The following is a 57,671-nucleotide window of genomic DNA, read 5'->3' as shown; positions in this document are numbered from 1 at the left end:
TCGGACGTCGGAGCATCTCCGGACGTAGAGGGCCCCGGAATGACTCCTTGACCTCCACCGATGTACGACCTGCTTACCGTCTCCTTTACGCCGCTTAGAGCCGGGTTGTTGAGGAGGGCAGAGTTGCCTTCGGGGCGTCGGAGAGCGGAGATGCGTTTCGAGGCCTTCTTTGCTGTCTTCTTAGCTGGGGTGTCAGACATCCGCTGCCTCCTCACCCGCGTCGGGCAGCTGCGCAATCGGCCAGGACGCCTCAGGTGCGTCCATGCGGTCAAGGACCTCTTGAAGGAGGTCGGTGTACTGCTTGCCACACGACTGGTTGGGGTGCTGGAGGACGGCTGGCTTTCCATCGAAGTAGGCCCGAGAGATACGCCGGTCCCTGCGGATATCCGTCACGTAGGGATACAGGCTGCCATTGATCATCATGTCGAGGATGTTGAGGTCCTCTATGGTCCAAGCCGACTCAGGGTTAGAGCGGTTCATGAACGCTCCGAGGAAGCGTGGCTTGCACTCGCCAGCAGTGAGGTTCTCGACAGCCTGAACGGCCTCCTTGAGAATCATCGCCCCCTTGATCGTGGGGTACTCAGGATTGACGAGGCTGATGACGTGGTCGGCTGCGGCCAGGCCGACGGCGTTGAGGGACGAGACTGCAGGCGGTGTGTCGATGAGGATGTAGTCGAACTCGCCCGAGAACTCGTGGAGCAGTCGGCGCCTGAGGACTGGTGTGTCGGAGTACGGCCGTGTGACGAATGCATTCTGAGCCGCGGTCATCGTGGATTCCTCAGAGGCGAGAACGCACAGACGGCCGCCGTCGTACTCGCTCACGAGTTCACTTCGGTCGTACATGATCTTCGCGAGCGGGTCGCGGCCGCCCGCCTTCGTGAGTGAGTCGGTAAGGGCGAGCCCTAGGGACCGTCGGATCTCGTCCTCGGAGACGAGGTTGACCCCGAGTGCCGATCCTGCCTGAGCTTGAGGCTCGAGGTCGATGATGAGGACGTTTGCCCCGTCCATGGCCAGTCGGCAGCCAAGGTTGACCACTGTGCTCGTCTTGCCAACCCCTCCCTTCTGCGTAGCGATCGCCAAGACGATGGTCATGGTGGATGCCCTTCACTGTGAGGAGGTCTGACCGTTTATGCGTGCCACGCCGCGACTTGAATCGAGCCTGCTGTAGCCAGCCAGAGACCCGGAAGTCTCGCGAATATTGGGGCGTTTGCGACACTTCTGTTTCTCAGCTTGTGGTGTAGCGGGCCCTGACGTGCTACGTCGTGACACGAGGAAGATAACAGGAATGGGTGTGGTGTAGGGCGGGACCCGTGCTTTGGCGTGTCACGTTGGGGTCGAGTGGCGCCGGCGAGGAGTGCGGGGTGAACTCGGACGCTCCGGATGGACGGTTGGAGCGCGGTGTCTGCACAGTCCTGGCCGTAGTGACGAATGGAGCGGATCCTGGGAGGGTCGAGCTGTTGGGGCATCGAGGGTGGCAGGCGCAGCTCAGTAGGAGGGGTGAGTGCACTAGGCAGTTTCGTTTGGATCATCGGGCGGACCACAGGAAGATGCCCGCGATGTGGAGTTCGGCCAGGTAGATGGTGGCGGTCTTCTCGTAGCGGGTGGCGATGCCGTGCCACTGGTCGAAGGCCCGTGGCCTGCCGCCGGCTGCCGTGACGCAGCCGGTGGCTCCGCTGGTCCGCCGGGACGGGGATCACTGCCCGGATGCCGCGCTTGCGCAGATGTTCGCGGATCCCGCGGGAGGAGTACGCCTAATAGACATGTGGGTTGACCGGTTGGGCCGGTCGGCAGGGGCCCGAGCGTGACGTCTGGGACATACGCAGCGCTGACCGCCTCACCCGGAGCTCACGACCACTACAACCGCAGACGGGACACCGGCGACCACTTCCACGCGGCCCTCCGCAATCTCTTCAACCGCATGCTCGGCCAGCTCCACCACTGCCTGACCAATCGCCAGACGTTCGACGAAGCGATCGCCTTCAGCACCTCCGCCCCAGCTCCACTGTCGGCGGCTGCTTGACCGGAAAGCTGCATGGGGTGTCTTGTCGGCCAGGACCAGGTCCGGCCTGGTGCGGGGCCGTCCTCGCCGCCGGGGAACGCGCAGGCGGGCCATGACGTCGTTGAAGGCAGGTGCGTCGCCGGCCTGGCCTGCGGTGAGAACGAATGCCAGAGGCCGACAGCGGCCATCGGCAGCGAGGTGGATCTTCGTGGTCAGTCCGCCGCGGGAGCGGCCGATGGCGTGGTGGCCGGGCTCGTCTGCCGGGGCCCCCTTTTCCGGGCCCCGGACGCGTGCTGGTGGGCACGCACGATCGTGGAGGTCACCGAGACGGCCCAGTTGAGGTCCTCGTCCGCGTCGGCCTGGGCCATCAGCGCGGTGAACACCCGCTCCCAGGTGCCGTCTATGGCCCACATCCGCAGCCGGTTGTAGACGCCTCGCCAGTTGCCGTACTTCTCCGGCAGGTGGACCCACTGCGTTCCGGTCTGGAACTTGAACGCGATCGCGTCGATCACCTCCCGGTGGTCGCGCCACCGGCCACCCCGCTTCGGCGTGCGGTCCGGGAGTCACGGCTCGATCCGCGCCCCGGCACACCCGGACCAACGACCGGCTGATCCAAACGAAACTCCCTTAGGGGTCATCAAGGAGCCCCGTGAAGCGGAGCGGGCACAGAGGGATTCGGATGTCAATGCACATCGTGGCGAGTGAGCAGGTGGCCACACGCCGAGCTCCATAGCTACTGGGATCCCTACAGGGCTACTTGGCACCTTGCATACATCCCTACTTGGATCCCTACAGAGCTACTGGCCTGCCTACTTTCATCCCTCCAAAGATCCCTACAAGGGTTAATGAGTGTGTGATCGAGCCCCCGAGTTGGTATGAAGTCACTTGGATCTTTGCTCGCGAACATTAAGCCTGACGAATAAAAGCCCTAACGTCCGAAAACCCTCAAAGAGAGCAACAGCAATGGTCTCATTCGAGTCCTTGCAACGTCGCTTCGTCAAAGTCGCGGTAAGTGGCTCCCCTATGGGCTTGCTAGCTGGACAGCACGCCAGATCACGAACCGGAGGCCTCCCTCTGAGTGGTGAACACGCTGATACTTGATCTACTTGATCCGGAGGAAACGAGAAGACCCCTGATGGCAATGAAGGAGTGCTCGGACGAGTTCAAGGCCGATGTCGTAGCCCTGTACGAGGCCACACCCGGAGCAACCTACAAACGCATCTCCGCTGACCTGGGCGTCAACCGGGCGACCCGGCGTGAGTGGGTACTGCGGGACCGCGAACGCTTTGGCGTCACCGCCACGACTGCGAAGCCGGGCTCCCAGCCTCAGGAGGTGGTGCGGTCCGCTAATCCGGACGAGCGGGTGCGGCAGTCGGAGGCCCGGGTGGCCGAGCTCGAGGCAAGTGAGCGCAAGCTCGCCACCGGGCGGAACGGAGCTTCGCCCGAAGGGGCAACTCTGCGCACAAGGACCCCAGCGGTCTACGCGCACGCCCCACAGACCGGGCACTACTTCACCGACCCCGCCATCACACCCTGCACGAAGTGCCGCTGGAAGGCGAAGAACACCACCACGGGCACCACCAGCGACAGGAACGCGCCCGGTGCCAGCACATCGATGTTGCTGCCGAACTGCCTGATCTGCGACTGGAGTTCGACGGTCAGCGGCTGCGAGGAGGGGTCCGCGAACAGCAGAGCCACCAGCATGTCGTTCCAGACCCACAGGAACTGGAAGATGGCGAGGCTGGCGATGGCCGGCCGTCCGACCGGCAGCACCAGCCGGGTGAAGATCCGCCACTCGCTGCCGCCGTCCATGCGGGCGGCCTCCAGCATCTCCTTGGGCATCTCGGCGAAGTAGTTCCGCAGCAGGAAGACCGCGAACGGCAGTCCGTAGGCCACGTGGAACAGCACCACGCCGGGAATCGTGCCGAACAGCCCCAGTTGTCCGAAGAGTTTGGCGACGGGCAGCAGGCCGATCTGCACCGGTACCACCAACAGGGCGACCACCAGCAGGAACACGGTTTCCCGGCCCGGGAAGTCCAGCCAGGCGAAGGCGTATCCGGCCAGCGCGGCCACGACGACCACCAGTGTGGTCGTCGGCACCGAGATCAGCACGGTGTTCCAGAAGGCCTGGGTCATGCCCGAGTTCTTCAGCAGGGCCGAGTAGTTGGCGAGGGTCAGCTGCCCGGGGCTGGTGAGCGCCGTCCACCAGCCGCTGCTCGCCGAGTCCTGCGAGGACCGCAGCGAGGACAGCAGCAGCCCGGCAAGGGGGGTGAGCCAGACCAGCCCGACCACCACGAGGAAGGCCTGCACCACGGCGTTGCCCAGGCCGCGCCTGATCGCGTTCATCGCTGACTCCTCCGGAAGCGCCGGACGTTGAAGGCCATGGCGGGGATCACCAGGACCAGGAGCAGTACGCCGAGCGCGCTGCCGAGCCCCTGGTTGTTGCCACCGCCGAAGGACACCAGCCACATCTGGGTCGCGAGGACGGTCGCGTCCTCCTGCACCTGCCCCGGCGCGATGATGTAGACGAGGTCGAAGACCTTCATCACGTTGATGACGAGGGTCACGAACACCACCGTCAGCACCGGCGCCAGCAGCGGCACCGTGATGCGCCGGAAGATCTGCCACTCGTTCGCGCCATCCATCCGGGCGGCCTCCAGCGCGTCCCGGGGCAGGGCCGCCAGGCCGGCTCCGATCAGCACCATCGCGAAACCGGTCCAGATCCACAGGTAGGCCCCGATGATGGCGGGTGTGACGAGCGTCGGTCCGAGCCAGGAGACGCCCTGATAGGGCTGTGCGAAGTTCGAGGCGGGCAGCTCGACCCGGTAGGAGCCGGCCGCCAATCCCGTGAGGCGGAAGGAGCCGTCGGCCGCGGTGCTGGTGCTCGCGACCGCCTTGCCGTCGGCGCGCACCGCCTCGACCTTCATCCGCGGCAGCCCGCTCTCCGTACGGTCGACCACGCCCGGACTGCCGCCGCCGCCCGGGGGGAAGTCCAGGTAGACTACCCCGCGCGGTTCGCCGGCCGCGGCCTGGGCCTGTGCGGCCGGATAGGCAGGCCGGGCACCACCCGGCAGGTCCTTCGGTGCGATGCCCACCAGGCCCAGCGTCACCGTGTCACCCGGAGCCAGGTTCGCGGCCGTGCGGTACGAGCCGTCCTTCAGCGCTGTGAGGCCCTGGCCGGTGCGGGCGCGGGCGGTGGGGTACTCGGCGGTGCCCTTGAACGCGTTGTGCACGGTGACGACGGCCGCGTCGAGCACGCCCTTGTGCGGGTCCTCGTCGTAGGCGAGCCGGAAGATGATGCCCGCGGCCAGGAAGGAGACCGCCATCGGCATGAACAGCAGCAGCTTGAAGGCGGTCGCCCAGCGCACCTTCTCCACCAGCACGGCGAGGATCAGGCCGAGCCCGGTGAGCAGGGTCGGAGCCACCAGCACCCAGATCACGGTGTTGCGGATGGCCTTGAGGGTCGTCGGGTCGCGGAACATCTCGGTGTAGTTGTCGCCGCCGACGAACCGGGTGCCGGACGCGTCGAAGAAGCTGCGGACGATCGAGAACAGGACGGGGTAGACGACCAGCGCGCCCAGCAGGAGCAGGGCCGGGAAGACGAAGAGCAGGGCTATGATCCGGCCGCGGCGCCGGGTCCGCCGGGCGCGTTCGGCCTGCCCGGACAGGGGCGGGCTGGTGTCCTTCACCAATGTCGCGGTCACGGCCGTCAGTCCTTGTACGCCTTGGCCGCGGCGGCCTCCAGCTGAGCGGCGGTCGCCTTCGGGTCGGACGGGTCGGCCAGGAAGTCCTGGAGGATCTTCCACTCGCCGGCGCCCTTGGTGCCGCCGAAGGCCGCAGGTGCCTGGTCGGACATGTCGAAACGGACCGAGTCGCCTCCGCCCACCAGGGACTTGGCGATGGCGCGGGTGACGTCGTCGCTGTAGTAGGACAGGTCCAGGTTCTTGTTCGGGGACAGGAAGCCGCCCTCCTTCGCCCAGACGGCCGCGGCCTCCGGCGTGGCCAGGTACTCCAGGAGCTTCATACCGGCCGTGGCGTTCTTTGCGGCCTTCAGGACGACCGCCGCGTCACCACCGCTGACCACGGGCGCCTTCCCGCCGTCGACGGCCGGGAAGGGGAAGAAGTTCGCGTCCTTGCCGATCGTCTTGCCGAACTGGTCATGGGCCACCCCGGCGACGAAGTCGCCCTCGTAGACCATGGCCGCCTCCGGCTTGGGCCCGAAGACCTTCTGCACGGAGCCCGGAAAGTCGGTGTTGAGAGCCTCCTTCGGACCGCCCGCGATCAGCTGCTTGTCCTTGAAGAGGGTGCCGAGCGTGCCGAGCGCCTTGACCACGGACGGGTCGGTCCACTTGATCTTGTGTGCGGCGAGGGCGTCGTACTTCTCGGGTCCGGCCTGGGAGAGGTAGACGTTCTCCGCCCAGTCAGTGATGGGCCAGCCGTCCGCGCCGGCCACGGAGAAGGCGGCGAGCCCCGAGTCGGAGATGGTGCGCCCGGCCTTCAGCATGTCGGCCCAGGTGGTGGGCGGCTTGACGCCAGCCTGCTCGAGGGCGTCGGGGCTGTACCAGACGGTGGATTTGTCGGCGGCCTTGAAGTAGAGGCCGTAGGGGGTGCCGCCGACGCTGCCGTAGTTCTTCCAGACCGGCGCGAAGTTGCTGTCCACGGACTGCTGCGTGGTCTTGGAGAGCGGCTTCAGCCAGCCGCTCTTGGCGAACTGCTGGAGCACGCCGACCTGCGGGACCATGACGACGTCGGGGGCGTTGCCGCCCTCGATCTTGCTGCCGATGACGGTGGAGACGTTGTCGCCGGTGGACACGAACTGGGTCTTGGCGCCGGTCTTGGCGCTGAACGCGTCGAGGACCTTCTGGAAGCTCTTGAGTTCGTCACCGGACCAGACGCCGGCCACGGTGACGGTCTGACCGTTGAGTGACTTGTTGCCGCCGCCGCCCGAGACCGGGCCGCTGCTGCCTCCGCATGCGGTGGCGCCGAGCGCGAGGACGAGGGCGGTGCAGCCGCGGAGCAGGGTGGTGCGTCGTCGCATCATCATTGATGTCCCTTAGGAAGAGCGCCAGTTGAGAGGGTGATCAGAGGTCGTTGATCCACCAGGCGGCGGTGGAGCCGGGCAGTATTCCGGTGGGGCAGGGGCCGCTGGCGAGCAGCGGGGTGCCGGAGACGGGTGCGGCGGTGGGCGTCGTACCGAAGTTGACGGCGCAGACCAGGCCGTCGCCGCGGATGAAGCCGAGGACGCCGGGCGGGGTGTCCAGCCACTCCAGCGGTCCGTCTCCCAACTGGGGCAGCTGGGACCTGAGCTGGAGTCCGTCGCGGTACAGGTGCCAGAAGGAGCGGGTGTCGGCGAGGGCGCGGTCGGTGGCGTACTCGGCGAAGTAGTCGGGCTGCGGCAACCAGGGCCGGGCCCCCTCGGCGCCGGAGGTGAAGCCGAACGGAGAGGCCTGTCCCGACCACGGGAGCGGAACCCGGCAGCCGTCGCGGATCCGGGCCCGGCTGCCAGTGCGCCGGAAGATCGGGTCGGTGAGCACGTCGTCGGGCAGGTCGACGACTTCGGGCAGACCCAGTTCCTCGCCCTGGTAGATGTAGGCGGCGCCGGGCAGTGCCAGCATCAGCAGCGCGGCGGCTCGGGCGCGGGCGGCGCCGAGTCCGCTGCCCTCGGGGGTGGGTTCGCCGTAGCGGGTGACCGAGCGGACCTGGTCGTGGTTGTTGAGGACCCAGGTGACCGTGGAGCCGGTGCCGGCGATGTCCTGCATGGCCTCGCCGATGACCTTGCGGAAGGCGTCGGCGTCCCACGGCGCGCTCAGCAGGTCGAAGAAGAACGCCTGGTGGAGTTCGTCAGGGCGGACGTACAGCGCGTGGTCACGGGCCGTCGGCACCGACACCTCGCCGACGAGGAGGCGTTCGCGGCCGTCACGTGCCGTGTACTCCTCGCACACCGTGCGCCAGTGCCGCCAGACGTCGTGCACCTCGGCCTGGTTCCAGGCAAGGGGGTTGACCGAGTCGCGGGTGCGGGCGTCTGCCTCCGGGTCCGGGGAGTCGGGCAGCTCGGGGTGTTTGAAGAGGCCGGCGGCGACGTCGATACGGAAGCCGTCGACGCCCCGGTCGAGCCAGAAGCGGAGCACCTGGTCGAACTCGGCGGCGACCTCGGGGGTGCGCCAGTTCCAGTCGGGCTGCTCGGGCGCGAACATGTGCAGGTACCACTGTCCGGGCCGGCCGTCCGCCTCGGTCACCCGGGTCCAGGCAGGGCCGCCGAACATTGAGTGCCAGTTGTTGGGCGGCTCGGAGCCGTCGGGGCCGCGGCCGTCAGCGAAGTGGAAGCGGCCGCGCTCCCGGCTGCCGGGCGGGGCGGCGAGGGCCTGCCGGAACCAGTGGTGCTCGTCGGAGCAGTGGTTGGGAACGATGTCGAGCAGCACCCTGATGCCGAACCGCCGGGCGGCCGCCGTCAGCAGGTCGAACTCGGCGAGGTCGCCGAAGAGCGGGTCCACGTCGCAGTAGCTGGCCACGTCGTAGCCGTGGTCGTGCTGCGGCGAGGGGTAGAAGGGGCTCAGCCAGATCCCGTCGACACCGAGTTTCTTCAGGTACGGCAGTCCGGCCCGGACACCGGCCAGATCGCCGATGCCGTCGCCGGTGCTGTCCAGGAAGCTGCGGACGTACACCTGGTAGATCACTGCGTCACGCCACCAAGGGTGCCTGTTCAACCCGTTGACCTGTCTCTGAGAAGGGCAGCAGTTATGCATGCATGTTAAGTAGCAGTGTCGAGAGGGTGTCAACGAGCAGGACAAAAGCTACTGACAAGTTGGGGTTCTATATCAGGAAAAATAGGTCACCCAAGAGCGCGGAAGAGACCGTGGCGTTACCTAACAGGTAACTATTGGTCGGAGAGAGCGGCCAGTTCCCGCGCCAGCCGACGCACCACCGCCGCGGCCGTCTCGTGTCCGGTCAGGCCGTCGTGCACGACGGCCTGCACCACCAGGCTGACCTGGTCGTAGCGGGGGCTCTTGGGACGCGGCCGGGCCGCCTTCAGGCCGGCCCGCAGGGTCGGCAGATAGGGGAACTCGCGGATCAGCGCGGGATCGTCGTACAGCGCGGCCCGCACCGGCGGCAGCGCGCCGTGGGTGAGGACCTGGCGCTGCACGGGCGCGCTGGTGAGGTACGCGATCAGCCGCGCGGCCGAGTCGGGATGCCGGGCGTGCATGTTGACGGCCAGGTTGGAGCCGCCGAGAACGCTGGTGCCCGGCCCGTCCGGCCCGGGCAGCGGCACGGCGCCGACCTTGCCGGCGACCGCCGAGCCCCTGGCCGAGGCGCTGACGTACGCGTACGGCCAGTTGCGGAGGAAGAGCAGATGCCCGTCCTGGAAGGCCCGTTTGGACTCCTCCTCCGTGTAGTTCAGGGCGGCCTTGGGAATCCAGCCCTCCTGCACCCCGCGGGCGAGGAACCCGATGCCCTCCCGGGCCGCCGCGGAGTCCACGGTGACCCGGGTGCCCTCGTCACCGAGGATGGTGCCGCCGGCCGAGTAGACGGCCTCGGCGGCGTTCACAGTGAGCCCCTCGTAGGGCAGGAGCTGGCCTGCGTAGCCGTCGAGTCCGTACTTCGGCGCGATAATCTTCGCGTCGCGCTCTAGCTCGGCCCAGGTGCGCGGCGGCGGGACGCCCTCCTTGGCCAGGATGTCCTTGCGGTACAGGAGCAGGCCGGCGTTGGTGACGTACGGGACGGCGTACAGCCGTCCGTCGTAGGTCGCCGTGTCGACGACCCGGGGCAGGAACGTGTCCAGCGGGAAGCGGTCCCGGGGCAGCTGCCGGATCCAGCCCGCCGCCGCGAACTCCGAGGTCCAGGCGACGTCGATGTTGAGGACGTCGAACCGGCTGCGGTCGCCGCCGCGCAGGTCGGTGACCATCTGCGCGTGGGTCTCGTCGGCGGAGTCGGGAAGTTCGACGAGGTTGATCTTCTCGCCGGGGTGGGTGCGGTTCCAGCCCTCCAGGAGCGGGCCGAGATAGCCCGTGAGGTCCCCCGCGGTGGCCAAGGTCAGTGGGCCGCGGCCGCCGCCGATGCCCTCGCCAGCGTGCGCGCCGGAGGCCGCGTATCCGGTCAGGACCACGACCAGAGCCAGGAGACCCCTACCCGCGGCATGCAACCACCGCATAGGTTCCTCCCTGTGCACCCGCGCAGAGCATCTTCACTCCGAGTTGGAAGGCCATGTATACCTGTTAGGTATGGGCGATACTAGGGTATGGAGCACATTAGGTAGACAGGAGGACTGCACACGTGCGCCTGCCCCTCCTGGCACTCCTCGCGCGCGGCCCGGCCCACGGCTACGAGCTGAAGCAGGACCTTGAGCAACTGCTGGGCTCCGCGTACCCTCAGCCGAACATCGGCCAGATCTATGTCACCCTGGGCCGCCTGGAAAAGCAGGGGCTGATCGAGGGCGAGGACGTCGAGCAGTCCAGCCGACCCAACAAGAAGGTCTACCGCCTCACCGAGGCCGGGCAGGACGAACTCCGCACCTGGTTCGAAAAACCCGAGGACGAGCCCCGGGTGCGGGACGAGTTCTTCATGAAGCTGGCACTCGCTCCACGGACCGGACTCGCCGACCAGATCGCCCTGATCAACCGACAGCGGCGGCAGTACCTGACCACGATGCGCAGCCTGTCGAAGCTGGCCGCCGCCGAGAACCGCGACAACCGGATCGCCCATCTGCTGATCGAGGGCGCGATGCTGCACCTGCAAGCCGACCTCGACTGGCTGGAACGGTGCCAGGAAGAGCTGGAGGATCTGGAATGAGCGAGACTCCCGCTCCTGTGCCGCGCGCGCAGGACCCCGCCACTCCCGTGCTGCGCGCCGAGGGCCTGGTCAAGACGCACCACGGCGAGGGCGCCCCCGCCCGGGCCGTACGCGGGGTGGACCTCGCCCTGCGGCCGGGCGAGTTCGTCGCCGTCACCGGTCCGTCCGGGGCCGGCAAGTCGACGCTGCTGCATCTGCTGGGGGGACTCCAGCGGCCGGACGCCGGCAGCGTCTGGCTGGACGGCACCCGCGCGGACGACTGGAGCGAGGCCCGCTGGGCCGTCGAGCGCCGGAAGCGGATCGGGATCGTCTTCCAGTTCTTCAACCTGGTGTCGAACCTGTCGGTCGCCGACAACGTGGAACTGCCCGCGCTGCTCGCCGGGACGGCACCGAAGCGGGCCCGCGCCGGGCGCGAGGAGCTGCTGGCCGAGCTGGGACTCACCGGCAAGGACCGCAGCCTGCCGGGCGAGCTGTCCGGCGGCGAGCAACAGCGGGTCGCGCTGGCCCGCGCCCTGGTCAACCATCCCCCGCTGCTGCTGGCCGACGAACCCGCGGGCAGCCTGGACAGCAAGGGCACCCGCGAGGTGATGCGGCTGCTGTCCCGCTTCCACGGCCGCGGCCAGACGATCCTGCTGGTCACCCACGACGCCCGGCTGGCCAGCGCCGCGGACCGGGTGATCAGCTTCTTCGACGGCCGGATAGCCGACGACGCGGAACTCGACGGCACGCCCACCCGCGGCACCGGGATATCCGGCGTGCTGGAACTGACGGACTGACGGACCGACATGGGGACGTACGACGTCCCCCGGAGGGGCTGAGCCGTATGCGGGGGACCTTGCGCTGGGCGCACTCCGATCTGCGCACGCACCGCGGCGAGGCACTGTTCCTGGTGCTGGCCACGGTCGGGATCGTGCTGTCGCTACTCCTGGCGACGACCCTGTTCGGCTACGCCACCAACCCCTGGCAGCGCGTCTTCGAGCAGAGCCGCGGCGCCCACGTGTGGCTGAACACCGCCAGATCCGCGCAGCTGGGAAAGCTCGCCGGACTGGACGACGTCGAATCCGAGGCCGGCCCGTACGCCACCGAGTCCACCACCCTCACCTCCGACGGCACCCGCGCCGCCGTGGAACTCCGCGCCACCCCCCAGCACCTCACGATCGCCCGCCCACTTCTCCTCTCCGGCCGCTGGCTCGACCCGGCCAGCCCCGACGGCGTGGTCCTGGAGAGCCAGCTCGCCCGCGCCCTGCTCGCCGAACCCGGCGACAGGCTCACCCTGCTCGGCACCAGCCGCACGGTGACCGTGCTCGGCGTCGCCGACAGCGCCGAGCAGCGCTACGAACCGGACGAGCAGCCCGGCCTGGTCTGGGCCCCACCATCCGTCGTCCGCACCCCGAACGGCCAGGTCATCGGCTTGCGCCTCACCAACCCCGACGACACCGACTACGCCGTACAGCGCGCCGTGACCGTCCTGGGCGCCGGCGTGATCGGCGAGGTCGCCACCTGGCAGCAGGCGCGCGCCGAGGCGCAGGGCGACAACCGGCTGCTCGGCCAGGTCCTGGGCCTGTTCGGACTGGGCGCGCTGATCGCCGCGGGCCTCGCCGTCCACGGCGCGATCACCACTCGTATCCGCGGTCACCTCCGCGACATCTCCATCCTCAAGGCGATCGGCTTCACCCCGGACCAGGTGGTCCGCGTCTTCCTCCTCCAGCACATCGCCTACGCGCTCCTCGGCGCGGTGACCGCAGCCGCGCTGACCCGGTCCCTGGGCAGCAGGCTCCCCGGCCGCCTCGGCGACGCGATCGCCCTGTGGCAGGGCCTGCCCGGTCACGCGGTGACGCTCGTCGCGATCCCGGCCGTCGCAGTGCTGTTCATCGCCGCGACGACGGGACTGGCAGCCTGGCGTGCGGGCCGCGTACCACCTGTGCCGACGCCGCTGCCCTCGGTCCGCGCCACCGCCACCGCCCCACGGCCCGCCGCGCACCTCTCCGCCCCGGCCCGGCGCGCACTGGGTCTGCGGGTACCCCCCGCACTGGTCCTGGGCTGGCACACCGCCTTCGCCCGCCGGACCCGGTCACTCACGACCGTGGCACGGCTGGCACTTCCCCTCCTCCTCATAGTCGTGGCGATGAGCGCGTGGACCACCATCAGCCGCTTCCACAGCGAACCGGGCCGGATCGGTCTCCCGGCCGCGCTCTCCGTCCACGCCGACACGGGCCTCGACGACCGCGACACCCGCGCCCTGCTGGCCCGCGACCCACAGGTGGCCGCGGCCTACCCGGGCGTCGAGGTGGCCGCGCTGGTCCCCGGGCAGACGGCCACGATCGCCCTACGCGGCTTCGGCACCCACCGGGCCCCCTACCCATACGCGCTCGCCGAAGGCCGTCCCGCCCGCGGCGCCGACGAGGCGGTGGCCGGCCAAGGTCTGCTCGACCTGCTGGACGTGCACGTCGGCGACTGGGTACGGATGACCGTCAGCAACCAGCCGCAGATCCTGCACATCGTGGGCCGCAGCATCGAGACGGAGAACGCCGGCCGGGTCATCTCCACGTCCCTGGACACCCTGCGCGAGAACGACCCCACCCTCACCCCCACCCTTTACCAGGTCCGCCTGTACCCCGGCACCGACGTACACCAGGCCGCCCAACGCCTCACCTCCGCCGGAGACGGTCACTTGGACGTCCATACCGTGACCAACCCGGCCGATGGGCTCTCCCCGCTACGCGGAGTGGCGGCCGGCGTGATCGCCGTCCTCGCCCTGATCGGCCTGGTCGAACTCCTCACCACGATCGGCGGCACGGTACGCGAGGGCGAACGCGACCTGCTCGCCCTCAAGGCCATCGGCCTCTCCCCACGCCAGATCACCGCCGTCACCGTCACGGCCACCGCCTGCACAGCACTGGCAGCGGTCCTCGTCGGCACGGTCCTCGGCGCCCCGCTCGCCCAGTGGCTGATCAACGCCCAGGGCAGATCGAGCGGCATCGGCGCGGGCATCGCCCAAAGCCCCCCGCTGGTGCTACTGGCCCTGTTCGGCACGGCCGCGGTCCTGGGTGCGGCAGCCTTGTCCGCCCTCCCGGCAGCCCGCGCGGCACGCCGCCGCCTGGCGGACACCCTGAGCGCGGTGGCCTGAGCCGCACCGCCTACCCCTTACCCCTACAGGCACATCACCCACCCGAAAGGGATCACAATCCCCATGCCGGGACATAGGCGCCGCAGATCGACCGGCGACTGGAGCACGCCGCGACCCGTCCGGTCATCGTGCCGGAACTCATCGTCTGTGACCGCGGTGCGGTGTTCTTGTCGCGGAACCTCAGGGCCTCGTGCCGGGGACTGGGCATCAGTGTTCAGCCCGCGCATCCCAACACCCCCACGGACGAGCCTCGTGCTTCATACTGCGCCCCCTTGGGCTGATTCGAGGATTGATGACGGTCCGCGGTGGCCCCACCACGTGGTCGTCACGGCAGACGAGCGGCAGTGGGGCCGCCTCGAGACATCACGACCGCTCTTCAGCCACGTGGGGCCAAGTGACCAATATCGAGGGGCCGCTGAACGACGTCACAGCCAGTCGTGGGCCCGGCGGCCGTCCGACGCGGGGTCGGGTGAACTCGGGTCCGAACAAGTGGTAGAGGTACTCGCCCTTCTCGTTGGCGAGGCGTCCGGTCAGTAGGCCCTCGTTGCGCCACTTTTTGACGGTCTTGGTGTGGACGCCGAGTCGGCGGGCGATCTCGTTCAGGCTCGACGTCCCCTGTTTGGCGAGGCGTTGGTGGTGGCTGCGCGGGCGGTAGACCCGGCCGATGTGCTTGACGACGCCTGGGGTGAGAGCCTGGCCGAGCCGGACTCCAGGCTCAGCGGCTCCCGCCGAAGGGGCCGCGCGAGCGCCGCCAGCACACCCGTGCCTGTCAGCGGCACGTCGGAGTAATGCACTCGCACGTCCACGGCTGACCGGCGGCCTGGTGCCACTGTGCGCCCCAGCGGTAGGTCTGGAGATCGGTGTCCAGTCCGAGGTGAAGACCCGCACGGTCAAGGCACAAGTTCAGCCGTTCTGTGAGCCGAACTCGCTCTGTGCGATCACGTGTAGGCGACGGCCCTCCCGCCCGGGTTGGGGCTGATCCGCGCGAGGTTCGCCGGCCAACAGTCCTGCGGCTATCTGAAAATCCATGAACTCGTCATGAGCGCTATGCGTCAAGTGGTTGGGAAGCCACCACGCGGACCAGCCGGATCCTACGGGTCGGGACGTGCGTGGCCCCTGTTCCGATCGGAAGAGCAACGAAAGAGTTGGTATGGCTTTGAAGAAGATCGGCACTGTGTTGAGCACCTGCCTTGTGGCACTGGCCGCCACGACTGCCCTCTCGACTCCAGCTCACGCGGAGGGGGAGGTCACCTTGCAGAATGTCCACAGCGGCCGATGCCTGTCCGGCAGCGCCGATCGCAGGGTCCGCATGGGGGACTGCGACGGGAACGCCAAGTGGCGGCAGCAGTACTACGGCAATAGCCCCATGCTCGTGAATGTGGCCACCGGCCTCTGCCTCGATCACCCTCTGGATCCGCCGGTGGGCAAGCAGGTCTATCTCTCCAGCTGCTGGGGGGAGGACTACGGCCAGTTGATCGGAATCGGGGACGCCGACTCCTCCCACAAGCACATCAGGCCCGTCGATTCGTCGGCGGCGCTGGTCGGCTGGGACACCGGCTCGGTCACCTTTGCCCAGGACGTCGATAACGCCTCGACGGACCCTTCGACCGCCGAAAAGGCGCTGTGGGCCACCATCTGAGAAATGGCTCCCGACAGCTGCGGGCGGATTCCAGCTAGGGATCGTCGCAACACGTGGTCGGATTGATCAGGCCGCGAGCCATTTATGCGGGCGCTCGGCTGGGGTTTCCCAGCCGAGTGTTTTGCGTGGGCGGCGGTGTCCGCGTACAGGTGATCGTGGCCCTGGCAAGATTTTCGTGAAGTAGGGGTGTGCCACCGTGCGCCGGTGACGCTCCGTCACGGGTGACGGCGTCGGAGCAGGGCCATGAGGATGACGCGGTGGCGGAGCAGCGGGACTCCCGCGCGTCCGGCCATGATCCGTTTCTGTAGCTTCAGGTCGGTGATACGGCCTTCGTTGACGCCGGAGTTGAACGGGGTGGTGATGCCCGGCACGACTGCGGGCTGGTCGTCGCGCATGGCCTTGGCCAGGCTGGCCAGTGCGGCAAGTCGGGAGGCCGCGAGTTGGTCGAGCCAGTCGGGCAGCGGGGCGGCATCGTGGGCCTCGAGCATGGCCGCGAACTGCCGTACCAGGTCGTGGGTTCGGTCCAACTTCGGGCAGTGCTCGAACAGTCGGCGGAGTGCCTCGGTCGCGTGCAGGCCGCGCCGGGACGGTGTGGTGGTGATCCACCGTGCGGCCTGGCGGGGCGAGGGTGGCCGCTCGCGCGGTGTGTCGATCGGCAGCCCGCGACGTAGCGGTGCGATAGCCATTTTGACCCGCTGATAGTGGCCGCAGTAGCCCTTGGCGACGATCTCTTGGGTGCAGCACTGTCGCGGTGTGCTCGCCTTCCTCCCAGCGTTGCCGAAGGTACTCCAGATACGGATCGAGGCTCGTTGACCGGCGGGGCGGAGTGCGTCGTACGCACTCCTGCCAGGAGGTTGCTCGTGCGTACTTGGCCACGGTGCGTCGGTTCAGCCCCAGCTCGCGGGCGATGGCGCTGAGCGAGCGGCCGGAGTCGGAGACCGCATGCACCGCCTCGAACAGCCGCTTGGCGTGGCGCCGAGCGGGAGTAGCGGCCGCCTCGGGCCGTCCTGCGGACGGTGGTGAGGCCGGTTCGGCGTCAGGCACTGCGGCGGACAGACAGCCGCGGTGGGCGGCGGCGACGTCCGAGACCCTTTCGAAAGCCCTTGCCAGAGGTGGAAGCGATCGCTGACCTGCACCGCGTCCGGGGCTCCGACGGTGATGCCCTGCCGGTAGGTGAGCGAGCCGTCCCGGCACACCACCTGCACGCCAGGATGCATGCGCAGCCAGGCGGCCAGTTGTTCGGCATCGCGCCCAGCCCACAAGTCGATCGGCAGCCGCGTGTCGGCATCCACGAGCAGCGTGCCGTAGACGTCCGAGTACAGGGCGAAGTCGTCCACGCCCAGCACTCGCGGTGTCGCGGCCGACGGCAGCCGCATGCGCATCAAGTGGAACAGCACGCTCGTCCGTGACAGCGGCACCTCCAGGATGTGCAGGAGCCGGGCGCCGCCGCGGCCGGCGAGCAACACACCGGCCATCTCCACCAGGTGCTGCAGCAGCAGGCTGCGGCGCTGGTAGCGCACCGTAAGCCCCTTGATCCCGCCCCTGCGTAGGTGCTCGGATGGCGCGCTGAGCTCGGCCGGACGCGGGGCCGTCCGCGTCGGCTGCGAAGCGTATGCCGACCCATCAGGTCGTCGGCCGGGTCTGCGCGGAAATGTTCTGAACTCGGCAAGACCACAGCACGTTCCCAGCTATGGGAAGACAGCCCAGATCCAGCCACCGTGGGAAGTTGGTTTTTCTGACCATGCCAGGAATGTTCCGGGCTAAGCGAATGCCCTCGCGCGGCCTCAGGCTGTTCGCCGTGCTGTGTGTGGTCCTCGGTCTTGTGATGCCGCTCGCCTACACCACCGTGCAGTTCGGGCAAGCGTCCAGCAGCGACCTCGAAGTCGTGAAGGCCGAGCGTCGGGGTGTGGTGTATCTACGGCCCATGACCAGGCTGATCGCCGCCATCGCCGACAGCCAGTCCGTGGCGGTCGCAGGACGCCGTCCGGATCCGCAGGTCCTCACACGGGCCGCCGCGGCGGTGGCGCAAGCGGACAGGGCCGTGGGCGGAAGCTTGCGGGTTCATGACAGCTGGGTGGATCTGCGGAGCAGGCTGGTCGCGTTGGCCGCCACCCGTCACACCGGCCGGAGCGCTTACCGGGCCTATTCCGAGGCCATGGACGTTGCCCTCTTCCTGATGCTGCGGGTGGGGGACACCTCACAGCTCATTCTCGATCCTCAGATCGACAGCTACTACCTGATGGACGCAGGGATGCTGAGGCTTCCATCGGCCATCGCCGACAGCGGCCGGATGACCGATCTCGAGGTGCTGCGTGGGCAGGGCCCGGGGAAAGATTTCCCACTGGCCCGCGTCCTTGTAGCCCGGGACCGCGTGAGCGCGGCGGCATCCGCTGTCGAGGCCGGGCTGGCGAAGAGCTTCGGCAGCAGCGCCAGCAGCTCCCTCGGTCAGGGTCTCCTTGGCAAAATCGACGCGTTTCACACGGCGCTCGAGCCGTTGGCACCGCGTTCCCCGCTCGTCGATCAGCCTCTCCCGCCGCGCCCTGACCTCATGGAGGGCCATCGGTCCGAGTTTGCCCGGACAGCGCTGGAGCTGGACACAGCCGTACTGGAGGAGCTGGACCGGTTGCTCGCCACACGAGAGCGGACCATAGAGCAGAACCGGTTCGTCGTGCTGATGGTCCTGGTTGCCGGCCTTGCTCTCGCGGTAGTCGCACTGGCTTGGACAGGAAGGGCATCGGGCTCCCCAGGGAAGAGGTCGCGGGCAGGAACTAAGTCCACCCCGAACTGGGCGGCCAAGTCCGCCGATGCGCGCCATGCGAATGAACCTGAAGACGATGAGCCCTCGGGGCTTCGGCCGGACGATTTCCTCCCCCCTGGACCGAAGCACGGCCGTCCCACGCGAAAGAAGGCGGCCGGTGCGTCTCGCTGATCTCCAAGTACGGCAGCGGATCATCGCGCTCGCGGCCCTCCCGCTCACAGCCGCGGTGCTGCTCACCGCTCCTCTGGTCATCGAGCGCGTTCAGTCGGCTCGGGAGTCGACGCAGGCGGCCAAGGAACTGCGACTGGCCCGCCAGGTGGGTGACCTCATCGCGGACCTCCAGCGCGAGCGCCTGTACTCCAGCGCATATCTCGCGACGCCGGACAGCGACGCCAACCCGGTCGTGCAGCAGGCCTCACAAACGGACGCTGACGTCAGCGACTTCCGAGAGAACTGGCTCGGCCCGAGCGCGCCTGCCGCGCTCGCAGCCGCCTTCCGGGGGGCCTCCGATCTGGACCGGACCAGACGCCTGGTGCTGAAGCGCGGCCTGACACCGACTGATGTGAGCACCCGTTACGGCTTCGCGATCTCAGCGCTGCTCGATGCGCTGCCTGCCAGCGGTACGGCGCAGGGAAACAGCAGAGGGACCTTCGGCCGGGAACAGGCCACGGTGGAAGAGCTGTTGCGTGTGCATGAAATCAGCAGCCGCTTTGGCGCACTGCTCCTGACCGTGGTGTCGGACCCCGGGCAGGCACGGCAGTTGATGGCTGACGTCGAGAGCCGCACGGCCATAGCGGACAACGAGAAGCGCCGTTTCCTCCGGGGCGCGAGCCCATCAGAGGTGGTGCTTTTCCAGAAGGTCGAATCCAGTGGTGCGGCCGCGAAGATCAAGACCTACGCCGATGCGCTGATTCTCTGGGCATACGCCAACCCACACGGCACCACCCAACGGAGCGACCTGCCCGACGGAGTGACGGCCTCACGTATCTTCGCGGCTTGCGACTCCCTCGATCAGCTTCGCCTGCTGGTCCAGAACAAGATCGCGCGCGACTCCGCCGCCGCCGCATCCGACAATGCGTCAGAATCCGGCAAGTGGGCGCTTGCCTTCATCCTGGCCGTCTTGGCCCTCACGATCACCGTGGTCTGGCTCACGATATGGATCGCCCGGTCCATCGCGAGCCCGCTGCGTCTTCTCCACGGCGCCGCTGAGCAAGTCGCACAGGCCGCAGAGGACGAGTTGACGCGGGTCGTGGAGGACACGGCGGGGCCGTCCTCCGGGCGGACACCGGCCCGCCTCCTACGGCTACCGGCTCTCACCAAGGACGAACTCGGACAACTAGCCGTGGCCTTCAACCGGGTCCAAGACGCGGCCGTCGCCCTGATACAGCGCCAAGTACGCAGTCGCGACAACGCAGCGGCCATGCTGGGCAACGTGGGACGCCGCACCCAGAATCTTGCCGCGCTGCAGCTGTCGTTGATCGACAGTATGGAACATTCGGAGACCGATCCCGCAGTCCTCGAACGTCTGTATCGCCTGGACCACGTTTCCTGTCGACTGCGCCGGCACGCGAACAGCCTGGTGGTGCTCTCGGGGTGGACAGAACCCGTTCTGGCGAGCTCCCCTGTTCCACTGGGGGAGCTGACGCGTTCGGCCCTGGGAAAGATCGAGGGGTTCCAGCGCGTTCGTCTAGGGGAGGTTCCCCCCCTCCTAGTGTCCTCTCACGTTGCCGCAGACCTGGCTCTCGTGATCGCTGAGTTGTTGGAGAACGCAACCTCCTTCTCACCTCCGTCCGCCCCCGTCGAGTTCTCCGCCGAGGTTCTGCCCGGCGGGCTGTGCCTGATCCAGATCGTCGACCAGGGCGTGGGCATGGCGGACTCGCGGCTTGCGGAGGAAAACGCCCGGCTGGTCCGCAACGAGCGGCTGGACCTCGTGTCGACCGACTTCCTCGGCCTGTTCGTGGTGGGACGGCTGAGCCGGCGCCACCACTTCCAGGTCCGGCTCGAGCACACGCCGAACAGGGGCGTCACCGCCCGGATCATGCTGCCCGCGGAGCTGTTCCACTTCGCTGCCGATCCGCCCGGCGAGCGGAAACTGACAGGCGGCAGGCCTCAGCCGCCGTCCCTTGCATCGGCACCCGAAATCCGGCCTTCCGTTCCGCGTCGACCGACCGAGGGCGCCGCGGAAGGGCCTCCCGGCGGGACACCCCCATCCTCCGTCGCGGCGAAAGAGCAGCCGGTCACCGTCGAGAGCATCAAACCTGACGCCACGAGCAGAGCGTGCCTCGCCCGGTCCAGCCCCGGCCCCTTCGACTGGTTCAAAGCGGAACACGACAGCGGGATCCAACCAGTGCCGGACCAGGGGCTCACGCCCGCAAGAACTGTGAGGGCGCAGGGTGTGCGAACCCTCCTGCCTGCCCCGGAGCTCACACCCGAGCGGCTACCGGTGAGAAATACGCGCCGAGCCATGACACTGCCGCCTCCATCGACCAGTGCACCTGCTTCGGCCGTGGTGCTGCCATTGGCCCAGCGCCCTGGGGACGGCACGAGCAACCTCCCTCGGCTGGTGCGCAGGGTGCCGGGTGCCCAGATGCCTACCGGGTCCTTCATTCCGAACGCCGGACATCTCGGGGGCGATCCCACGGATCCCGAGGCGGCGCGCGCCATGATCGAGGAGTTCGAGGCCGGCATATCCCGGGCCTCGCAGAACTGCCCCAGCCCAGAAGGAGATTGATATGAAATCCTCGGACCTGCAGCCGGGACCATCGAGCGGCCTGAGCCAGAATGCCGAGAGCTTCAACTGGCTGCTGAGTCGTTTCGCCGGGAACACCGCAGGCGTGCGCGATGCCATCGCCGTATCCTCCGACGGGCTCATGATTGCCCAGTGCATCGAGGGAGAGCGGGCCGATGCGGACCGCCTCTCCGCCATCGTCGCGGGCATGACGAGTCTCGCCGGCGGGGTCGCGGGGTCGTATCAGCTCGGCTCACTCAACAAGGTCATCGTCGACATGGCCGACGGCTACCTGCTTATCTCCGCCATCGGGTGCGGATCGGTGCTGGGTGTGATCGCCTCGAAGCAAGCGAACCTCGGACAGGTCGCCTACGAGATGACTCTCTTCGCCAACCGGGCGGGCTCTGCCCTTACCCCAGAACTCATCCGTGAGCTCAAGAACCACATCCAGGCATGACCGCGTACGGACCCGAACCGCCTTCCTGGACAGGGAGCGGTTATCGAAACCTCGGGCCTGGGGACGCACCATCCCCTTATCCCCCTCCGCTGGATCTGGTGCCCCGCCCCTTCCTCATCACTCACGGACGCACGCAAGGCGCGAGCGAGGCCATCGCCATCGAGACCCAGGTAGTGGCGACCGAGCACGGCCTCACCGACTACAGGCACACGACCTTCGAGCGCCGGGACATCGTTGAGCTGTGCCGTGAACCGATGTCGGTGGCCGAAATCTCCGCCCGACTCGGCCTGCATCTCAATGTGGTCCGTGTACTGGTCGCCGACCTGTACACGGAAGGCCGCGTCCTCGCCCATCTAGCCGAGTTCGACGCTTCCCGGGATGTCGACACCCTTCGGAGGGTCATCCGTGGTCTCCGCGCAATCTCCTGACCATCGCCACCGCTCATGGGGAAATCGCCCGCCCATGCCCGTGAAGATCGTTGTCGCGGGCGGATTCGGCGTGGGCAAGACGACCACGGTCGGCAGCATCTCCGACACCATCCCACTCACCACAGAAGCCGCCATGACGACGGTGGCAGCCGGGATCGACGATGGCAGTCTTGCGCCTGACAAGCGCACCACGACCGTGGCCATGGACTTCGGCTCGCTAGCCATCGACAAGGGCATCAAGCTGTATTTGTTCGGTACCCCCGGCCAGGACCGCTTCGGATTCATGTGGGGCGATCTGATACGCGGGGCACTAGGCGCCCTGGTCATCGTCGACACGCGCCGCACCGAGGACTGTTTCCCCGCGGTGGACTACTTCGAGACGGCTGGAGTGCCCTTCGCTATCGGAGTGAACCGCTTCCCCGCCCGGGAACGGCTTTCGCACGAAGAGTTGCGTTGGGCTCTCGCGGTCGGTCAGGAAGTGCCGGTGGTGGAGTTCGACGCACGCGACAAGGTGTCCGTACGGGACGCGCTGCTCGTCGTACTCGACCAGGCACTCGTCTTCGCTCAGGCCACAGCGGCCAGGTGAGCAACGGCCTGAGGGCAGGTCAACGAGAGCTCTCTGTGCGTCGCTGTATCCACACGTCCGGGCTCCCGCGGCAGTCGTCGCGGCGGAGCCATCGACTGATGGGAAGGAATGGCGTGCTCCACCGAAAGAAGTGCCGAAAGGCGCTGGCTCTCAGCGCTGCCCTGACCGTGGGGCTGGCCCTCCTCGGCGCTTGCGGCGCCGACGCCGACCCGAACGATCTCGGCGGCGTCCGTCTCCGCACGGTCACGATCGGGGTCGACGCGCCGCTCACCGGTCCGCTCGCGGAGTCAGGCAAAGGCATCGTGAACTCGGTGCAACTCGCGGCCCAGCAGGCAAATGAGAACCAAGTGGTGCCGGGCGTCACCTTCAAGATCAAGGCCCTGGACGATCGCGCCATGGCGGACCGCGGGAAGGCCAATGCCAGGCGCTTTGTCCGGCAGTCAGATGTGATCGGAGTTGTCGGGCCACTCAATTCACGCGTTGCCCTGACCATGCAACAGACTATGGACCAGGCCGACCTCACCCTGGTGTCGCCGGCCAACACCAACCCGGCCCTGACGCTGGGCCCCGACTGGCTCTCCGGTCGCACGGCGCGGCCGTACAGGTCCTACTTCAGAACGGTCACCACGGACGCGAGCCAAGGCCCCTTCGCCGCTCAGTTCGTCTACAAGGAACTCAAAAAGCGACGAGTCTTCGTGATCGATGACGACGAGGCTTACGGCCTGGGCCTGGCTGCAACCTTCGAGACAGAGTTCACCCGGCTCGGCGGGACGGTGGCAGGAAAGGGCAGCATCAGCGTGGGGGACCGGGATTTCACGACCCTCGCCGCCCGGATCGCGGACTCGGGTGCCGAATTTGTCTTCTGCGGAGGCGCCTACCCCGAGTGCGGACGCCTCAGCAGGCAAGTAAAGGCGGTCAGCGGCGCGATTCCCGTCGTGGGCGGCGACGCCATCTACGACCCCGCCTACCCGGACCTGGCCAGCGACCAGGGCGAGGGTGACGTCGCGACCTCCGTGGGAGCCCCCGTGGAGATGGTCCGCTCGGCCCAGGCCTTTGTCACCAACTACAAGATCGCAGGCTACTCGACGCCACCTGGCACGTACGGCGGCTACGCCTACGACAGCGCCTGGGCCATCATCGAAGCCGCCAGGAGTGTCGTGGCCGACAACGGAAATACGCTGCCCGCCCATGCCCGCGCCGCGATCTCGGCCGCCATGCAGGAGGTCACGTTCTCCGGCATGACCGGCCCGGTATCGTTCGACCAATACGGAGACACCACCGACAAGCAGTTGACAGTCTACGTTGTGCGGAACGGGGAGTGGACGACCCTGAGCACAGGCATCTACGTGAACTGATGCAACTGGACCGAGGCACCGCTTCCTCTAAAACCCCAAAAATCAACAAAGCCTATGCCGAACTCGCCATAGAATACGGCGCGTTGGAAGATCGGGCGGCTTGGGGTGGGCCCGGCGGGCGGCTCGATCTGGGACCACCGCACTGACGAATGACGCGGCGGCCGTGTGAGGACATCGGGCATCATGACCTTCATGCCGATGGAGACCGACGACCTGTTCGAGGACGACACGGCGGTCTGTGTTCCGGTCGCCGATGAAGCGACCGGCGAGATCCGGCTGCTGTCCGAGCGGTGCTCGACCTGCATCTTCCGGCCGGGCAACCCGTTCCGGACGACGATGCCGGGGCGAATCCGCAGTATGGTCGCGGATGCTGTGGCGGACGAAGGGCATGTGACGTGTCATTCGACGTTGCCGGGCTCGGCGCCCGCAGGCGTCGAGCCGGCGATCTGCCGTGGGTTCGCGGATACGTATGGTGACCGCTCGTTGGCCCTGCGGCTGGGGGACGCCCTCGGTCTCGTCCGGGAGGTTCCTCCGCCCGTGTGAGACCGGTAGCCCGGCGGTGACAGCGTCGAGGTCGCTGGTGAGGCCGCGGGCGAAGCTGGTCAGTCCGGGCAGGTCCGCCTCGGTGGCATCCTCGATCCATGCAGACAGCAGGACACCGGTCTGCTGGGTGAGCATGTCGGCGAAGTCGCGGACGAGTTGGTGAGCGGTGGCCAGTTCGGGACTGCCGTTCAGAACGGTCTTGAGCTGCTGGTGCTCGTCCTCGCTGAGCGTGGCGGGGCGGCGGGTGAGCCAGCCGGTGACCTGCCGGACGCTCGGCGGCGCCGGAGGTCGGGCAGGATCGGTGGGCCACTGCAGGCGGCTGCGGGCCCAGTCACGGAGACTGCTGTAGGGAACCAGTCGGCCCTGATCGGCGAGTTCCTCGCGCAGTTTCTTGATGGAGATGGCGCCCCCGCTCTCGTCGATGCGGCGCTGCAGGTAGGGGCGATGGACGTCGAGGTGACTGGGGCGGGTGCGGCGGCCGGTGACGGCGTCTTGCCAGCGGGCCGCGCGAGCGTACCGCTGGACGGTGTGGCGGCCCCAGCCCAGATGCCGGGCGATGGCACGCAGGCCCATTCCCTCGTTCAACAGGCCGTGGACCAGGGCATGATGGGCGTGCATGCGCTCGGCCCGGCGCCCTGTCGGTAACACGTCGTCAGGCGGTGCCGCCGCACGGGTGCTGCCCGTCGAGCTCGCGGCGTCTTCCGGTTTGGGCGGTAGGGTGGCGGCCTTGAGATGGCCGCGGTGGGACACGGTCCCGGCAAATCACCTCCACCCCGGGTGAGCCGTCAGCCAGGCGGTCAGCGGCGCCGCCTCGCGCCCCGGCAGCACTTCGATGGGTCGGTGCCGTTCAGCGTCTGTGATCACGGTGGCGTACGAGTGGCCGTGTTTGGTGGCGAAATCGTCGACACCGAGTACGCGCGGGGTGTCATAGACCGGGTCGGGCATCGCCCGGATCCGGTTCCACAGCCCCATCCGCCCCGCCGTCAGGCCCATGGCGTTGGCCATCCGCGCCCCGGCACGGCCGGCCAACGCGAGCGCGATCCGGTCCAGCGACGCGCCCAGTCGATCCGTGACGCGGGCGTACGCGCTGGTCAGCCCTGGTATCTGCTCGGCAAATGTGCGCTTCGGACAGGCGCCGTCAGCGCACAGGAAGCGCCTCACCGAGAGCAAGATCCCTACCGCGTGCCCGGCCAGCGGAAGATCCTGCAAACGACGCTCGTAGCGGTCATGCACACGAGTCGACGCCCGGCCACAGGCCGGACACGAGCCCGCGTCGCCTCGGCCGCTCAGCCGCACCACCATCACGCACGCGCCGTGCACCGCCGTGGTGACCAGTACCTCGAAACCCTGGAACAGCACGTCCTGCCAGGCGATTTCGTCGTCGTTCATGTCCTGCACGTCGACGCCGACGGGACGGTTCAGCCCGCCCCGCTGAGACATGACGGAGCGTCACATCCGGCGAATCACGGCGGGGCGTACCCCGGCTCACAGTCCGGAATCGAACAGCCCCCTCACGGACCGTGATGGCTCCCCGTGATCGCTGCCAGAGCCCGCTGACAACCGCCCTAGCCATTCCCGGTCTCGATCACGATGCATACAGCACCCTCACGGAACTCCGCGTCGTACGCGCGTTGCTTGGACCCCATGAAACCCAACTTCCCCTGCGATCAGGGGCTCCACGCTACGAAGGGAGGGACACACGGGTGATCATCAGTGTGTGTAGAGACAGATCAGGCGGTGGCCGCAGGTCCCACCAGCGGTACAGGCAACTTGATTAACAACGGCCTGTCAGGCGCACAGCCCCACTGCGCACAGCGGCTCCGAGGGCCAAAGGTCTCGTGAACCGTTCCAGACCCCGATGCGTACGGGGTAATGGGCGACCACCCTTTGTACGGCCTAACACACTGCTCGTGTCTTTGCGACCGTGTCAGACATCCGACTGCCGCCCCTTCCACGATGAGGTGACCTGATGACACACGACTACATGAATAGTGTCCCGACCAGCGGCGTGCGTGGCCCAGCGTCTACAGGCGCCGCAACTGCAGAGCGGGCCGAGCCCCTCTGCGCCGGGTCGGATCCGTCCCTGTTCTTTCTCGATGGCCTCGGTCCTGCCGTCGACTCACAAGTGACGGAAACTAAGAGAGTGTGCTTCGCCTGTCCCGTTCGGCTCAACTGCCTGACGGATGCGATCCGATTCGATGCAGAGGAGGGGATCTGGGCTGGATTCACTCCGCGCGAGCGGAAGCGCCTGAGCTCCCGAGTAACTGACATGCCAAAGATCTATCGGCAGTTGATCGAGAGAGTTGCGGCGGGCCACATCGCCAAAGTCGACCCGCAGTACCGGCCGGCGGTAGTCATGGGCCTGCACCGCCGAGGGTGGGACGAACTTCGAATAGCCAAGGCCATGAAGCTCGCCCCCTTCGCGGTTCGGATGGATCTGCAGGCCCAACTCGAACTTGAGTTCTACATCCATGCGCATGAACGCGCGAAGAAAATGACCGCAGAACGTGCAATGTAACTCAAACCAGCCACCCACGCATTCACGTGTCGGTGACTCCTACCCGCCCGGGCGGGGTTCCTCGCTACGCCGGGTTGGCCTCGACTCGTCAGTAGGGTTCGATCGCTGATCGATCCGGTGATTCGCCCGTAATGTCCTTGACCGGTGCAGGACTGACCTTCGCGTAACGCCGCGGCTGCGCCGGGTTCCACGGGCCCGGAGACTGTGGAGGCCCTCGTTCCTGATCCTCGTCGGGGCGATGCCGGCCGTCAGGTGACGGCCGGAAGCTGCGTGAGCCGCCTCCATCTGGTGGTGAACGCCGATAAGAGGGCCAAGTCCGCTCGATGCGCAAGTAGCGGCGGCGGAACTGGCGGGCCAGACGTGCAGGCAGGTGATAGAGGCGCAAGCGGTCTGCCCCGCAATTGATCTTGGTACACAGGCGGGGACGTGGCGAAGGCCGCGCGACTTGTCTTGGTGTGATGCTCCGTCAGGCCTGCACGGCCATGTCTCATTCTGCTTTCCACGGTCTGTCGGAGGAACACCAGGGTGCTCTCGTGGCCGAGCTCACCACGCGTTGGGAGGCGCGGTGCGAGTCCGGGGCGTCACCACCGGCGTGTGGGCGCCCGACGCCAGGAGGCAGGGGCCGGGCCGGAGTATGAACCGGTCTTCGTCGATCGGCTGCTGGCCACGCTGGGGCATCTGGATTGGGCTCACCCACGCCGCACTCGGCCGTGATCTGCGAGGTGGGCTCCTCCACGATCGGCCGCGCGATCGCCGATTCCGTCCACTGCCCGCCGAGCGTGTCTGCGCTGTCCCGGAGAGGCCCGGTCTCCGGCTGAGCACGCTGGTAGACGTGTTCGCCTACGCCGAGGCCGAGAGCGTCACCCTTGCGGATCGACGGGATGGAGACCCAGGTCCGCCTTCCGGAGGCGGGCAGGTCTGGACGGCGGGCGTTCGTGTCCGGCAAGCGCAAGCAGAACACCATCAAGGCCACCACGATCAGCGACGGCCAGAGCCGCACTCTGTTCTCCGGCGTCGTCAGGCCGGACCGGATGCGTGATCAGACCGCGATGCGTATACCGAGGGCATCGCCGAGCAGTTCCGCCAGCACCCCACCGTGAAAGTCGACGACGGCTACCTGGGCCTGGCCAACGAGTTCCCCGAGCAGGTGTCGGACCCGCCGAAGAAGCCGAAGGGCCTGGACGGGAACGACGCCTCGCTGACCAAGAAGTATGGCTGGCGCGAGATGAAGCGTCGCCAGTCCTCGGCCCGGATCTATGTCGAGCACGCCGGCGGCGAGGACCGCGTCGCGTCCGTTCCAGCGGTACAGCGGACGCCGGGAGACTTTCAGCGAAACGCACCGTGCCATCGCCGGACTCGTCTCCGACCGCACCGCCCGAAGGCCTACCCGCCGCAAGCCGAGCACCGAACTGGTTCTCGTCCGCGCGACGGCCTGCGGAATCACCCGCCAGCCGAACCTCCAGACCATATATGCCTCAAAACCAATCGCGGGTCAGCCCGTAAGGGCGGACATGCGGTGTCCGATCTGTGCTCTGTGGCGAAGCATGAGCCGAGTGGTGGTCCGGGTGGGCGAGGGCGTCCGATCCCACTCTTCCAGTAGGACATAGCCAAGCTGCCTGGCGTCTTCGGAGTCGGGCATGAGCAGCCAGGCTGACGCAGCACGGAGCAGGTCGTCCGTGGCCTGTGCGTAGTTGCCTTTGAGCGCCCAGGCGCGGGCAAGTTCGAGGCATTCGCGCGCCGCGCGCCCATGGCGGCCGCCGAGGAAGTGAGCATAGGCACCTACTTGTCGTAGGCACAGTACGTGTTCATGATTGATGCCACACTCCGCCATGACGCGCCAGATGAGCCGATCGGCCTCTCGGGCCGCGAGCATGTAATGGCCCCCATCGATCGCTGCGTTGATCAACTGCACGCGCTTATACAGGGATTTCGGCGGGGGCTGCGACAAAGTGAAGGGTGGACCTAGCAGCGACACGGGGCCTCCTTTGGGGCGGTACCAAGGTGCGGAGAACTCGGCAGCGGACAACTTGGCGCCTGCTGGTCCGGTGCGGCACCGAGGACCCGCACCCGCGCTCCACACAAGCTCCGCGACCGCGGACGGCGTCTCGGCCAGCACCTCGGCCACCAATGCACGCGCAACCACCAGAAGCTGAAGCGCGCGTTCCGCCTCACCGAGCGCGGCCCGCACCCGCTCGTCTCCCCCTGTAACCGTGCGGTCTATTCCCGGACTTCCTTCTCCCGGGCCTCCAGCAGACCGAGCACCGACGGCATCAGCCATCTCCACAAGCGAGACGTCCCACCTGGCACTACTTCCTCTGGAACCTCATGTCCCAGTCTCCAGGTGTCCACGATCAAGGGGAAGGCTCACTCCTGCCTCAGGGGCGATCTTGGTACGGCAAGCCGGATGCGGGTCAGCCCGACGGCCGATTGTGTCGAGCCGCCGGGCTGAGGGGTGCCGGTGCCCGGGGAAGGACTGTTCCGGCATCTGCTTCAACGGTGGCGCGGACAGGCAGGTTCACTTCACAGAACCAAAATTTCGCCATTACCCGCCTCCCCACTCAACTCGGTGACATCTTCCCGAGCTTGGGACGCGCTCTGGCCTCGACCTCACTGGCCTGATCGTCTTGCTGACGGCTACCAGCCGCCAGCCGCCCTGCGCCATACGGCTGGAGACCGCGTAACAGCAAGGTCACCTGTGACGACCGGTTCGTCGAGACAACCGTGCGGGCCGCCGAGCGCCAGCACACCAGCCTGCCCGGAGGGATGCCGACCGTCGAGATGGTCCACACGCTCGCGAAGGATGTGCTTGCCCTCAACAAACGGCGGTGCCGTGGATGGCTGGGACATGCCGCGGCCGACCCTCCAGGCTGCCCCTACCGGATGCTCTCCGCGTACCTGGAAGTTCCTCGACTCAGGGCCCCGGTGTTGCGACGACCGGTTGCGTCCGGGCGGTCCTCGCGGTCGCGCTGCTACAGGGTCATCTCCTTCGGTCATCCCGGTGTCGGCGACGACAGCGCCGGTCGCGACCACCCGCGTTGACCCTGCCCTCAATATGGAGACGGGACGTCAGGTCCCGATCCGAGAGACGAGGTTTCGCCCGCAGTCTGGCATCGGGCAGGACTATGAACTAGCGGAGATTATGGCGGCGGTGCACTGCTGCGAGCGCGGTGTCTTCTCCCCGACTTTCCTCGGCTCGATGGTCCGTGGGTCGACGGCTTCGCCGGGGGCACCTTGGTGGTAGACGCCTTCGGGATCGGTGTCACGGTCGCGCGGTAGAAGGAAGAAGACGCGGCGCCGGTAGAGGCCGCTGTCGGGGTCGGCATGGACCGTCTTGTCGAGTTCGGTGTAGCCGATCATGCGTCCGTCGCGGGCGTAGCGGGGTTTGTTGATGCGGCGATGTGTTTTGTCGAGAGCTTGGCGGACGTAGTCGAGGTGGTCGAGGTCTTCCAACCACACGACGCGGGCTTCTCCAGTGAGATCGCTTTCGGTGAGTAGCGAGCTCATGGGCGCATTCCCTCCTGTGTACGCCTGCGCCGGCTCTGGTTGGCTCGGCGCCTGACTTGTTTACCTGGCCGCGTTTCGGCGGGGCTACCCGCCCTGTACCGGTTCGCGTCTTCATCGTGGAGCGGTGTTGCGTGCGCGTGTGGGAGGGTGGGTGTCATCTACTCGGCTACCAGGGCGAGGGCGGGGTAGAACTTGCGGCCGTTGGATTTGATCATGTCGGAGGGTGAGGCGAGGCCGACTTCCTGGCGGACCCGAGTGGCGAAGACGCGGGCTGTCGCGGGCCGGATGTCTTCACCAGCTGTGCACCAGGTGCTGTAGGCGGCGTAGAGGCGGCCCTGTTCGACGCGGAGGTCTGGGTGGGTTTCCGTGCCACGGGTGCAACACTCGGCGAGGAAGCGGCCGATGTGGTCTTCGGTGTCGGCGTATGCGCTGGTGGCCATGCGAACGCGGTCGGGGCCGGTGAGGGAGTCTCGGGTGGCTAGGTACCTGCGGGCACCTTCGATGAGCCAGTTGAGGATGCCTGGGCCCTCGTCGCGGACAAGTTCGACAGCGAGGTTGTCGATCTTCCGGTCGTCGGGAACGACGCGCTCGAAAGGGAGCAGGCGGATACGGCGCCAGAACGCGAAACCACCAGTGGAGACCTCGGGGTGATGGTTGCCCAGGAGCCACAGGTGGTGGGTTGGGGTGAAGGAGAAGTAGTCCTGGCGCATGCGGGGGGTCTTGATCTTGTCACCGCCGGTCAAGAGACGGACACGGGCTTGTCGTTCGCCGGCCGACCACCACCGGGCCTCCCTGGTCGTGGACGCGCTGAAGGTGGCCGCCGGACGCGGGCAGCTCCAGCCCGGATGCATCGTGCACTCAGACCGCGGCAGCGAATACACCTCGGAGGAACTCCGATGTGAAATAGGCCGGTTGGGACTGCGGCAGAGCATGGGCCGCACCGGCTCATGCTTCGACAACGCCGCCGCCGAATCGGTCTTCGCCGTACTGAAGGAGGAGATCGGCACCCGGCAATGGCCGGACCGGGCCAGTGCCCGCGCGGAGATCTTCGCCTTCATCGAGACCTTGTATAACCGCGAGCGACTGCGCAGGCATCCGGTCTGGGGATACCTCACCCCGCTCGAGACCCGCCAACGCCACGAGCAAGGACACACCCTCGCAGCGTAAGGCATCGAGTGTCCAAGATCACGGGGGAGCTTCAGGGGAGTGTGCCGTGGATACCGACGGACGCCGACGGCAGGCCGTCGGCCGATTCCACTGCGGTGTGTTTGGATGACCACAACCTGTGCGAAAATCCAGCCCGTCTGCCGCTCCTGCCGGGTGGTACGGAACGCTTGATTGATTTGAAGGTCGCTGACCTTCGAAAACGCCGCCCTCTGGAACGCGGGGCGGGATGCGCGAGAGGGTGGAACGGTGGCGGAGGACGATTTCGCGGCACGGCTGTGGCAGCTCAAAGAGCGATCCGGACTGAGCTATGGCGTGCTGGGAAAGGAGCTGCATCTGAGCGGATCCACGCTGCACCGGTACGTCATCGGGGACGTCGTACCGACGGATTACGCATGCGTGGAGCGGTTCGCGCGGCTGTGCAAGGCAACTCCGGAAGAACTCATCGAGCTGCATCGGCTGTGGGTTTGCGCGGATGTGCTGCGGCAGCGAAAGGAGAGGGCGGCCGAACCGGGCCCAAAGCCCACGCCGGAGCCGGGGACCACGCGTGAGGCGGAAGCCTCTGCCGCGACTGGAGTGGCGTTCGGGCCAAGTGCGAATGCCGTGCCGCAGCAGGACGCCGTGCCCGATTCCCAGGCAGGGCTGGGGGTGACCGGAGCGAAGGAGGAAGCCGAGCCTCGTCGTGGGCGTCGGCCGCATCGGCGTACTGTCGCGATCGCCGGTGCTGTCGCCGCGGCCGCCGGATCGGTGGCGTTTGTCGTGCTCGTGCCCACGTCGGACACGTCGCCTCTCGAGGCCACCGGACCAACCGTCGCCACCAACCCGTACAAGTGGAACTCCACGTGCAGCCAGCACTACTTGGTGAGTTGGCAGCCCGCGCAAGTGCCCCCGCCGCCTGCCGAGCAGAACGCCCCCGGATGGGTCAGGGCGCTCGACGCGGTGTCGGGCGGCGACCAGTTGCTCGCGCTGACTGTGCAGAATCCCGGGAAGGTGCCCGTCGTCCTGAAAGCCCTCCGCGTCCACATCGTGAGGAAGGGTCCACCACTCACCTGGAACGATTACCGAATGGGCGTCGGCTGCGGTGGCGGCGTGTCCACGAAGTCCTTCGCCGTGAACCTCGACTCCGGGCGGCCCGATGCCTCCCCCCAGTTCGGGCAGCGGGACTTCCCCTTCAAGGTCAGCGAGTCCGACCCGGAGGTCTTCTACGTGCACGCGTCTGCTGAGGCGCACGACGTGAGCTGGTACCTGGAGCTGGAGTGGACCGGCGGAAAGCAGTACGGGACGGAGCGGATCGACGACAACGGCAAGCCGTTCCGGACGAGTGCCACCCCGGGGCGGTCGTCCTACATCTATCCGCTGGGCGCAAGCGACAGGTGGCAAAAGGGGCCGTAATACGTAAGGTACGGCCACAAGGTAGGTGGTGAGCCGCTGTCGGTTTACTGAGGCGAGGGTGCCAAGCACTTGAGAACACATCCTCACCGCTCCGCAAGCCCATCTCACCGCACCGACCGAGGAGGCCGCCCTCAAGGAGCCGTTCGCCGAGTGCGCCGACGCGTGGGGCAAGACGTATCCGGCGATCGTTCGGCAGTGGGGGGCGACCGGTTCAGCCCCGAGACTGTGCTGGAGGTCGGAGCGGTCGGACACGTCAGCACACAGCCGCTCGCCAGGTCAGTGCGCTGGGCACCGACCTGGTGGAGGACGAACGGCGGCGCGCAGAGCTGCTCACGGACCCGACGGAGATCCACGAACACGCCGTCTCCGTACGCCTCGCCTGGGAGGAGATGAAGCCGTCTGCCGGCCCGGCGCCGTGGCGGTCGATGAGTTCATGGCCGTGCGGCCGCGGGGGTCGGTGCAGCACCTGGCCTCGCGCGTCACGGGCCGGCTGCGGCCGGGAACGGACCATGGGACGCGTTCGCCTCGCTCTTCCCAGCGATCACCGCCATCGGTGTGTCCAAGCGCGATGCCCTGTCCGGGGTGTGGGCCGTTGGGGACAACCGGCGCTGCCCGGCGAGAAGCTGGCTCCCTCGGTGGTGGCCCACTTCGCGAATGGGGGTGGGTGATGGCTCTGGAAGAGGAGATCACCGAGCTCGAAACCCTCATCGAGGCCCGGTTTCACGAGCACCTGCATGCCGAGGCGATCCGCAGCCTCCCCGGCATGGCCGCCATGCTCGGGGCCACTGCGGCGATATGGAAGCCTTCGGCACCGCCGACCGGCTGGCCGCGTTCGGCGGCCTGTCGCCGGTACCGCGCGACTCCGCCGCGTCAGAGGCAACATGCGCCGGCCACGCCGCTACCACTGTGGCCTCCTGCGGGCCCTTTACCCCTTTACTTCTCGCCATGGCCAGCCCGCGATCGTGTCCCGCATCGCGGGCGTACCACGAGCGCAAGAGGTTGTGGACCGTGCCGAGGAGCTTGATCTCGACATCTACGGCCTGGTGGCCGCGGTAGTTGAGGGGGCGGACGAACCGTTGGAGGAGCTGGGCGAATCCCGGTTCGCCCAGGGCGAGCACTGCGGTGGTGGCACTGGGCCCGCCCGGCCGGAGTGGTGAGGCGGTCGGCCATGGCCAGCTGGCCGACTGGGGCGCGTTGACGCTCGCGGGGAACCCTGCCTGGTGGGCCTCGCTGGTTACAGAGACTAGAAGCGGGGGTCGGCATGAGTCTCGATGACGGCGGTGGAGGCGTACGGAACCCGTATGGCGCGGGTCCGAGCGGACTGGCGAGCGCAGTGTCGGGGCGGACTGGGCACGCCCCAGCTCGTCAGCCGGGGCGTGCCCATCGCTTACACGCGCTCGCCGCTCGCGCGGGAAAGCGGGTCCTGGTCATCTTCCGTCGCCCGCTCCGCGGCCTGTGGTTGGCGTCGCTTCAGAACCGCCCAGCCGATGGACAGGCAGACCGCCCATCCCGCGCCGACGTAGAGCGAGATCCGGCCATCCGGGTCCATCGAGATGAGGACGGTCACCATGAGCAGGAACGTGAACGCAACCCAGCTACAGGCCGATCCGCCGGGTGCTGGGAAGGAAGACGCCGGGACTCGGCCCGCGGCCACTTCGCGGCGGTACAGGATGTGGCTGACGAGGATCATCATCCAGGTCCAGATCCCGGCCGCCGTAGCCACGGAGGTGACGTAGGTGAAAGCCTTCTCCGGGACCAGATAGTTGAGGATCACGCCGATGCCCATGAGGGCTGCGGAGACGGTGATGGCGACGGCCGGGGTCTTGGTCGAGCTCAGCTTGCCGAGCATCCTCGGGGCCTCGGCGTTGGACGCCAGGTCGCGCAGCATGCGGCCGGTGGAGTACATGCCGGAGTTGCAGGAGGACAGGGCTGCCGTCAGCACCACGAAGTTGACGATTGCCGCACCCGCCGGGAGGCCGATCTTGGCGAAGGCCGCCACGAACGGGCTGACGCCTGGCTCGAACTCGGTCCACTTGACGACCATCAGGATGACGCTGAGTGAACCGACGTAGAAAAGGATGATCCGGAACGGCAGGGTGTTGATGGCCTTGGGGAGGGTCTTCTCAGGGTTCTCGGACTCGCCGGCGGTGACACCGATGAGTTCTACTGCGAGGTAGGCGAACATGACTCCCTGCAGGGTCATCAGGGAGGAACCGACGCCCTTGGGGAAGAAGCCGTCATGGGCCCAGAGGTTGGCTGCGGTGGCGGTGTCCCCGGCCGCGCTGAATCCGAAGGTGACGACTCCGAGGCCGATCACGATCATGCCGATGAGGGCGGTGACCTTGACCATCGAGAACCAGAACTCGATCTCGCCGAAGATCTTTACCGAGATGAGGTTCGCGACATAGAGCAGGATCAGGAATGCGAGCGCCGTCACCCACCGGGGAATGGCCGGGAACCAGTAGTTGATGTAGATCGCGGCGGCGGTGAGCTCGGCCATGCCGGTGACGACCCACAGCAGCCAGTACGTCCATCCGGTGACGAAGCCCCAGAACGGGCCGAGGAACTCCCGGGCGTACTCCGCGAAGGAACCTGACACCGGGCGGTACAGGAGCAGTTCGCCGAGTGCCCGCATGATGAAGTAAACGATGACGCCGGCGAGTGCGTACATCAGGATGAGGCTCGGCCCCGCCTTCTCGATGTTCGCGCCTGCCCCCAGGAAGAGGCCGACGCCGATCGCGCCACCGATGGCAATCATCTGTATCTGGCGGCTGCCGAGTCCGCGCTCGTAGCCCTCTTCAGGCGTGGTTCCTGCCGCCGCGTCGGCGCCTTGCTTTTCGCTGACCCGTTTTGCGGTCACGTGTGGTGAGCCTTCCTGCTCCATTCCGAACCTCGCCTCGGAGGGCGACGGATCGGGGTCCCATTTCCCCGGACATTCATGGAACGCAGACCGACGGTCTGTCGGTTGAACGCTCTGAGAGGACAAGGGTGGTGTCCGCCCAGGCGACGGTGAAGAAGTATCACGGTCGCCACAGTGGTCAAACGGGAGGAAGGTGATACATCGGCCGCAAAATATTGGGCAAAATGTATTATTGGTAAACAGATCACTCCATCCGGATGACACGATCGTTACGCGGATTTGAGCACCCTCTGAGCAACGACGCGGGGTAGCGTTCACCCGACTGTCTCGGATCGGACAGGACGGCCGATGCTCCCGGTCGCGGAGTTGGGCACACCGCGCGCCCGCACTGCATAGTGAGAGGATCGGGTCGGCCGCGGCCAGTCGGACCTGCAGGCAGAACGCTTCCTTGCGACTACGTAGAAGTCTGTGGCCGACCGGATCGACCATCTTGGCCCAGGGTTGGTGCTCCAGTCCCGCCAGCGGCTCCACGGGCAGGATGTGGAGTGGCAGGTCGAAGCGCTGGCGCAGCAGGCGGATCTCCCGGTCGTTGCCGTAGTGGGAGGCCCAGATGTTCAGGTGCGCGGCTGCAGCGTCGGGTTCGAAGTAGACGTCATGGGGTTGCTCGACGGCCTGTAGTTCGCCGAGGGTGACGTCGAATCCGTAGATGCAGTGGACACCCCCGTCGGTATGGACGGCGAGCACGCGGGGGGCGTCCGGGGACCAGTCGTGCTCGTCCGGCATGCGTTTGTGGGTGTCGTTGCTCTCCAGCCCTTGATGGGGTGACGGCAGGGCCGTGCTCGGCTGCCGGTCATTCCTTGCTGGAAACACCCACGGACAGGCGGCACATGCCTGACGAACGCATCGATAAGGCAAGGGAAATCTCTCCCCTTCCATCGATCAGGAGTACGTCATGGACCTCGCGCTGTGGTCTCGGTGGTCCTGTCGGCATTGACCATCCACAGATCTTGAGTATCCCTCGCATAGCAGGCGTCCCTTCCGCGTCCCGCGGACGCGTCCCAGGGGAAGGGTGTTTCCCCTGGTCAGCACCGGTCCCAGCGTTCCAGCGTCCCGATTGTTACTCAGATCGTTGTCCCACGTGCAAGCAGCCTGACACGGTGCTCCTGCTCGCATTCGTCGGGCGTCCCACGACTATCACCAGGACGGAAAGCCACCTGGCATGTCCCACATCCTTCTCCGTACCGCCGTCGCCGCCGCCTCGGTCGTGGAGGCGCGGGTTTCCCCCACGGCCTGCCACAACGACGACATGGGCGATGCCCCCGCTCCGACCCCCGCCGAGCAGATCCCCACAGGAACTCCGTCCTCGGATACCCACCGAGGGCCGGGCTGCCAGGTCGTCAGCGACGGTGAAGACCTTGGCAAGGGCACCGACCGCAGCGACAAGGCATACAGCGGCTCCATGGTGTTCTCCGGCGACGAGGCCGCGAGTTCTTCCGGCACGGGCGTCGACAGAGTCGTCGACAAGCTGGGCTACGGCCGGGGCTGCGCCACCAACGGCATTGTCCGGAGCGAGGCAACAAAGTCCCAGGCCGGCCACGTCCTGATCAGGGCGAAGGCCAAGCCCGGCATCACCTGTGTCCTGAGCGGCGAGTACAAACCGCGGCCCTCGGCCCGGACGGGACCGAAGCGGGCGCCGCGGAGCAGGAGGTGGGAGGGGGCCACCCCCTACACCGACGTCCACCCGAAGACCTTCAGGGGCGGCTTCGGCAAGTTACTGAAGAGCGTCGTCGTCGCCGTTGGCGACGACCCCGGTGTCCGTGGGCGAGTTCAGCCGTCGAGCCGGGCAGAAGAAACGCTTCTGCAAGGGCCATCGAGATCAAGTGTGGCTCAAGTCACGGGAAGTCGGTGTGGGGTGCCGGACAGCTCATTGAGGTGAGCACTCATATGCGCAGCCGATCGTCGCCAACCGGCACCCTGAGCCGCCGACGCCATTCCCTCTCTCTTCTGAGGGGACTCGGCGGTCGCCAATGGGCGTTCGACCCTCAGGAACGAAGGAAGGGTGCGGGTTCGTGCTGACTGCGTCCGGGAGGTGGCTTCCCTCTACTCGTCGCTGTGGAGCCTGGCGCCCAGGCAGCGCTCGCACTGGAGCGGTTCATGCGGCCGGTCCGGATGAGCGCGGCCGAGCAGGCCGGGGCTGCCCAGACCGCAGGTAAATACGGGGAGGAACGGACAGTGCCCTCGCCGTGGAGCCCGCGAGCAGCGGAATGCGGCCGGTGGCCAGTGGGCCAGGCCCAGCGGCCACGCCCCCGAGAGCGAACCCGGATACAGGCCAGCCGGTATTTCGGGAAGCCCACACCGATCAGCCATGTTCAGCAGCCCGGCACTGCCAGGCACTCAGATCGCCACACCGGCCTCGGTCGCGTGGGATGCGGGAACGGGTGTGTTCAGGGAGTTCGCCGGTCGGCTTCTTCGGCCGCCGGCCCCTCGGCGAGCTGACGGACTCCCCTCAGCGATCAGCAGACGCCTCGACGCAATGCACCGACATCAACCGTGTGTCAGGCGCGCTCGGGCGGCAACGGATGAGTCCCGATCGCAGCGCCTCCCCCCGGCCCATGCAGACGCAGCTCATCTCCTGTGCCCACCACCAAGGAAAGCGAGAAACCCATGTCAGCACCCACCGCGTCAGCGCCCGCCGCACCCCTTCCGCCGACCGCGTGCACCATCGACATTCCTCAGCACACCCCTTCCCCGTCGGCACCCGGACGCTGGGCGCTGCAAACCCCTGAGCGCGGCTGCGATGATCCGGTCTCGCCGCCGTACCGAACGGCTGCGCCCGCGACCCGCAGCACGCACACCTCCGCGATGGACCCAGGGACGCCGGACGAGGCCGAAGGACAGGCTCCGCCGCTCACCCCTCAGCAGCGGACAGCCCTCATCGAACGACTGTACGCGGAGAACGGCCGCAGCCTCACGACCCTGCTCTTGTCCCGCGTCGACGGCGACCTCCAGATGGCAGAGGACATCGTGCAGGAGACGATGCTACGGGCCTGGTCCAATGCCGAAAAACTGTCCGCCCACCCCGAATTCGAGCGGCCGTGGCTGATCACCGTCGCCAAGAACCTGCTCACCGACTTCCGTCGGCGCCGACAGTGCCGACCGAAGGAGATCGCCTTCAATCCTGCCGATCCCCGTCATGTGAGGACGAGTAGGGATATCTCCGGATGTGTTCTGAGCGCTGTGACCGTGCAGCAGGTTTTGCGCAAGCTCAAACCGCAACAGAGAGACATCGTCCAACGGGTCTACCTGATGGGCCACTCGCTGGAAGAAGTCGCCACCGAACTCGGCATACCGCAGGGGACGGTCAAATCGCGTCTGTTCTACGCACTGCGGTCCATGGCGCAAATCCTGGCCCGCGCAGAAGCATGTGCCGACCTTGCCCCATGACCTTCTGCGGCCACCGGCCATACCGTTCCTGACAGTGAGCAGGAGTGAGCGAGTCCTGACTCAGCGGCACGTGCCTCCAACGGCCTTGGGCGCATCGGCCCTCCGCTTCCGCGTCCCGGTCGGCGACGCATGTCCCGTATGCGCCACGTCCCAGGCGGGCGGAAGTCCCTCACGACCTGGCCGTATGGGCGTGGCCAGAGGCGACGGGGAGGCCCCGAACCATTTCGCTGGTTGCACAGGGCCGCGACTGCTGACGCCAACACCCGGCCTCCCGGAGCGTACCGAGAACGTGACGCACATCCCACCGGACATACCCACAGATCGTCACACCGGTCACCCCGTCGTGGTCATCTGCGCCAAAACCGGCTTACAAACCCAGCAGTTGTGACCGAACCTTGAGTCGTCATCCGGTCCGACCAGGCCAGATTCGACCCCGCACACGAGAGCCTGCCACCGAGAACACCTTCCCCCGGCTATTCTCGCCCGAGCTTTCCGCGGTTCCGTGGGCGTGAACCGCCTCACGGTGTTCCTGCCGGGTCAAGCGTGCAGTCGGCCGACACTGTGAAGCCTGCTTCCCGAAGCCGAGCCACCGCGGATCGGACTTGTTCGGTCACATCGCGGTTCGGGTCGACGCTGGCGGAGTAGACCCATCTGTCCGGCAAGCGCCGGAAACCCTGCGCCAGCAGTGCTTCCTCGAGCTGCGAGTCAGGTCGGCGGCTAACAGCCGCGACACCGACCTCAAGAACATCTCCGATGATGATGTCAGGCTCCCGGGACATCTCGTTCCTTCCTGGTGTACGGAGGCGATTCCTCGCTTCCCATGGTCCTGGCTGCAATTGCCTCACCGAGGGCCTGCAGATCATCAACACGTCGTCCTGATCTTGTTGTCGGGGGCGCCGCTTTGGGCCGGGAGCCACGCTGGCGGAGGTCGCCAGGGGACCAACGGGCGGGGTGGTGGCCGGCGAGATGATGATGTTGTGTGCCACGAGTCACTCTCGCGCCCGGGAGCAGCTCGTTCATCCGCCGTCGGCCCGCCGCCTCATCCGAGGCAGGCTCCGCGAGCCCGATGTGAGAGGTGTCCTGGGCGACCTCCGCCGTGTCCGTCCGCAACCGCGGACCGAGGTCGCGTTCCCTGGGTGGCTCGCCGCAGAGAGAGCCGCCCAGGATGTGGAGCGCCGCCGAACTGTCCGTGACGATGCTCGTCAGCAGGCCGGACCTGAGGACGGCGCCGATCGCCTCGGCCTTCTGAATCCCTCCTGCAACGCCGATCACCTCGGGAATGCGGCTGAGCTGTGCGCTTCCGACGGAGATGACACGGTCGTTGAGTTCGGTGGAGATCGTCCTGCCGTCCTTGTCGAACAGCAGAGCCCCCATCTCGGCGACGACGCCGAGCGATCGGTACTGTTCGCGTTCGTCCACGGTCAGACTGTCGAAGACGGTGGAGAGGGTGCTCCGCCAGGCGCCGATGGCCATGACCGCTTTGGTGACCCGGTCGAACTGGGCGAGGGATTCAGCGATGCCCGGCTGACAGCGGAGGATGTCGGCGGTGAGCTTGTTGGGCAGGACCAGTGGCGCATAAATGGGGTAGCCCTTGCCTCCGGAGACGGCCGCGGCCCGGTGGACCGCCTCGACGGAGTCGGCGGTGATGGCCTCCAGTGGGTGGACCCCGGTCAACTGGACGACGGTGCACGGCGGCAGCTTGGTGAATGCCTGAGCCACGGAGCCCACGGCGCAGCCCCATGCCAGCCCGAGCACGTCGTCCGGCTCCACCATGTTCGCGATCAGCTGGGCCGCGGTCGGGGCCAGCCAGTCGGTGACCGGTTCCGGGCCTTCCGGGTCGTCGGCTGTCGCCTCGACCACGATCGCGTGCTTGAGTCCGAATCGCCGACGCATCGCCGTGGAGAGCTCGATGTCGATATCAGCCGGGACCGTGATGTTGATCTCGACGATGCCATGAGCCACGGCCGTCTCCAGAAGGCGGGCGACCTTGAACCGGCTGATGTCGAACTCCTTGGAGATCTGCACCTTGGACTGATTGTCCAAATAGAACCGGCGAGCGACGGAGGCGGCGAGCAGTACCTCCGTCGGCGGCAGCGGAAACTGTGAGCTGCTCAGATCTGATCCAGCCATGTCTAACCCCCTCAGTGGCGCACGAGATGACTTTTCGGCGAGGCCCTCATGGAGTCAAACGCAGCAGCCGAGACCGGGTTCAGTGAACTTCCTGCCGAGGGATGGGGGAGGCCCCGAACGGCAGGTCCGCGGGCAGCAGCAGCGTGAGATCTTCCACGGTGGGAGCAGCCAGTCCACCCAGTCGGCCCGCCTGACGCGTCATCATGTTCTCCAGGAGCTTGCGGGCGAGCCGCGCGTTCCCGAACGAGCGGTCACGGGGCAGCCGGTCGATGTACGTGTGCAGAGACGTGAGCGTCTGGGGGACGCACTCGTAACCGGAGGCAGCCGCATGTCCGGTGATGATGGTCACCAGCTCCTCGGTGCTGTAATCCTCGAACTCCACGAAGCGGGAGAACCGAGAGGCCAGGCCCGGGTTGGAGTCGAGGAAGCGCTGCATCTCCTCGGTGTAGCCCGCCACGATCACCACGGTGTCGTCGCGGTGGTCCTCCATCAGCTTGAGCAGGGTGTCCACGGCCTCGCGGCCGAAGTCGTTGGAGGAGCCCTCGGGGGTGAGGGTGTACGCCTCGTCGATGAACAGCACACCGCCCATGGCGCTGTTGAAGATCTCCTTCGTCAGCTGCGCCGTCTGGCCGACGTACTGCCCAACCAGGTCGGCGCGGGCGACCTCCACCAACTGGGGGCGGCGCAGCACGCCCAGGGAGTGCAGCAGCTCGGCGTAGAGCCGTGCCACGGTGGTCTTGCCGGTGCCGGGCGGCCCGGTGAACACCAGGTGGTTGCTGATCTTGGGGGTGGGCAGTCCGGCCGCGGCCCGCTGCCGGGCGTTGGACAGCAGGTTGACCAGGTCGGTCACCTCGCGCTTGACCGATCCGAGGCCCACCATCGCCTCCAGCCTGGCCAGCGGGCTGTCGGTGTCCTGCGTCTCCTGCTCCGTTCCTCGAACGCTCGCGGCCACCGCGTCGCCGACGTCCTCGGGGAGCAGCAGCGAGAGGTCGCTCTCGCTGGGGTCGGTCATGGCGGCGAGCCGGAACGACTGCCGGTCGATCATCTCCTCGAAGACCCCGCGGGCGGCGCGGCCGTTGCCGAACGTCGCGTCTCTCGTCATCCCCTCGAAGTGCAAGGCGAGCGCCTCGCGCGTCAGCGGGTCCAGTTCATACTCGTGGTTGACGCATATGCTCTCGGTGATGGTCACCAGCTCCTCCACCGAATAGTTGGCGAAGTCAATGGTGCGGGTGAAGCGCGACGCCAGGCCGGGGTTGGCGGAGAGGAAGGTGTCCATCTGCTCCGAGTAGCCGGCCGCGACCACGACGACGTCGTCGCGGTGGTCCTCCATCAGCTTGAGCAGGGTGTCCACGGCCTCGCGGCCGAAGTCGTTGGAGGCGGCGCCGTCGGGGGTCAGCGTGTACGCCTCGTCGATGAACAGCACGCCACCGAGCGCGCTGTTGAACGCCTCCGTCGTCTTGATCGCCGTACCGCCGATGAACTGGGCCACGAGATCGGCACGCGCCACCTCGACCAGGTGACCGCTGCGCAGGACGCCGAGCGAGGCGAGGATGCTTCCGTAGAGGCGGGCGACCGTCGTCTTGCCGGTGCCGGGCGGTCCGGCGAAGATCAGATGGCGGCTCATCGACGCGACAGGCATGCCGAGCCTGATCCTGCGCTGGGCGAGCTGGTTGAGGTTCACCAGGGTCCGGACCTGGTGTTTGACGTTCTCCAGGCCGACCAGGCACTCCAGCTCGGCGAGCGGGCCCTCGGGCGCGTCCTTGGCGTTGTTGCCACCGCTGCCGACGTCGGCCGCGCCCGTGACGTTCTCGCCCCAGGCGTCCTCGGCGCCGTTGTCCACGCTGTTGAGGGCAGTGACCGACAACCCGTCGCCGGGACGGCTCTGCCTGAGCCCGGCGCCCCGGTTGTCGCGTACGACGCAGCCGTCCAGCGACACGTCGTCCCCGCTGTTGACCCGGATCCCGTCGCCGACGCTGCCGATGATCTGGCAACCGGACAGCGCGGCCCGGCCACCGTCCATCACGTGTACGCCGTGGGCTTTGGCGCCGTCCACCCGGACGCGTTCAAGGGTGATCTCGCCGCGTGCCTGAACGGTCACGCCGGAGTCGCCGCTGGCCCCGATGACGCAGTCGCGCAGCGTGCCCATACCGTACTCTGCGACCATGACGCCCGCCTTGCCGGGGGAGCGCAACTCTGTGTCGGAAGCCTCTAGTTTCGCGTCATCCGCGATGTGCAGTGCGTCACCGCCAGCCGAGTCGATCTCGCAGTGCTCCAGACGGCCCCGGCCGTCGGCCGTCACCTCGATGCCGTGCCCGCCGGATCCGCTGACGACCGCGCGCCGCAGCAGTGGGCTCGCGCTGGAGCGGATGGAGATCCCGACCCCGACGGCGCCCACGACCCGCAACCGGTCGAACTCCGCCACGCAGTCGTCCGCGAGCAGCACCGCCCCGGACGCGTCGCGGCAGTCGCGCACCACCGTATCGATGAGAGTGGGGGAGCTGCCTTCGACGACCCGGATCGCGGGCTCCGTCGAGCCGGTGAACTCGCACTCCTCCAGCGTGCCGCGGGAGCGGTCCAGGACGAGTAGCCCGCTGCCCTTCGTCTTGCGTGTACGGCAGTGGCGCAGCAGCGGATCGGCGCCGCCGGAGATCACGATGCCGTTGCCCGCTATCGAGGCGAACTCGCACTGCTCCAACTCCGGGCGGGAGACGCTGGTGACGAACAGGCCCACGGAGGCGTCGTGGACGGTGGTGCGCAGCACGCGGGTGGAGCTGTGTCCCTCCAGGGCGATGGCGGGCTTGTCCGTGCCTGAGATCTCGCAGTCCTCGACCGTGCCCGCGGACTCGCCGTTGGCCAGAATGCCGTTGCCCCGTGCCCCGCGCACCCGGCAGCCGCGTACCGTGGGCCGCGCCTGCTCGCCGATCACCACGGCGGAGGTGCCGATGTTCTCGAATTCGCAGCCCTCGATGAAGCTTTCGGCCTGTGATGTGTCCACGATCCCCGCCCCGCCCGGGTTGCTGATCCGGCACCCGCGGGCGGCCAGCGAGCCCGAGTCGCGCATCAGCACGGCCGTCCACCCCGAACCGGTGACGGTGCAGCCGTCCAGTGCCAGCTGCCCCATCGGCACGTCCACGACCGGAATCTCCTTGTCGTGGCCGCGCAGCACGAGGTCGGTCAGCATGACCGCGTCTGCCAAGAGGGTGATCGTGCCCTCACGGCGCGGGCAGATTTCGACACCCCCCCGCTCGCCGTCCGCGACGATGGTGACCCGATTCCTGATGACCAGGCTCTCGGCGTAGCGGCCGGGCCTGACCCGGATCACCGCTCCGGTGCGCGCCCGGGCCAGTGCCTCACCGATCGTCTGGAAACCGTCTGACCGGTCTGGGCCGACCGTGAGCAACTGCCGTGTCACGCGCCTCGAACCTCCTCGATGTTGTCCCGCGAACCGCCGCCAGGGTATGCCGGAGCGCACGGTGAGACGGAGTGATCATCCGACGATCCGCCATGTTTTTCATATTTAGTCATCCCATGTCCTACCAGGGAAGACGGCCCCAGTGGGTCGTCGCGGCGAGGCTCTCGCGGGCGCATGGCCGCCGATGCGCGCTTATAGTGCGCGACATGCCAAGTCGCTTGACCCTTCGACTGCTTGCCGTCGTCACGGCCGCCGTCGCCGTGCTCCCCGCCGTGTCCGGCCCGGCCCTCGCCGACCAGGAACCCATCACTCTGCCCCCGCTGCCCGTTCGCCTGGGCGAGGGCCAGCCCTGCACCCAGGCCTCGGAGAAGACCGCGACGGCGGTCTCCTGGTCGGGTCAGGCACTTGGCCTGACCAGGGCCCAGCAGCTCTCCCTCGGCGAGGGGGTGACCGTCGCTGTGGTGGACACCGGCGTCGGCTCCGGGATTCCCGCGCTGTCCGGCCGGGTGACCGCCCTCGGCGGTGCCGACGTGGACTGCCCGGGCCACGGCAGTTTTGTCGCCGGACTCATCGCGGCCGCGCCCCAGCAGGGCAGCGGGCTGGTCGGGCTCGCCCCGCAGGCCCGCGTCCTTGCCATCAGTGGCACCGACGACCGTGGCGCGCCCAGCGCTCAGCGCGTCGCCCAGGGCATCCGTGACGCCGCGGAGCGCGGAGCCGAAGTGATCTACGTCGGCGCGACTCTGCGCTCGGGACGAACGGAGTTGGCCTCGGCCGTCACGTACGCCGCCGGCAAGGACGCCCTGATAATCGCCCCGGCGGCCCCGGACGCCGTACCGAGCGAGGAGTTGGGTTCTGACGGCGAGCCGCCGCGCGGCCCTTACTGGCCCGCGGCCCTGCCTGGCGTGCTCTCCGTGGTGGATTTCGGGCTGGACGGCGTACGGCAGCAGAAGGCCCCGCCCGCCTACCGGCCGGACATTGAGGCGCCTGGCAGCGGCATGGTCAGCGTCGGCCCGCGCGGCTCCGGGCACTACATCGGCTCCGGCGCCTCGCTGGCAGCCGCCTGCGCGGCCGGCGCTGCCGCCCTTGTGCGTGCCCATCACCCCGAGATGACCGCCGAGCAGGCCAGGCGCCAGCTGCTGGAGGCGTCCTACCCGTCCGACATCCCCCGGCTGGATCCGTACGCGGCCATGTCCACCGTCCTGCCGACAGCCCGTTCCCGCAGTGCACTGGAGGGCGCCAAGCCCCCGGCGGCCCGTATGCCGGAGCCCGCCGACACCGGGCCCCGTACTTGGGGCCTGGGCATAGCCGGGGTGGGCCTGGCCGTGGTGCTGCTGGTCGGCGCCGCTGGCGTGGTGATCCCGCGAGGCCGCTCTAGGGGCTGGCTGCCGCCGGCGCACTAGTGCCGCGGCAGGCAACGTTCGCCCATCAGGGAGCGGTGTCCGGTTCTCTGGGGGTACCCCCTGCTCGAAGAGCCTGGGGGTGGGGGTACCCCCTGCTCGCAGGGCTTGGGGGAGCGCCGGGGGTCGTGACGGGGTGAACGTCGCCTGTTGCGGCGCTAGGGGGTGTTTTGAAAGTCCCGTGCGGTGCCCGCGCCCGCCGCGGCAGCGGCTGGTGTCACAGCCGGTGCGTGCCCTCGGCGTGCCGGACGAAGGCCCTCGTACTGGACGTACTTGGGCCTTTGGCCGGTGCGGCGAGTGGGTGCACCTCCCACGCCCTTGAGGCAGTGGGGGAGCGTGCCGGGCGCCGTGGGTGCTGTGCGGGACTTTCGAAACACCCCCTAGCCCCGTGAACGGTTCCGGGCACACCCGGTCGGCCGGGGGGGAGGCCGACGCGTGCGGCTCCCTCCCGGCCACGGAGACGTGCAACGGCGTCATGGGCCTTCGTCCTCCGTGATCGCCGTCTGCACCTGGACGCTCTTGCGGCGGGCGATACGCAGCGCCCGGCCCGGGATCAAGGTGCGTCCCTTGACGTTGCCGAACAGGTAGCCCTCGGAGGGCGGGCAGGACATCAGCAAGGCGGGTGTGTTGACTTCCTGGAGCCGCCGCAGCAACGACTCGTTCAGACCGCGTCCGGCACCGGCCGAGGAGCGCGCCACGACGATGTGCAGACCGACCTCGTAGCCGAGCGCCAGATGGTCCAGGAGCGGCATGAACGGCTGCGCCATCGGGCCGGAGCCGACCATGTCGTAGTCGTCCACCAGGATGAACAGCCGCGGGCCGGTCCACCAGTCGCACTGCTTCATCCGCGACGGGCTGATGTCCGGGCCGGGCACTCGCGCCTTGACCGCGCGCGCCGCCCCGTCCACCAACTCCTTGAGCACGTCCAGCGACACGGCGTTCCCCAGCTGGTGCGCCTGGGGGACCGCCTCCATCAACTGCCGGCGGTAGTCGACGGTGATGATGCGGGCCTCCGCCGGGGTGTACCGATCGGTGATCCCCTTGGCGATCACCTTCAGTAGGTTGGTCTTGCCGCACTCTGTGTCACCCACCACGATCATGTGCGGGTTCTCTGCGAAGTCGTGCCACACCGGCGCCAGCTCGGTCTCCTCCAGCCCGATCGCGATCCTCAGATCGCCCTCCGGGCCGGGCAGCTCGCCGACCTCGACCCGGCTGGGCAGCATCCGGACGGGCGGTGCGCTGGGCCCGTGCCAGCTCTCGCAGACCGCCGCGACCAGGTTGGCGACGCCGTCGGCCAGGTCGTCGGAGTCCTCGACTCCGTCGATACGCGGCAGCGCCGCGAGGTAGTGCAGCTTCTCGCCGGTCAGCCCCCGGCCCGGGCTGCGCGGCACAGCGGCAGCCTTCCGCGAGTCGATGTGTGAGTCCATCGCCTCGCCCATGCGCAGTTCGAGGCGGGTGCCCGCCTGGTCGCGGACGGACGCCGACAGTTCCACCCACCGAGCCGTGGTGACGATCAGGTGGACGCCGTAGTTGAGGCCCCGCGCGGCGAGCGCGTTGAACGTCGGGATGTGCGTGTCGAAGTCCTGGCGCACCGTCGACCAGCCGTCGATCACGAGGAAAACGTCGCCGTACGGCTCGTCGGGGAACTCCCCCTCCGCCCGGCGCCTGCGGTAGGTGGCCATCGAGTCGATGCCATGCTCCAGGAAGAAGCGCTCCCGGCCGCTGAGTACCGCGTTCACCTCGGCGATCGTGCGGCCCACCCGCTCGGAGTCCACACGTAGTGCCACTCCGCCCATGTGTGGCAGGTTGCTCAGCCCCGCCAAGGCGCCGCCGCCGAAGTCCAGGCAGTAGAACTGCACCTCGCGTGGGGTATGGGTCAGGGCGAGGGCGGTGATCAGGCTCCGCAGCAGGGTGCTCTTGCCGCTCTGCGGACCGCCCGCGATGGCCACATGGCCGCCGGAGCTGGACAGGTCCACCGTCAGCAGGTCGCGGAGCTGGTCGAAAGGCCGGTCCACGATGCCCACGGGCACGGTGAGCCGTCCCCGTGACGGCCAGTCGGCCGCGGTCAGCCCCAAACGCGGATCGGGGGCGAGCGGCGGCAGCAGCTGGTCGAGGGTGGGAGAAAGGCTGAGCGGCGGCAGCCAGACCTGGTGCGCGGGCGGGCCGGAGCCCCGCAGCCGCTCCACGGCCGCCGACAGCAGCGTTTCGCCGCTCTCGTCGTCTTCGCTCTCCGGTTCGGGGACGGCCTGACTCTCGTCATGGTCCGAGTCGGGAACGGCGGATGTTCGCGGCACGACCCAGGCGGATGTCCACGGCACCACCTGGCTGGCGACCTGAGCCTGCGCCACAGCGCTGCGTCGCTTCACGTACGGACCCGAGACATAGGCGGCACGGAAACGGGTGAGCGCGTCCACCCCGCTCTTGAGGAAGCCGCTGCCGGGCTGGGCGGGCAGCTCGTAGGCGTCCGGTACCCCGAGCACGCCGCGGCTCTCCATCGCCGAAAAGGTACGCAGACCGATCCGGTACGACAGATGACTCTCCAACTGGTGGATCCGGCCTTCGTCCAGGCGCTGCGAGGCCAGCAGCAGATGAACCCCGAGGCTGCGGCCCAGACGCCCGATCATCACGAAAAGGTTCATGAAGTCGCGGTGCGCGGAGAGCAGTTCGCTGAACTCGTCCACGACCACGAACAGACTGGGCAGGGGCTGGAGCGGGGTGCCCGCCTGCCGGGCCTTCTCGTACTCCAGCGCCGAGGTGTAGTTCCCGGCGGAGCGCAACAGCTCCTGGCGGCGCATCAGTTCGCCGTGCAGGGCGTCCTGCATCCGGGAGACCAGTGCCACCTCGTCGGCGAGGTTGGTGATGACCGCCGAAGTGTGCGGCAGCTCGTCCAAGCCCAGGAAGGTCGCTCCGCCCTTGAAGTCGACGAGGACGAAGTTCAGCGTTTCCGAGGAGTGGGTCAGCGCCAGCGCCAGGACGAGGGTGCGCAGCAGCTCGCTCTTGCCGGAACCGGTGGCACCGATGAGCATGCCGTGCGGGCCCGTGCCGCCCTGGGCCGATTCCTTGATGTCCAGCTCGACCGGGGCGCCGTCGCCGCTGACAGCGATGGGGACCCGCAGCCTGCCGCTGCCGGTGAACCGCTGCCACAGTGAGGACGGTTCGTGCCGGGACAGGTCCGAGATGCCCAGCAGTGTCGTCAACTGAACATCGGCGGAGAACGGCTCGCCCACCTCGCCGCCCAGCCCCATCCGGTACGGGGCGATCAGGCGGGCGACGGCCTCGGAGCCGACCGCGCCCAGCCGGTCGGGCGCGCCCAGCAGGGTCGTCTCCTCCTTGCGGTCACGGTCGGTGCGCACCAACGACAGGCGGCTCTCCTCGACTTCCAGGCGCAGCGTCGTACGGCCGGGCTTCCACGACAGGGTGCCCGTCAGGTCGAGGACGACCGCGTTGCGGAAGCCCAGCCCGTCGAAGCGGTGACCGTCGGGGATGGTGCAGTCGTCCACCACGACGACCAGGAAGGGCTCCTCGCGGCCGGCAACAGCCTCCGGGTCGCACGCGGGGCGCTCCTGGAACTCGGAACCCAGGAGGTTTTCCAACTCACCGAATGCCGAGGTGATCAGGCGGGCCGGCCCGGCCCCGTCCTGCTCGTGCCGGTGCATGCTGTGCGGCAGCCACTTGGCCCACTCCCACTCCGCACGCCGTTCGTCGGAGACGCACAGCGCTATCCACAGGTCGTCGGGGGAGTGGAAGACGGCGAGCTGGGCGAGCAGCGCGCGGACCACACCGCGGATCCGCTCCTCGTCGCCGCGGAAGAGAACCTTTGACCACGCCTTGAGGTAGATCGCGATCGGCTGCTGCGGAACGCTGGAGTACGCCCGGATGAAGCTGCGCAGCGCATGCGCGGACAACGGCTCCAGATCCTCCACGGGCTTGGTGGACAGCGGGGTCAGCGTCATAGCGAGCCGCTGGTCGCCGACGCCGACCCGGACCTCGGCGAAGTCCTCGTCCGACGGGCGTCGCTCCCACAACCGGGTGCTGCGCACCAAGGTGCCCAGCGCCTCGGGTGCCGGATGCCGCCAGGACAGCGCTTTTTGCTGCTCGGCGACGGCAGAGCGCACCTTGTGCCGGGTCTGCGCCAGATAACGCAGGTAGTCACGGCGCTCACCCTTGAGCCGCTGCTTGCGCTCGCCGTTGCGGCGCATGACCTGACCCAGCATCATGCCCGCGGAGGCCAGCACCATCATGCCGATGGCGATGTACATGAATCCGCCGCTCGACCCGGACATCCCGGGCCGCATGAACATCATCATCATGGACACCGACATCAGAGCCATGGGCAGATAGGTCCACACCGCGGAGTTGTCGGGGACAACCTCCGGCAGTGTGGGCGGCTCCTGGAGGCTGACCTCCCCCGACGGCATCTGCGGGCCGTGTCGGCGCGCGGGCCGCCGGAACAGGATCACACTCAACGAACTAGCCTCCTCGATGAGGTCCGATTAATTCCCCGTGAACAATGGCTTCGTGGCCGGCAGGTGACAAAAGCTGCGACCGCCGTCGAAACGCAATGCAGAAATGACGGCAGGATGGAACCTACGATTCGCGGAATCGGAGCCGGGGTTGCAATACATGTCGGCGCTATCAGGAAAGCGTCCTGGACCTTTTCGGCTCAGGTTGTCAACCGCTGCGGAGAAGCGTAAAACTCTTTGCTGCGCACTCGTTTGCGATCCAGGCTCGAAAATCGTCGAGGATCCGTGTACACGCTCCCGCGTTCCAGCTACCGCCCAGGCGGTCCTGCCAGAAAGCAGAAATCAAGCTCATGACTGACAAGCAGACGGCAAACCTATGCCGCCTTACCGTCCGAGCCCCCTCGAAGACGATCGACTTGGCAGTGCCCGCCGACGTGCCCGTCGCTGATCTGCTGCCCACTGTGATCAGCTACGGGGGAGTCGACCTGGAAGAAGCCGGGTTGGAACACGAAGGGTGGGTACTCCAACGCCTCGGCGGACCGCCGCTCGATCCCGAGAGTACCTTGGACTCCCTCGGGATGCGCGACGGTGAGGTGCTCTTTCTCAGGGCACGCACCGACGCGCTGCCCGAAGTGCACCTCGATGACCTGGTCGACGGTATATCCACCACCATGCGGCAGCGCCCGCACGGTTGGAGCGCGGAGGCCAGTCGCCGACTCCTGCGCGGTCTGTTCGTCTCCGTGCTCGTGCTCGGCCTCGTCGTCCTCGCAGTCCCAGGCCCCCCGCCGTGGCTGGGGGCTCTGGCCGCCGCGCTGACTGGGCTGCTGCTCGTCGCGGGAGCGGCCTCGGCCAGCCGGGCCGTCGGCGACGCGGGCGCCGGCGCGGCACTCGGCTTCATGGTGGCCCCCTATCTCGCGCTGGCCGGCTGGCTGCTGCCCGGAGGCGCGTTGGGCGGACCGGACGGGGACGCCGTGCTCGGCGCCAGACTGCTGGCCGCGTCGGCGGCCGCCGCGGGCGGGGCGGTACTCGCGCTGGCCGCCGTCGGCCTGTACGCGGCGCTGTTCCTGGGCGTCGCCATGATCGCCGCGGGCGGGGCGCTCGGCGCTGTGGTGATCCTTGTCGGGGACCTGGGGCCCGAACAGGCGGCGAGCACGGTGGCGTTGGCGGCGGTGCTCTTCGGCGGTTTCGTACCGTCGTTGTCGTTCCGGCTCGCCGGGATGCGGATGCCTCCGCTGCCCACCAACGCCCAGCAGCTCCAGGAGGGCATCGACCCCTACCCCACCAATGAGGTCGAGAGCCGGTCCATCCTCGCGGACGGCTGGATGACGGCCTTCTACGCAAGCACCGGACTGATCTGTGTGTCCTGCTTGGCGGCCATGGCCTTGCGCCCTCGGCTCCCCGAGGTCTGCACCATGATCGCGCTCTCGCTCTTGCTGCTGCTGCACAGCCGGGGCCTCGGCAATGTCTGGCAGCGTCTCGCGCTCACGGTGGCGGGGGCATGGGGCGCCGCCCTGCTGCTGTTCGTCTCCGCGCTGGGCTTCGGCCCCGGCGACCGGCTGATCCTCACAGCAGGCCTGCTCGGCCTGACGGCGTCCATCGCCATCGCCTCGTGGACGGTGCCCGGCCGGCGGCTCGTGCCGTACTGGGGACGCGCGGCCGAGGTGCTGCACTCCACCGCGGCGCTCAGCATGCTGCCGCTCACGCTCTGGTCGATGGGCGTCTACGGCGTCCTACGCGGCCTCAACGGCTGATCGGGGGCCGGAACATGCAATCCAAGCGCGACCAGGTGCAGGCACACATGTTCGTCATGGGGCGACTGGCCTCGGCCATGCTGCGCTCCGAGCCCGACGCACCGGAAAGTCCCTCGGGCCGCACCAACCGCGGTGTGGCCCTGAGCCTGATCATCGCCCTGATCCTGTGCGCGGGCTCCTTCGTCTTCGGGCTCCTCAAGCCCGGCGGCAACGACTCGTGGCGCACATCCGGAGCCCTCATTGTCAGCAAGGAGACCGGCAGCCGCTTCCTGTACCTGAACGGCCGCCTGCGCCCGGTGCGCAACTACGCCTCCGCCATGCTGCTGGCCAAGGGAAGCCTGAAGACCACGACGGTGGGCGACAACTCCCTGCAGGGTGAACCCCACGGCTCGCTCGTCGGCATCCCGGGCGCCCCCGACACCCTGCCGCGTGCGGAAGACGTGAACAGCGGCCCCTGGCTGGTGTGTTCCGGCCTCGCGCGCGGCAGCGGGGGAGCGGTCGGCGCCACCACCGTGCTGGCCGTGGCCGGCCCTGATCTCACCGGAGCCAGCGGCACACAAAAGCTCGGAGCCGAGAAGTCGGTGCTGGTCCTGGGCCCGGACAAAACCGCCTACCTGGTCTGGCAGGGCAGGCGGCTGCGCCTGGATGACAAGGCGGACGCCGTCAAGGCGCTGGGCTACGGGTCGGTGACACCGCGTCCGGTATCCGCGTCTTTCCTGAACGCGCTCCCCTCGGGGCCTGACCTGGCGCCTCCCAAGGTGCCCGGCAGGGGAGGAGCGGGACCGGACCTGGGCGGGCGCAAGACCAGGATCGGGGAGGTCTTCCAGGTGGATGTGCCAGGATCCGCTCCCCGCTACCACCTGCTCACCAAGGACGGGTTGGTCCCGCTGACGGCCACGGGTGCCGCTCTCGTGCTCGGCGACCCGCAGACCCGCGCCGCGGCGTACGGAGGCGGTACGCCTACGGTGGCCCGCCTCGGCGCCGACGCGCTGACCGGCCATCTGGCCCCGTCCTCAGCCTCGGCCATGGGACGGGCAGGTGCGGGAGCACTGCCCGAGGCCCCGCCGAAGACCGTTGACGTGGCCGCCGGGTCCGTCGCGTGCGCGGGCATAGACGCTGCCGCCGACATCCCGCAGACCAGCACGCTGGTGCTGCCGGAGGAGGCCGTCGGCCTGCCTGCGCAGCCGCCTTCCGAGGAGGTGGAACCCGCCTGTCTGGACGTGGACGCCATCACCGTGCGGCCGGGCAAGGGCGCTTTGGCACGGGCGTTGGGCGCCGGTGGGAACGCCCTGGGGAACACCATGTATCTGGTGACCGACTCCGGGGTGAAGTACCGGCTGACGTCGCAGCAGGCCGTCAAGGCTCTGGGGTACGCGGGGACCCGTCCGCAGGCGCTGCCGGCGCCGTTGCTGGCGATGCTGCCGACGGGGCCGGACCTCGACCCCGAGTCCGCGTCGACAGGCAAACACATCATCACGTCTCGGTGCTAAACCGGTAAATGGCCTCTTTGCTGCGAAAAGGTGTCAAGTGTGCTTCGTTCGTGAGCTTCGAGCCGACGATCCGGTGAAGATTTTTAGCTTCACTGCCGGTGCCTTCATCGTTTCCGACCGTGACGAGGAGTGACGCTATGTCCAAAGTGTCCGCCTGCGGCCCGTGTCGATGCTCAAGTGAGCTGTCCTGAAATTGCATTCAGCTCAACTGAGCATTTGCGCGTCTTTCCGCGGCCCCTTTCCGCGTGCCGGCGCGTTGCCCGATGCTCCGTTATGTGTCTAGGATCCGGGTTGATCCGCTGAGAAACTGCCCGCCGTGAATCAACGGTGCCGACGAGCTGCCCGAACATAAAGCAAGCGGCGATGGAGTCATCGGGCGGTGGAACTCCACGATCCTTCATTGAGAGGCGAACGCGCATGCCCATGCAGCAATCTGAAGAAGGCGCGACCCGGAACGGAATCATGGCGCTCGAGCAGGCCTACAACGGTGTGCTGAAGTGCCAGCAGGACGTCCAGGGCACGAGGGCGGGTCTCACCTCCGGCTACGGAGGCGCGGACGGCGGCGCCTTCGGCAACCTGCTGGACCAATGGGACCGGAACGTCGACACCATCCTGTCCAACCTCAACCGCATGGTCGACGAGCTCAACCAGACGCTGCGCGAGCACGGTCTGGCGCAGGGCTCCGCGAACGAGACGATCGACTCCGAGTTCGCTCGCTCCAGCTCCGTGTTCGACCAGCTCACCCCCGGAGCGGCCTAGTCCGACAGACGCGATCGGCCACTGATCTCCCCCTCGCCGACTCGAAGACACCCCGCATACTCCCGGCGGCTGTCCCGCCCACTGGCAGCCGCCTCCCCACCCGGCGACACACGGTCAATTGAGGAATCGAATCGATGGACTTCAGCGACGGCTACATCTACGTCGACTACCGCCACACCGAGAACGCGGCGGACGACATGGTCAGCCAGACACAGGCGATCATGAGCACCATGGCGAATCTCGAAATGGAGCTCTCCGAGCTGCGCAACACGTGGATCGGTGACGACAGGCAGGTCTACAGCCAGGTCCAGGCCAACTGGGACCAGGCCATGGAGAACCTGAAGACCCTGCTGTCCAGCCACTCGTCCCTGCTCACCGACATCTCCGACAACTACCGCTTCACCGAGCAGAACCTCGCGCAGAAGTGGGGCGACATCCGGATCGGCAGCCACTGACCGCCGACGCACCACAGTCGCGCAAGAGTGAGCGCACAGACCTGAAGCGCTGCCGGTCTTCGCCGTGCCGGGCGAGGCCGGCAGCGCAGGTTCGTCGCGGGCAGGCATGCCACGCCCCCCCTGGTCCGCGGAAGCGGCAGAACGCTGATTCCGGTAACTCACGGGTGGCTGTCCGCATCCGCCCGAAGTGGAGAAAGGAACTGTCATGGCTCCCAAGACCACAGTCCTCGACAGTGAATGGCTGAGGGCGTTCATTAAGGAGCACATCGAGGAGTTCCGGGCGGCCTTGGATAAAATGCTCAAGGACGACCCAAGTGGTCCTTCGATGGAGAACATCTCCAACGGTGACATCACCAACACTACGGTCATGTCCAGCCGTCCGCTGGTCCTCGGCCTCATGGCCGGGTCGGGCGATATCGTCGGCGGTGCCGACCTGAACAAGAAGGTCAAGGAAGCAGCAGGGCAGATCGGCGAAATCTTCAAGGACCACCACGTCCTTTTCGCGGATCTGGAAGAGGCGCTCTGGGAAACCATCAAGAAGTTGAAGGAAAATCAGAAGAAGAGCCTCGACGAGATCTCCGCCGACGACTTCTTGGACATCTTCGACGACGTGGACAGTGACATCAGCGGCACGGACAGCGACCAGACCAAGCAGCAGTAGCGGCCCGGAACGCCTTTTCTCGCCCCCCTTCACAGCGGAGCTCAGTGATGCCCGACTCGAGCATGATCAACGACGATTACTGGAAAAAAGCAGTCGACATGCTCACCGGCTATGTGCTGCCGGATCGGAAGACACTGTTCGACAACCTGAAGGGGAACGAAGGCATTCCGCTGATGCACGTGCGAATGCCACACGCGGGGTCCGATTACCAACCCGGCTTCGTGTCCGGTGGTGGATGGCGGTACCACAACACCGACTACGTCATGCCGTTCTACAATGCGCCGAAGAGCTGGGCCGCCGATCCCGAACCGGGCACCACGTTGGACAGGTGGTGGGCCTACATCACCATCCTGGGCACCGTCGGCGGCGACGATCGCCTACCGCCGAGCGGCTTTGACGACCCGGCCTCGACCGAGAGCACGAGCGAGTTCCTCAAGGACAAGGGCCGCTGGAACAAAGACGGCGAGTACATCAAGTGGAACAACGGTCCGTTGTTGCAGTACTCCCATGGCTCGGGCGAAGCCCTTCGCCAGATCGCCGACTACCCGTACAGCTCCCAGGGCTTCAATAACCGCGGCCTGAGCGTGGACGACGGCGCATACGTCGACCTGCTCTCCTTCACCGAAGTGGCCAGAGCGTTCGATCGAGCCGTCAACTTCTTCGATGACGGCGCCCAGCGCATGAAGGATTGGGACGGCAAGGAGATCGGGGAGGGGAGCGACGCCTGGAGCGGCACCGGTGCCAGCCTCTTCAAGCACCTTGTCCACAAGCTCCTCAAAAACTACGAGGGCTACACCGAGCAACTCCGTGGTGATGCGAGCAATGGAGTCGAGGTGTCCCTCGACGGGTACCCGCTCACCTCGAAGCCGGCCCGTGCCCTGGCCTACGCACAGTCCGTGATCCGCCAGGAAGCGGAGAATCTTCACACCACCTGGCGCGTTTGGCAGCCCACCGGCTCCTCCCCGCAGGCCATGCTCTACGACCTCCTGCAGCAGGCGCGCTTGGAGCTGTTCGACAACCAGTACGACCACACCGACATCGGGCCGGGCCACGGGCGGGCCCTCGGAGCCATCGTCTCAACTGCGGGCTTCCGGCAGATGATCACCATCGACGGCAAGGACTACGGTCCGCCCTCCGACCTCAACACCTGGAAGGCGATCGGTGAGGAAGCCATCCGGCGCTGGGACCAAAACGCGCAGGAATGGCTGGCCGAGGCGGGCGCCGTGTCCATCGAGCGTATCAACGAGGCACTGCGTGATGTGGTCAAGGCGTTCGACGACAAGCTGACCGACCGTGACCACCAGTCCCTCAGCGATATCGCCAACAAGGAGCAGACGGACAAGGACCGGGACCAGGCCAAGAAGGACCGCGACGAAGTTCGTAAGCAGAACGACGAGGACCGGGACCAGGCCAAGAAGGACCGCGACGAAGTTCGTAAGCAGAACGACGAGGACCGTGCGCGGGCCAAGAAGGACCAGGACGAGGCTCGTGCCAAGGCCGAGCAGGACCGTGCGCGGGCCGAGAAGGACCAGGACGAGGCTCGTGCCAAGGCCGAGCAGGACCGTGCGCGGGTCGAGAAGGACCAGGACGAGGCCCGTAAGCAGAACGACGAGGACCGTGCGCGGGCCAAGAAGGACCAGGACGAGGCCCGTGCCAAGGCCGAGCAGGACCGCGACGATGCCAAGAAGGGCGCTGCCGAGCAGCAGTCGCTCGCCTTGAGCGGGGCCGCCGCGCAGCGAGCCAAGGACGACGCTGAACGCGAGCGCATCCGCGATCAGCAGCAGAAGGACCGGGACGAGGCACTCGCGCAGGCGAAGAAGGATCGCGAGGAAGCCGGCAAGCAGCAGGCGGAGGAGCGGCAGCGCGT

At 67.6% G+C, this 57,671-nt stretch carries 41 protein-coding genes and 6 pseudogenes (1 of these 47 cut by a window edge); 27 read left to right on the top strand and 20 right to left on the bottom strand.

Annotated features, from left to right (window positions below; translation table 11 throughout):
• The 3 genes and pseudogenes from ACI2L1_RS24460 to ACI2L1_RS24450 all read right to left on the bottom strand — a co-directional run.
• Window positions 1–200 carry the 5' portion of a hypothetical protein gene (locus ACI2L1_RS24460; protein WP_404741478.1) on the bottom strand. 871 nt of this gene lie to the left of the window's left edge, so 200 of the gene's 1,071 nt are visible here — the first part of the coding sequence; the start codon lies at window positions 198–200; the stop codon falls past the left edge of the window.
• Entirely contained in the window at window positions 193–1,092 is a 900-nt protein-coding gene (locus ACI2L1_RS24455) for a ParA family protein (RefSeq protein ID WP_404741477.1), read from the bottom strand. Before ACI2L1_RS24455 ends, ACI2L1_RS24460 begins: the two co-directional genes overlap by 8 nt.
• Before the next feature lie 433 nt (window positions 1,093–1,525).
• A pseudogene (locus ACI2L1_RS24450) lies at window positions 1,526–1,751 on the bottom strand (IS5/IS1182 family transposase); the annotation flags it as partial.
• A gap of 65 nt (window positions 1,752–1,816) precedes the next feature.
• Here ACI2L1_RS24450 and ACI2L1_RS24445 point away from each other — a divergent pair.
• Window positions 1,817–2,020: pseudogene (locus ACI2L1_RS24445) on the top strand (IS110 family transposase); the annotation flags it as partial.
• A 21-nt stretch (window positions 2,021–2,041) separates the two neighbouring features.
• Here the strand turns inward: ACI2L1_RS24445 and ACI2L1_RS24440 are convergent.
• Window positions 2,042–2,547 (bottom strand): annotated as a pseudogene (locus tag ACI2L1_RS24440) (IS5 family transposase); the annotation flags it as partial.
• A gap of 587 nt (window positions 2,548–3,134) precedes the next feature.
• Here ACI2L1_RS24440 and ACI2L1_RS24435 point away from each other — a divergent pair.
• A pseudogene (locus ACI2L1_RS24435) lies at window positions 3,135–3,386 on the top strand (transposase); the annotation flags it as partial.
• Window positions 3,387–3,505: 119 nt separating this feature from the next.
• Here ACI2L1_RS24435 and ACI2L1_RS24430 read toward each other — a convergent pair.
• From ACI2L1_RS24430 to ACI2L1_RS24410, 5 genes are all read right to left on the bottom strand, one after another.
• Window positions 3,506–4,345: a carbohydrate ABC transporter permease gene (locus tag ACI2L1_RS24430; protein ID WP_404741476.1), complete on the bottom strand. Its 840-nt coding sequence runs from the start codon at window positions 4,343–4,345 to the stop codon at window positions 3,506–3,508.
• A complete protein-coding gene (locus tag ACI2L1_RS24425) occupies window positions 4,342–5,703 on the bottom strand; it encodes an ABC transporter permease subunit (protein ID WP_404741475.1) in 1,362 nt (453 codons plus the stop codon). The genes ACI2L1_RS24430 and ACI2L1_RS24425 overlap by 4 nt, the downstream gene beginning before the upstream one ends.
• Before the next feature lie 5 nt (window positions 5,704–5,708).
• Entirely contained in the window at window positions 5,709–7,040 is a 1,332-nt protein-coding gene (locus tag ACI2L1_RS24420) for an ABC transporter substrate-binding protein (RefSeq protein WP_404741550.1), read from the bottom strand.
• A 40-nt stretch (window positions 7,041–7,080) separates the two neighbouring features.
• Window positions 7,081–8,742, bottom strand: coding sequence for an alpha-amylase family glycosyl hydrolase (locus ACI2L1_RS24415; RefSeq protein WP_404741474.1), 1,662 nt, complete (start codon window positions 8,740–8,742; stop codon window positions 7,081–7,083).
• A gap of 131 nt (window positions 8,743–8,873) precedes the next feature.
• On the bottom strand, window positions 8,874–10,145 hold the full coding sequence (locus ACI2L1_RS24410) for an ABC transporter substrate-binding protein (protein ID WP_404741473.1): 1,272 nt from the start codon (window positions 10,143–10,145) through the stop codon (window positions 8,874–8,876).
• Between the two features lie 122 nt (window positions 10,146–10,267).
• Here ACI2L1_RS24410 and ACI2L1_RS24405 point away from each other — a divergent pair, with 122 nt between their 5' ends.
• The 4 genes from ACI2L1_RS24405 (at window position 10,268) to ACI2L1_RS24390 (ending at window position 15,549) form a co-directional block, all read left to right on the top strand.
• The gene (locus ACI2L1_RS24405) at window positions 10,268–10,783 is read left to right on the top strand and encodes a PadR family transcriptional regulator (RefSeq protein ID WP_404741472.1); all 516 of its coding nucleotides are present in this window, start codon (window positions 10,268–10,270) and stop codon (window positions 10,781–10,783) included.
• The gene (locus tag ACI2L1_RS24400) at window positions 10,780–11,559 is read left to right on the top strand and encodes an ABC transporter ATP-binding protein (RefSeq protein ID WP_404741471.1); all 780 of its coding nucleotides are present in this window, start codon (window positions 10,780–10,782) and stop codon (window positions 11,557–11,559) included. The genes ACI2L1_RS24405 and ACI2L1_RS24400 overlap by 4 nt, the downstream gene beginning before the upstream one ends.
• Window positions 11,560–11,606: 47 nt before the next feature.
• Window positions 11,607–13,910 (top strand): FtsX-like permease family protein, encoded by a 2,304-nt coding sequence (locus tag ACI2L1_RS24395; RefSeq protein WP_404741470.1) that lies wholly within the window; start codon window positions 11,607–11,609, stop codon window positions 13,908–13,910.
• A 1,150-nt stretch (window positions 13,911–15,060) separates the two neighbouring features.
• Window positions 15,061–15,549, top strand: coding sequence for an RICIN domain-containing protein (locus tag ACI2L1_RS24390; protein WP_404741469.1), 489 nt, complete (start codon window positions 15,061–15,063; stop codon window positions 15,547–15,549).
• Window positions 15,550–15,764: 215 nt separating this feature from the next.
• Here ACI2L1_RS24390 and ACI2L1_RS24385 read toward each other — a convergent pair whose 3' ends face one another.
• Window positions 15,765–16,235, bottom strand: coding sequence for a transposase (locus ACI2L1_RS24385; RefSeq protein ID WP_404741468.1), 471 nt, complete (start codon window positions 16,233–16,235; stop codon window positions 15,765–15,767).
• A gap of 201 nt (window positions 16,236–16,436) precedes the next feature.
• Window positions 16,437–17,069, bottom strand: coding sequence for a transposase (locus tag ACI2L1_RS24380; RefSeq protein ID WP_404741467.1), 633 nt, complete (start codon window positions 17,067–17,069; stop codon window positions 16,437–16,439).
• Window positions 17,070–17,299: 230 nt separating this feature from the next.
• On the opposite strand from ACI2L1_RS24380, the gene ACI2L1_RS24375 reads away from it, so the two are divergent.
• The 6 genes from ACI2L1_RS24375 to ACI2L1_RS24350 all read left to right on the top strand — a co-directional run bounded on the left by ACI2L1_RS24375 (window position 17,300) and on the right by ACI2L1_RS24350 (window position 23,861).
• Window positions 17,300–18,478, top strand: coding sequence for a hypothetical protein (locus tag ACI2L1_RS24375; protein WP_404741466.1), 1,179 nt, complete (start codon window positions 17,300–17,302; stop codon window positions 18,476–18,478).
• Window positions 18,465–21,038, top strand: coding sequence for a nitrate- and nitrite sensing domain-containing protein (locus ACI2L1_RS24370; protein ID WP_404741465.1), 2,574 nt, complete (start codon window positions 18,465–18,467; stop codon window positions 21,036–21,038). The genes ACI2L1_RS24375 and ACI2L1_RS24370 overlap by 14 nt, the downstream gene beginning before the upstream one ends.
• Window position 21,039: 1 nt before the next feature.
• The gene (locus ACI2L1_RS24365) at window positions 21,040–21,492 is read left to right on the top strand and encodes a roadblock/LC7 domain-containing protein (protein WP_404741464.1); all 453 of its coding nucleotides are present in this window, start codon (window positions 21,040–21,042) and stop codon (window positions 21,490–21,492) included.
• 98 nt (window positions 21,493–21,590) lie between these two features.
• Window positions 21,591–21,920 (top strand): DUF742 domain-containing protein, encoded by a 330-nt coding sequence (locus tag ACI2L1_RS24360; RefSeq protein WP_404741463.1) that lies wholly within the window; start codon window positions 21,591–21,593, stop codon window positions 21,918–21,920.
• 34 nt (window positions 21,921–21,954) lie between these two features.
• Window positions 21,955–22,506, top strand: coding sequence for a GTP-binding protein (locus ACI2L1_RS24355; RefSeq protein ID WP_404741462.1), 552 nt, complete (start codon window positions 21,955–21,957; stop codon window positions 22,504–22,506).
• A gap of 113 nt (window positions 22,507–22,619) precedes the next feature.
• Window positions 22,620–23,861 carry a branched-chain amino acid ABC transporter substrate-binding protein gene (locus ACI2L1_RS24350; RefSeq protein WP_404741461.1) on the top strand — a complete coding sequence of 414 codons (1,242 nt, stop codon included), beginning with the start codon at window positions 22,620–22,622 and terminating at the stop codon, window positions 23,859–23,861.
• Between the two features lie 42 nt (window positions 23,862–23,903).
• Here the strand turns inward: ACI2L1_RS24350 and ACI2L1_RS24345 are convergent, their stop codons facing one another.
• Window positions 23,904–25,154 (bottom strand): transposase, encoded by a 1,251-nt coding sequence (locus ACI2L1_RS24345; RefSeq protein WP_404741460.1) that lies wholly within the window; start codon window positions 25,152–25,154, stop codon window positions 23,904–23,906.
• 12 nt (window positions 25,155–25,166) lie between these two features.
• Window positions 25,167–25,793, bottom strand: a complete 627-nt coding sequence (locus tag ACI2L1_RS24340) for a transposase family protein (RefSeq protein WP_404741459.1) — start codon at window positions 25,791–25,793, stop codon at window positions 25,167–25,169.
• Between the two features lie 580 nt (window positions 25,794–26,373).
• On the opposite strand from ACI2L1_RS24340, the gene ACI2L1_RS24335 reads away from it, so the two are divergent.
• Together ACI2L1_RS24335 and ACI2L1_RS24330 are read left to right on the top strand one after the other, a co-directional pair.
• Complete coding sequence (locus ACI2L1_RS24335) at window positions 26,374–26,922, top strand: WhiB family transcriptional regulator (RefSeq protein ID WP_404741458.1); 549 nt, start codon at window positions 26,374–26,376, stop codon at window positions 26,920–26,922.
• Window positions 26,923–27,803: 881 nt separating this feature from the next.
• A complete protein-coding gene (locus tag ACI2L1_RS24330; RefSeq protein ID WP_404741457.1) occupies window positions 27,804–28,022 on the top strand; it encodes a hypothetical protein in 219 nt (72 codons plus the stop codon).
• A gap of 392 nt (window positions 28,023–28,414) precedes the next feature.
• Here ACI2L1_RS24330 and ACI2L1_RS24325 read toward each other — a convergent pair whose 3' ends face one another.
• The 3 genes and pseudogenes from ACI2L1_RS24325 to ACI2L1_RS24315 all read right to left on the bottom strand — a co-directional run.
• Window positions 28,415–28,834: a hypothetical protein gene (locus ACI2L1_RS24325; protein WP_404741456.1), complete on the bottom strand. Its 420-nt coding sequence runs from the start codon at window positions 28,832–28,834 to the stop codon at window positions 28,415–28,417.
• Window positions 28,835–30,042: 1,208 nt separating this feature from the next.
• Window positions 30,043–30,426, bottom strand: coding sequence for a DUF6009 family protein (locus ACI2L1_RS24320; protein WP_404741455.1), 384 nt, complete (start codon window positions 30,424–30,426; stop codon window positions 30,043–30,045).
• 158 nt (window positions 30,427–30,584) lie between these two features.
• Window positions 30,585–31,187: pseudogene (locus tag ACI2L1_RS24315) on the bottom strand (phage/plasmid primase, P4 family); the annotation flags it as partial.
• Between ACI2L1_RS24315 and ACI2L1_RS24310 the strand changes: the two are divergent.
• From ACI2L1_RS24310 to ACI2L1_RS24295, 4 genes and pseudogenes are all read left to right on the top strand, one after another.
• Window positions 31,135–31,593, top strand: coding sequence for a DDE-type integrase/transposase/recombinase (locus ACI2L1_RS24310; RefSeq protein WP_404741454.1), 459 nt, complete (start codon window positions 31,135–31,137; stop codon window positions 31,591–31,593). The pseudogene ACI2L1_RS24315 and the gene ACI2L1_RS24310 overlap by 53 nt on opposite strands.
• Before the next feature lie 246 nt (window positions 31,594–31,839).
• Window positions 31,840–32,982, top strand: a complete 1,143-nt coding sequence (locus ACI2L1_RS24305) for a helix-turn-helix domain-containing protein (protein WP_404741453.1) — start codon at window positions 31,840–31,842, stop codon at window positions 32,980–32,982.
• Between the two features lie 171 nt (window positions 32,983–33,153).
• Window positions 33,154–33,567 (top strand): annotated as a pseudogene (locus ACI2L1_RS24300) (chorismate-binding protein); the annotation flags it as partial.
• A 377-nt stretch (window positions 33,568–33,944) separates the two neighbouring features.
• Window positions 33,945–34,139 carry a hypothetical protein gene (locus ACI2L1_RS24295; RefSeq protein ID WP_404741555.1) on the top strand — a complete coding sequence of 65 codons (195 nt, stop codon included), beginning with the start codon at window positions 33,945–33,947 and terminating at the stop codon, window positions 34,137–34,139.
• A 230-nt stretch (window positions 34,140–34,369) separates the two neighbouring features.
• Here ACI2L1_RS24295 and ACI2L1_RS24290 read toward each other — a convergent pair whose 3' ends face one another.
• Window positions 34,370–35,842 (bottom strand): amino acid permease, encoded by a 1,473-nt coding sequence (locus ACI2L1_RS24290; protein ID WP_404741549.1) that lies wholly within the window; start codon window positions 35,840–35,842, stop codon window positions 34,370–34,372.
• Between the two features lie 1,219 nt (window positions 35,843–37,061).
• Between ACI2L1_RS24290 and ACI2L1_RS24285 the strand changes: the two genes are divergently transcribed.
• A complete protein-coding gene (locus ACI2L1_RS24285) occupies window positions 37,062–37,778 on the top strand; it encodes a hypothetical protein (RefSeq protein WP_404741452.1) in 717 nt (238 codons plus the stop codon).
• A 698-nt stretch (window positions 37,779–38,476) separates the two neighbouring features.
• A complete protein-coding gene (locus tag ACI2L1_RS24280; protein ID WP_404741451.1) occupies window positions 38,477–39,286 on the top strand; it encodes a sigma-70 family RNA polymerase sigma factor in 810 nt (269 codons plus the stop codon).
• A 762-nt stretch (window positions 39,287–40,048) separates the two neighbouring features.
• On the opposite strand, the gene ACI2L1_RS24275 is transcribed toward ACI2L1_RS24280, so the two are convergent.
• Together ACI2L1_RS24275 and ACI2L1_RS24270 are read right to left on the bottom strand one after the other, a co-directional pair.
• The gene (locus ACI2L1_RS24275) at window positions 40,049–41,416 is read right to left on the bottom strand and encodes a sugar-binding transcriptional regulator (RefSeq protein ID WP_404741450.1); all 1,368 of its coding nucleotides are present in this window, start codon (window positions 41,414–41,416) and stop codon (window positions 40,049–40,051) included.
• 79 nt (window positions 41,417–41,495) lie between these two features.
• The gene (locus ACI2L1_RS24270) at window positions 41,496–44,828 is read right to left on the bottom strand and encodes a right-handed parallel beta-helix repeat-containing protein (RefSeq protein ID WP_404741449.1); all 3,333 of its coding nucleotides are present in this window, start codon (window positions 44,826–44,828) and stop codon (window positions 41,496–41,498) included.
• Between the two features lie 206 nt (window positions 44,829–45,034).
• Here ACI2L1_RS24270 and ACI2L1_RS24265 point away from each other — a divergent pair, with 206 nt between their 5' ends.
• Entirely contained in the window at window positions 45,035–46,228 is a 1,194-nt protein-coding gene (locus ACI2L1_RS24265) for a S8 family serine peptidase (RefSeq protein WP_404741448.1), read from the top strand.
• A gap of 470 nt (window positions 46,229–46,698) precedes the next feature.
• On the opposite strand, the gene eccCa is transcribed toward ACI2L1_RS24265, so the two are convergent.
• Window positions 46,699–50,685, bottom strand: a complete 3,987-nt coding sequence (gene eccCa, locus ACI2L1_RS24260; RefSeq protein ID WP_404741548.1) for a type VII secretion protein EccCa — start codon at window positions 50,683–50,685, stop codon at window positions 46,699–46,701.
• A 353-nt stretch (window positions 50,686–51,038) separates the two neighbouring features.
• Between eccCa and eccD the strand changes: the two genes are divergently transcribed.
• The 6 genes from eccD to ACI2L1_RS24230 form a co-directional block, all read left to right on the top strand.
• Entirely contained in the window at window positions 51,039–52,439 is a 1,401-nt protein-coding gene (eccD, locus tag ACI2L1_RS24255) for a type VII secretion integral membrane protein EccD (protein WP_404741447.1), read from the top strand.
• Between the two features lie 14 nt (window positions 52,440–52,453).
• The gene (eccB, locus tag ACI2L1_RS24250) at window positions 52,454–53,929 is read left to right on the top strand and encodes a type VII secretion protein EccB (protein WP_404741446.1); all 1,476 of its coding nucleotides are present in this window, start codon (window positions 52,454–52,456) and stop codon (window positions 53,927–53,929) included.
• 462 nt (window positions 53,930–54,391) lie between these two features.
• On the top strand, window positions 54,392–54,688 hold the full coding sequence (locus ACI2L1_RS24245; RefSeq protein WP_404741445.1) for a hypothetical protein: 297 nt from the start codon (window positions 54,392–54,394) through the stop codon (window positions 54,686–54,688).
• Between the two features lie 134 nt (window positions 54,689–54,822).
• Window positions 54,823–55,143 (top strand): WXG100 family type VII secretion target, encoded by a 321-nt coding sequence (locus ACI2L1_RS24240; RefSeq protein ID WP_404741444.1) that lies wholly within the window; start codon window positions 54,823–54,825, stop codon window positions 55,141–55,143.
• A gap of 205 nt (window positions 55,144–55,348) precedes the next feature.
• The gene (locus ACI2L1_RS24235; protein ID WP_404741443.1) at window positions 55,349–55,804 is read left to right on the top strand and encodes a type VII secretion system-associated protein; all 456 of its coding nucleotides are present in this window, start codon (window positions 55,349–55,351) and stop codon (window positions 55,802–55,804) included.
• A 47-nt stretch (window positions 55,805–55,851) separates the two neighbouring features.
• Window positions 55,852–57,671: AAWKG family protein (locus tag ACI2L1_RS24230; RefSeq protein ID WP_404741442.1), on the top strand; the 1,820-nt coding region annotated here is incomplete at its 3' end.

The organism is Streptomyces sp. NPDC019531, assembly GCF_044903305.1.
Taxonomy (GTDB): domain Bacteria; phylum Actinomycetota; class Actinomycetes; order Streptomycetales; family Streptomycetaceae; genus Streptomyces.
This window is presented reverse-complemented; position numbering and strand designations above follow the sequence as displayed.

Coding starts and splice junctions, on each gene's coding strand:
- ACI2L1_RS24235 (WP_404741443.1), top strand. CDS start 55,349: ATGGCTCCCAAGACCACAGTCCTCGACAGTGAATGGCTGAGGGCGTTC.
- ACI2L1_RS24355 (WP_404741462.1), top strand. CDS start 21,955: ATGCCCGTGAAGATCGTTGTCGCGGGCGGATTCGGCGTGGGCAAGACG.
- ACI2L1_RS24240 (WP_404741444.1), top strand. CDS start 54,823: ATGGACTTCAGCGACGGCTACATCTACGTCGACTACCGCCACACCGAG.
- ACI2L1_RS24310 (WP_404741454.1), top strand. CDS start 31,135: ATGCGGGGGGTCTTGATCTTGTCACCGCCGGTCAAGAGACGGACACGG.
- ACI2L1_RS24245 (WP_404741445.1), top strand. CDS start 54,392: ATGGCGCTCGAGCAGGCCTACAACGGTGTGCTGAAGTGCCAGCAGGAC.
- ACI2L1_RS24265 (WP_404741448.1), top strand. CDS start 45,035: ATGCCAAGTCGCTTGACCCTTCGACTGCTTGCCGTCGTCACGGCCGCC.
- ACI2L1_RS24430 (WP_404741476.1), bottom strand. CDS start 4,345: ATGAACGCGATCAGGCGCGGCCTGGGCAACGCCGTGGTGCAGGCCTTC.
- ACI2L1_RS24375 (WP_404741466.1), top strand. CDS start 17,300: ATGTTCCGGGCTAAGCGAATGCCCTCGCGCGGCCTCAGGCTGTTCGCC.
- ACI2L1_RS24415 (WP_404741474.1), bottom strand. CDS start 8,742: ATGCATAACTGCTGCCCTTCTCAGAGACAGGTCAACGGGTTGAACAGG.
- ACI2L1_RS24285 (WP_404741452.1), top strand. CDS start 37,062: ATGTCCCACATCCTTCTCCGTACCGCCGTCGCCGCCGCCTCGGTCGTG.
- ACI2L1_RS24395 (WP_404741470.1), top strand. CDS start 11,607: ATGCGGGGGACCTTGCGCTGGGCGCACTCCGATCTGCGCACGCACCGC.
- eccD (WP_404741447.1), top strand. CDS start 51,039: ATGACTGACAAGCAGACGGCAAACCTATGCCGCCTTACCGTCCGAGCC.
- ACI2L1_RS24330 (WP_404741457.1), top strand. CDS start 27,804: ATGGAGACCCAGGTCCGCCTTCCGGAGGCGGGCAGGTCTGGACGGCGG.
- eccB (WP_404741446.1), top strand. CDS start 52,454: ATGCAATCCAAGCGCGACCAGGTGCAGGCACACATGTTCGTCATGGGG.
- ACI2L1_RS24365 (WP_404741464.1), top strand. CDS start 21,040: ATGAAATCCTCGGACCTGCAGCCGGGACCATCGAGCGGCCTGAGCCAG.
- ACI2L1_RS24335 (WP_404741458.1), top strand. CDS start 26,374: ATGACACACGACTACATGAATAGTGTCCCGACCAGCGGCGTGCGTGGC.
- ACI2L1_RS24400 (WP_404741471.1), top strand. CDS start 10,780: ATGAGCGAGACTCCCGCTCCTGTGCCGCGCGCGCAGGACCCCGCCACT.
- ACI2L1_RS24420 (WP_404741550.1), bottom strand. CDS start 7,040: ATGATGCGACGACGCACCACCCTGCTCCGCGGCTGCACCGCCCTCGTC.
- ACI2L1_RS24275 (WP_404741450.1), bottom strand. CDS start 41,416: ATGGCTGGATCAGATCTGAGCAGCTCACAGTTTCCGCTGCCGCCGACG.
- ACI2L1_RS24455 (WP_404741477.1), bottom strand. CDS start 1,092: ATGACCATCGTCTTGGCGATCGCTACGCAGAAGGGAGGGGTTGGCAAG.
- ACI2L1_RS24410 (WP_404741473.1), bottom strand. CDS start 10,145: ATGCGGTGGTTGCATGCCGCGGGTAGGGGTCTCCTGGCTCTGGTCGTG.
- ACI2L1_RS24320 (WP_404741455.1), bottom strand. CDS start 30,426: ATGAGCTCGCTACTCACCGAAAGCGATCTCACTGGAGAAGCCCGCGTC.
- ACI2L1_RS24390 (WP_404741469.1), top strand. CDS start 15,061: ATGGCTTTGAAGAAGATCGGCACTGTGTTGAGCACCTGCCTTGTGGCA.
- ACI2L1_RS24340 (WP_404741459.1), bottom strand. CDS start 25,793: ATGAACGACGACGAAATCGCCTGGCAGGACGTGCTGTTCCAGGGTTTC.
- ACI2L1_RS24385 (WP_404741468.1), bottom strand. CDS start 16,235: ATGGCTATCGCACCGCTACGTCGCGGGCTGCCGATCGACACACCGCGC.